This window comes from Streptomyces sp. NPDC048352 (genome assembly GCF_040651895.1).
Classification (GTDB): domain Bacteria; phylum Actinomycetota; class Actinomycetes; order Streptomycetales; family Streptomycetaceae; genus Streptomyces.
Genome location: NZ_JBEZKZ010000025.1, coordinates 1 through 56,650, shown reverse-complemented (window position 1 = coordinate 56,650; position 56,650 = coordinate 1). Strand labels below are relative to the sequence as shown.

The window sequence follows — 56,650 nt, the reverse complement described above, 5'->3', positions numbered from 1 at the left end:
GCTCGGTGGAGGTGCTGCTGGCTCGCGGACTCGGTGAGGTCGAGGATCTCGGCGATCTCGGCGTGGCCGTAGGAGAAGGCTTCGCGCAGGACGTAGACGGCCCGCTCGACGGGTGAGAGGCGCTCCATGAGCGTCAGCACGGCCAGCGAGACCGATTCGCGCTGCTCGAAGGTGTCGGCCGGGCCGAGCAACGCGTCGCCGTCGAGGAGCGGTTCGGGGAGCCAGGCACCGGCGGTGCGTTCGCGGCGGGCCTGTGCCGAGCGGAGCCGGTCCAGGCACAGGTTGGTGACGACCTTGGTCAGCCATGCCTCCGGTACGTTGATCCGCTGCCGGTCCGCGGCCTGCCAGTGCAGGAACGCGTCCTGCACCGCGTCTTCGGCGTCGGTGGCGGAGCCCAGGAGCCGGTACGCCAGGGAGGCCAGCCGGGTGCGGCTCGCCTCGAACCGGCTGGTGTCGAAGCGATCAGTGGCGGTGCTGTCCATGCGGCCACCCTAAGATGCCGATTTCCGCGGTGAGATGGAGGTCCCGTACCGGCAGGTACACGGGGTCAGGCCGGCCCGTGCAGGGCTCGCGGTGCGGCCGGAAGGGGGACGAGGTCGCGGGTGGCGACCGAGGTGCCGGGGCCCTGTGCCTGGCCGAGGGCGGTCGCGATGCCGTTCCGGGTCTGGGGGACAGCGGTGCTCCCGGCGGATGCGCTCACGTCGATCGCCGGAGCGGGTCCGGCGAGGGCGATCGGCACGTCGTGCACCGATGAGCGTACGGACGGCAAGGCGACCGCCCTGGCCGCGGTCGGCCAGGGTGAGGGCGACGCGGTGGCTGCGGGCGCGGCCTGAGGGGACATGCCTGCTCCTTCGGGGGAGGGAGTTCAGCGCCGGGCGAGCGGGGGTTCGGGCTCGACGCGGGGCGGCTCCTGCGGATGGCGGACGCAGCAGAAGGTGCTGGTGCGTGCCCTTTCGCGGGATGGGCTGCCGGAACGCCGTCGAGTTCGCGGTCAGGGACGGGGCTACGCGATCGCCTCCTCGGCGGGGGAAGCGTCAGGCGCGGCGGCGGCCAGGCGGTGCTTGCGCTGGGGCAGCCCGAACGTCGGGTGCGAGGTGGCCCACAGCGACATCCTGAGGATGCCGGCCTTGATCCGTGCGGCCTTCCGGCCGCCCATGTACGTCGGCTTCGCCTGCCCTTCGCCGTCGATCATCTGCAGGATCCCGTCCCGCCGCCCGAGGCTGATGTGGTTGCCCACGTACTCCAGCTTGGTGTTCGCGATGTCGCAGCCGGTCAGCCGTCCCACGATCGCGTCCGCGGCCTGCCGGCCGGTGTAGCCGGCCGTAGCGCAGGACATGGGCAGCGGCCGGCCGTTGTCGCCGATGACGTAGGCGCTGTCGCCGGCGGCGTAGATGTCCGGGTGCGAGAGCGACCGCATGGTGCGGTCGACGACGATCCGACCCTCCTCGGTGACCTCCAGCCCGCTCACGGCGGCGATGGGGCTGACCGCGAAGCCGGCCGTCCACACGGTCGCGTCGGACGCCAGGACGGTGCCGTCGGCACACAGCAGCCGCGTCGCTTCGACGGCTTCGACGCTGGTGTGCTCCAGGACGGTGATGCCCAGCCGGTCGCAGGCCTGGCGCAGGTGGTTGCGGGCTCCGGCGGCGAGCGAAGCACCCAGCTCACCGCGGGCGACCAGCGTGACCGACAGGCCGGGCCGGGACTCGGCGATCTCGGTCGCGGTCTCGATGCCGGTCAGCCCGTCGCCGACGACCAGTACGCTGCCGCGGCCGTCCCGCCGGCTCAGGGTGTCCAGGCGCTCGCGCAGGCGTAGCGCGGAGGGCCGGCCGGCGACGTCGAAGGCGTGCTCGGCCGCTCCGGGAACGCCGCGGTCGGCGCCGTGGCTGCCGAGCGCGTAGAGGAGCGTGTCGTAGCCGATCTCGCCGCCGCCGTCGGCGTCGGCCACGGCGACGACCCGGCGCTCGGGGTCGACGGCGGTGACACGGGCCAGGCGCAGCCGTATCGCCGTGCCCGCGAAGACGTCGGCGAGCCGGGGAGCCTCGATCTCCTGGCCGGCCGCGAGCTGGTGCAGCCGCAGCCGCTGGACGAAGTCCGGCTCGGTGTTGACGACGGTGATCTCGGTGTCCTGCGGAACCAGCCGGCGGGCCAGGGTCCCGGCCACGTGGGCTCCGGCATACCCGGCGCCGAGGACGACGATGCGGTGCTTCATGTCTCGCTCCTGTCGGTTCGCTTGCTTGCGGTGACTTGAGCGGAACAGCACCCCGATTCCTGACAAGAACCGGATGTGATGCGGGTCACAGAGCGACAGGGCTGTCAGCAGCCGCCGGAGGAGGTGGGGGCGGCGCCGATGGTGAGGGTGGTCGGCGCCCCGCAGCAACCGCCACCGCTCTGCTCGGCGGCCTCGGGCTGGTCGAAGAGGCCGGCTCCGCCGCACACGCCCGTCTCGGGCAGGGTGAGTTCGACGCGCTCGGCGGCTTCCCGGTCGCCGGCGAGGTGGGCGGCGACGGAGCGGACCTGCTCGTAGCCGGTCATCGCGAGGAAGGTCGGGGCGCGGCCCGCAGCGAAGCGGACACCATCGAACCCCGCCCAGGACTTCTGCTCGCCACTCCCATTCCCGCAGCCGGCCCGGGCACCCGCCGGCCTGCCGTCCCGGCTAGGACTGTCCGGGTGATCTTGCAGGGCGCGTGCGATGAGGTCGTGGATCAGGAACTCCCCGGGCACACGGTTCTCTTCGAGGTCGCCGGGGCCGAACCATCCGCAGGCGGAGTGCTTGGACCATTCCAGAGCGGGATGGTCCAGGTCGCCGTCGACCTCGACGAGACAGTCGGCCTCGTGACGGAGTCCGGCGCCGTCGTCTCCGGTCCAGGTGTCGGGGAAGAGCCGGCGACGGGCGCTTCGCCTCTGGGCGAAGGCCTGGCCGTTGTGGTTGAGGATGACGGCCCCGACGGTCCAGACCTCGCCAGGGGCGGAACGACCGGGGGTGTGCGGGCATGGTGGACAGAGGCGGGTGTTCTCCTGGTGTGGTGCGTTTGCGCAGGTCAAGGCGGCCCTCGGCATGGGGGAGGTCGGTTGCTGACGCCGGTCGTCTCCTCGTTCCGGGAGCTGTCCGACCGGTGGCGTCACCGACGCCGCTGTCACCCGAATGGCGCAACATAAGGTGCCACCCACATGGGTGAAGATCAAAGCTGATGAGTGCTGCAACCGAGGCAATGCGCGAAAGGGGAACCACATGCGCATGCGCAGAATGCTCGCCGCCGTCATCGCAACGGCAGCCCTCGCCGGACTCGGCCTCACGGGCGCCGCCACCGCCGCCACGACACAGGGTGCCCCATCCGCCGTCACCCCGTCCGAGTGCAAGCAGGGCGGTGGAACGGCCGACCTGACGGACAACCTCTGCAAGGGCGGTATGTACGACGGGGAGCAGATCGACTAACCCCGCAAGGCGCCCCGCGGCCACGTGCCGCGGGGCGCTCCCGCGCGAGCGCGGCGGGGTCCGCGTCGGGGTCAGGTCGGGGTCAGGGGGTGCGGAGGCTGGTGGTGTACACGTCCGTACGGTTGTGGGGTGCGCCGGAGTGGGTCTCCGTGAGCACCGCCCGTACTCCCTTGCCGTCCGCCACCAGGCCTTGGTAGTCGCCGAGGAAGTAGCCCCCGGCGAACGGCGCCTGCAGCCAGTCGAAGATCCGCGAAATCCGTCGTTCGGTCCGTACCTTCGGGTTTCCGTGTCGCAGCGTGGTCAGTTGGTGGGCGGTGGGCAGGGTGGTGGTGTTGCCGGGCTCGAGGTGGCGCAGGTCGTAGTAGGTGAGCGCGACCGTGCCCCGCTCGGTGACCGCGATCGACGGTGAGAAGGCCGGAACGCCCTCGGGGCTGATCAGCTCCGGGGTCCCCCAGGTGCGTCCGCCGTCGGTGGAGCGCACCAGCTGGACGGAGTCGTACCTGCCGTGGGAGAAGTCCGCGCCCTCGTAGGCCATGTACAGCGTGCCCGTCTCGGGGTCGATGGCCGGGCTCGGCAGGGTGGCCGCCGCGCGCAGGGGCTTGGTGGGGTCGTTCGGGTCGACCTCCGGTACGGAGGTGTCCCGGGCCACGGTGACCGGGGCGCTCCAGGTCTCTCCGGCGTCGGTCGAGGTGACCACCTCGTAGCGGGCTTCGGCGACGGTGCTCAGGTCATCGGAGTAGGTGATCCGGTCGAAGAAGTCGTACAGGGTGCCGGTGTGCCGGTCGGCGACGATCAGGTGGCCGATGGTCTGGGTGTTGGGCACGGCGCTGGTGTCGACGAACGGCCGGGCCTCGCTCCAGGTGCGGCCGCCGTCGCGGGTGAGGGAGATGTAGCCGGGACCGTCGAGGGAGCCGGGGCCGGGCGGGTCGTTGTCGAGGCGGTTCCAGACCTGGTAGGCGGTGCCCTCGCGGATCGGGTCGGCGGTGAGTGAGGGCTTGTCGTTGAAGAACGGCTGCTCGTCGACGTGCGTGGTGGTGAGGTTCTGCCACGTGCGGCCGCCGTCGCGGGACGTGACTGCCAGGAGGGCGCTGCGCGTGCTCTTCGTGAAGTCGACGCCCTCCCCGCCGGCGTAGACGGTGCCGTCCGGTCCGGTGCTCACCCAGGGGTCGGAGGCCCGTTCGTAGTCCGCGCCACCGGGGGCGCACAGGCTGAACGGCAGCGTGCTCCGGTGGAAGGTGTGGCCGTCCGTGGTCCAGCCGGCCGCCAGGCCGCGGGCGCCGCCGTCGTTCCAGCGGTCCTGCTGGAACACGGTGACGACGCGCTCGGGGTCGCGCGGATCGACGGACAGGTACGGCTCGACCTCGGTGCCCGGGTAGACGACGCTGTCGGGGGACCTCGCTCCGATGGTGCAGTTCGCGTACGGGTCGCCGTGGGACACCCTGACCGGTGGTGTGCCGTCGGGGTTCCGGCCTGCTGCGGCGGGAGTCGCGCCGGTGACGGCGACGAGCAGGAGCGTGGTGGCGACGACGACGGCGGTCTGGGGCAGGCAGACGCGCATGCGGGATCTCCTCCGGGGCTGTCGGCCGGGGTACGGGACCCGCCGTCATCGGAGCGGCCTGGGCCGCGGAGGCGTACCGGAACGCGAGGGTGGGGTGACTCCGCTTGGTCCTCTTCGGCGTTGCAGCCGGCGCCCTTGATGGGCCGAACGACGGAGTCACCCCGGGCTCGTCGAGGGCATGGCGGAGCCGACCGGCGGGTGCACGTGCCGGTCGGCTCCTTGGTCGTGCTGTTACGGCGCCGTCGCGTAGGTCCCCGGAGAGGGGCGTGGGCCGCGCGCCGGTCGGCGATGCCGGCGGGATCGGCCGCGACTCAGAGGGGTGGCAGCGGGATGGCCTGCCGGGCCTCTTCCGGCGCGGTGTTCAGGACGGCGCGGACCCGTCTCGGTCGACGTCCGCCGTCGTCGGAGTGCCGTGGTGTCGAGAGGCGCGCGAACGGTCCACGCGAACGGTCCACCCGGTGGTGGACCGGGTGCGTCGTCGCGCCGGGCGCACCGAAAGGTCAGGTGATCGCCGGTGTGGTCCCGTCGGGCAGCGCGCAGGCGTCGCCGGCGTAGGGGCGTGAAACGATCTGTCCGCCGGCGGCCGTGCACTCGTCCCTGGAGATGTTCGGAGACGAGGCGGCCCCGGCGCTGACGGCGCCGAGGGCGCTCATGCCGGCAAGGGTTGCCGCGGCCAGGGCGAGGCCCAGGATTCTCCGCATGCGCTGCATGTCTTCCTCCTCCGCTCAGGCGCCTTCGTTCGGCCTTCGGGAAGGACAGCTCGCAAGACGACGACGCCCTCCTACTCAGCATGGGCGCTCCGCATGCGGCACGCGAGGCCGGGCCGGCCACCGCACCGGCGGTGACGGCCCGGCCCTGGAGAGGCACAGCTCGGTGTGCGGGTGCTCCGGAGAGGACGGGCAGACGTAGAGCCGCATGGTGTCGGTGCTGCCGGCTTCCACCGCGGCCCACCTCGGCCGGCACGGACATGCCGCTGCCCGGATGCGAGCCTTCCGCTGACCCCGGCCGCAGGCGCCGGCGGGGCCATGGTGCACTGCACCGCGCTTGGCTGCTCAGGACGGAGGGCCGGCTCCCCTGCCCCCACCGCAAACCAGCCGGATCGCGGAGACAGACCCCGCCATGGGCGCCGATTCCGTCTCCGAGCACACCGGCAACGGCTACCGTGGCCGTACGACCCGCATGGAGGAGCCCGTGAGCGCGCAGCCCGAGGAAGCCCCCGCCCCGCCGGCCCCGGCTGCCGCCGCGCAGCTGCTCGCCCAGCTGCGCGGCGACCGCCGCGCCGGCACCTGGGTGGCCGCCTTCGAGCGGGACTGGGCCAAGGCCCTGGAGGACTCCCGCCACAGCTACAGCCTCACCCCGCTGCACGACGTCGTACGCGGCTGGCAGCTGCGCATCGCCGCGGCCCCGGCCGTCGACGCGTACATGGACTCCGGCCGTGACGAGACCGGCTTCGTGGACCTGGACGACGTCCTCGGAGTGCGCCGGTGACGGAGCTGCCGTGGGCGGTGCGCCTGTCACCGGAGGCCGCGAAAGCGCTCTCCGGTCTCCCCGAGCACGCGAAGGAGATGGTCCGCGACATCCTGGACATCGCGGTGCGCTCGCCGTGGGGCTGGCCCCAGTGGAACACCGGAGATCCGGAAGGCGAGGACGTCCGCGCCGGGTCGGTCGGGCAGCTTTCCGTCGTCTACGTGATCAACCGGCTCACCCGGCACCTGTCGATCCTGGACGTCGTCTGGCTCGGGTAGCCAACCGCCCCGCAACACCGCGTCCCGGCGGGGGAGGTGGGCTTCGAGGCGATGCCGGCGCGCGGCCCGGTACCTCGTGGCGCTCTTGCAAGACCGCTCAGCCCCGGACGATGCAGAAGGGATGTCCGGCCGGATCGGTGAGGACCCGCCACCTGTCCTCCTGCGGCTGATGGTCCGGCTTGGCGGCGCCCAACTCCAGCAAGCGGGCCTCCGCCTCGTCCAGGTCCACGACGTCGAAGCACAGGTGGAGTCAACGGACTGTACCGACGGACACCTCAAGGATCGCGGTCAGCACGAGGGATGAGCACCCCGTCCGGGAACGTCCTCACGGAGCACCGTCGGCCCGGGCCCCTTCGAGACGGCCTAGGGTCGGCCCATGAGCACGGCAAACGACGACCGCATCGCCCTCGACCTCCTCGACGCCCACCTGGAGGACCTGTGGCGGGCAGCCATCGAGCTCGAGCGGGGAAACCGGGCCGTCGTCCCCGAGGCGCCGCGCGAGCCGGCCGGGACCTGCGCGGGCGGTGCGGACACGGAACTCCTGCGGTGGGGGTACGGGCAGCTGGTCGGCATCCCGCGCTCGCCGGCCGACGTGTTCGCCCGAAGCGTCGGCAGCACCCTCACGGAGCTGCGGCGGCGCCGCAGCCCCTGGAACGCGGCGGCCCTGCGCCTGCTGGACGACCCGTACGTCTTCCTCGCCACCGGTCCGCGCCTGCACGAGGACTGGGCCGAGGACGTGCTCGCCCTGATGCACCGGGAGGTCCCGGACCCGCGCGGCTGGCTGCGGCTCGACGGCGACCGCACCAACGACGCCCGCCACACCGTGCCGGCGTACCCCTTCCAGCCGCCGCCCGCCGCCGGGTTCCGGGACCTCCTGCACGAGCTGGAGCCGGCGGGGGCCGTCACCGCGCTCGCCGTCATGGCGGAGGAGTGGGGCGACGGCCGGCCCGTACGGAACCGGCCGGAGCGCGACGCCTTGCTGGCCGACGCACGGCTCTTGCTGGACCGCTACGGCCCGGACGCCCGGTTCTGGACGAACGCCCTGGACGCGGCCTCGGACCCCGCCCGGGACTTCGTCCGGGCCGGCCTCCAAGGGACGAGGGTCCACAGGTTCCTCACCGGCGAGTACCTCAACGGCCTCGACCTGTTCGACGAGCTGGGCCTCATCGCCGTGTCCGGCGCCGAGGTCGGGGTCTTCTGGTCCATCGGCGCGTACTGACACCGGCTCCCCGGGTACGCGGGCCCGCCCGGGGCGTCCGGCGGCGCGCGCGCCGAGCCCGCGCCGGGGCCGGGGCGGGGGGCGTCCAGTGCCCTCATCGGTGTTGACCGCCCCCGGCAGGCAGTGCTGGAGTCGGCACATGGACAGCATCCCCGCCAACCGGCGGCTCTGGAACCGGATCAGCAGCGCCTACCAGCACCGGCACGACCCGCACATCGGCGCCGCACCCCGGCTGTGGGGCATGTACTCCATCCCCGACGCGCACCTGAACGCCCTGGGCGACGTCACCGGCAAGCGCGTCCTGGAACTCGGCTGCGGCGCCGGCCAGTGGTCCAGAGCGCTCGCCGCCGAGGGCGCCACCGTGGTCGGGCTCGACCTGTCCGAAGCCCAACTCGCCGCTGCGGCACGTACGATGGGAGCGGCCCGCTACCCGCTGGTGCAAGGCGCCGCCGAACGGCTCCCCTTCGCCGCCGACAGCTTCGACCTGGTGTTCTGCGACTTCGGCGGGCTCAGCTGGGCGCCCCCGCACCTGGCCGTCCCGGAGGCCGCACGCGTTGTGAGCCGAGGCGGACGCCTGGTGTTCAACGTCGCCAGCCCATGGTTCGAAGCGTGCTACGACGAAGCCGCCGGCCGCGTGACCACGACGTTGCAGCAGGACTACTTCGGGCTGAACACCATCGCCGAAGACGGCGGCGCGACCAGCTACCAGCTCACCTACGGCGACTGGGTCAGGGTCCTGCGCGGCGCGGGTCTCGTCATCGACGACCTCATCGAGCCGCGGCCCGAACCCGGCACGCCCAACGGCTACAACGAGACCGACCCGTCCGACTGGGCACACCGCTGGCCGGCGGAACTGCTCTGGGTGACCCACAAACCGTGAGTTCCGCCGCGTCAGACGTGCAGGCATCCCCTACGGATTCGTTCCCAGGACGGTCATCCGCCGGATCGGCGACAGTCGAACGGCCAGAGGCGAAGCGCTGTACCGCTGAGGCCGGGCGGGCGGCTGTCGTATCACCGCTCGGATTCCCCGGCGCCGCAGGCTTCACCGACCGGCATACTGGGCGCCATCCACGATTCGGCCGGAAGCAGATGGCGTGAAATCCGACATAGTTCGCATGAGTGCAAGCCTCGCTGTTGCCACTGCGACGGCGCTCGTCCCGTCGTCTTGCGGGGCGGGCAAGCCCGTCGTCGTTCCGGAGGCGGTCACTCATGCCGAATTGGTCGGCCGCTGGGACGGGGAGCAGAAATGCGGAGCGCCGGTCCTTCGACTGCGTGACGATTACACCTTCTCCGGCAAAGACTTTCCGGTCGAGTGGGACGGCCCAGGGCCGGACTCGCAGGTGACACGCCGTTCGTCCGACGGGGAATGGCACGGGGTCAACAAGGACCCTGGCCTGCCGCCCTATCTTGTACTTGCTTTCGACCATCACAACGACATCCGAATTCTGCATTTCTACACGGAGAACGGCGAATTGCGGATGGACGGGACCGTCTACGCGGGCGGTGGGGACCCCTATGCCTACCGATGTCACTACCGACGGAGTTCCGTCGACCCTGAGGCGCAGAACTCCTGACCGCTCCGGACTGGGCACTCAGCGCTGGGTTGCCGAGCGCGCTTTCGCCCATCCGGCCCGTCTACGGCCAGAAGCTTCGTGACCGAGGTGCTGTCACGACCTCGTTCGGCCAGGTCCGCCGGACCAGCTCGTACCGGTCGCGCAGGTCTTCGATCCAGCCGTGGCCCACATCCAGCCAGACGCGGACCGACGAGACGGACTCGTCGTCCTGCACGGTGACGATGGGAACGGGTACCGAGAACTGCCGGTCGAATTCGATCTGGATCCCACCGTTCCGGAGCCAGCGGATGCCCCGGCCGACGGCGAGCTCGTCGAGGACGGTGGACCAGTCGTTCAGATCTTCCGGCGACAGGCACAGGTCAAGGCGCCCGTTGACGAAGCCGCTTGAAACGACGATCTCGGCGTCGAGGTAGTCGTTGTACGGAGTCTCCCCGGGTCGGTGACGGCCCAGTACGCGCACCTGGACACTGTTGTCCCCGGCGACCATGTGGATCAAGTCCGCCCCGCCGCCCGCGACCATCCGCCCTCCCGCAAACCCAAGACGATCACCGTCATCATGCAGGATCCGCCGACAGCCCGGCCGCCGCGCCGCCCGGACGGCGAAGGCGCTCGCGCATCGCGCGTGACGATGACGCCCGGTCGGCCAGGACGGCCTCTGGCCCGGTCCGGGGCCGCCCGAGCGGGCGGGGAGCGCGGAGGCGGCCCGTCCGTCCGGCGGTGCTCGTGGCCGGCCGGCCCAGAGGAGGGGGAACCGTCCGTGGGAGCGCGGACCGCCCGGCTAGACGCCGGAGAGCCATCCCGCATCGGCATCCGAGACGTCCCGTGCACGCTGCGCCCGTTCCTCGATCAGCCGGCGGAAGCCCGCCACGGCGTACCGCTCACCGGTGGCCGTGTGGCGCCCGCGGATGCCCGCGACGTCGGCCATGCACTGCTGGGGCTGGGGCTGCCATCCCACTACCAGGACGCGCAGGCTCAGGCTCTCCGCCCGCCGGTGCAGGGCCAGGAGGTGGAGCAGGCCGTCCACGTCCATGGACTCCGCGTGGTGCAGGTCGACCATGAGGTCCCGTTCGCCGACGGTGACGCCGTCCAGCGCCTGTCGGAGCGCCGGGCCCGCGCTGTCGTCGAGTGTCCCGGTGACGCTGACCAGGACCGTGCCGTGACGCTGGATGCTCGTGGTGATCAATGCGCTCTCCTTCCGCCCGGGGCGTCGGAGCCCGCGGGGCTCCCCATCCTGACGCGGCGTTCCCCCGGACGGCTGCGCGGCTCGCGGGGCCTTCGGCGTCAACCTGGCCGAGCCCGCCGAGTGGCGGCGCATCGCCGGGTTCTCGTGCTCGGTGCCCGCCCGGCCGCGACAACACCCGCCGCCGCGTCCGGCAAGCGCGCACGGTGTCCGGCTCTCTCCGGGTCGTCGTGTCGTGATCACGACGCCCCGGTCCGTCACCGGGCGGGTGCGGGAGTGGGCGAGCGGCGGACGGGGTTGCCGTCGGGGCCGCCGGTGAGCCAGGAGCCGTCGCCCAGGGGCACCAGTTCGTACGGGTTGGTCACCCCGGGGGCGATCTCACCGCCGGGCCGGCCCGTGCGCACGTCGACCAGGTGGTAGCGGAACCACTCCTCCTCGTCCTCGCCCTCGCCCTCGCCCTCGCCGCCCAGGGTGACGACGGCCAGGTCCGCGGTCAGGTAGCCGCCGCTCCACTCCACGAACGCCTCCTCCGCGTCGTACCCGAAGGCTTCGACGGGCAGGGTGAAGAGCACCTCCCCGCTCGGGTGGCGGTGGAAGGCGACGTCCGCCTGTTCGTGGTCGACGGTCATGAACTGCTGTCCGTCCGGGGCCAGGCCGATCAGGCAGCGGTCCGGCCACGGATAGGTGACGAACTCCGGCTCGCCGCCGGCCCCGGCTGCGGCTCTCAGAATGATCGCCCCGTCCTGGCCCTCACCGATGTCGAGGTAGATGCTGCCGTCGACGGGGTGCACGTGGTGGCGGGCACCGTGCCCGGCCGTGTCCAGCTCCGGCGGACCACGACCGCTCCGCTGTCGGCGTCGTGCACGACCCACTGGTCCGCGTCACCGCGTCCCGCCATCGCGTCCGGCCGGTAGACCCATACGGTCCGGCCGTCCGGGGACAGCGCCCAGCCGGGCCGGTGACCGTGGCGCCGGTCCGAGTGCGGCTCGAAGTCCGACGCCCACACCGGGTCGCCGGCGCGCGTGAGACAGACGACGCCGTTCAGCGTCGTGTACACGACTCGTTCCAGATCCGGCCGAACCGCCGACTCCACGGGCTCGTCCCCGGGCCGCGGGTGGAACACGGCGGCGGGCTCCCGCTCGCCGAGGGGCGGGAGTCCGTCACGTACGCATGGATCGCCCCGTCGCGGTGGCGCGTGATCACGTTCGAAGGCCGTACGGGAAGCATGCGCCGCGGCTAACGCCCAGGGCCTCGCGGGCCGGGGCGGGGGCGGCGTAGGGTGATCGAACTGCCGCTCGGTCGACCACCGCACGAGGGCGCCGGGCCCCCGGGGCCCGCGTCCCCGCGCGCACGGATCCTGGTCACCGCGGCTCGGATCGTATGACGGAGGCGCAGGTGCTGATTACTGTCGAGGACGTGGAAGCGGCGGCCGAGCGGATCGCCGGGCATGTCCTACGGACCCCGACGGTGCCGAGCCCCGGGCTGTCCGCGCTCCTGGGCACGCCGGTCACCGCGAAGCTGGAGCTGCTCCAGCGCACCGGCTCCTTCAAGGCACGCGGCGCGACGGCGAAGCTGCTCACGCTCAGCGAAGCCGAACGGGCCGCCGGGGTGGTGGCGGTGAGCGGCGGCAACCACGGTATCGCCGTCGCGGTCATGGCCGGCGTGCTGGGCGCCCCGGCGACCGTCGTCATGCCACGCTCCGCGCCCGGCCGCGCCGTGGACGTTGCCGAGGCCGCCGGGGCGAACGTCATCCTCGCCGACTCCATGGACGGCGCGTTCGGCATGGTCGAGGAACTCCGGGTGAAGGGGCTCACCTTGGTCCACCCCTTCGACGACCCCGTCGTCATCGCCGCCCAGGGCACCGTCGGCCTGGAGTTCGCGGAGGACGCCGGCGAGCTGACCGACGTACTCGTCAGCATCGGCGGCGGGGGGCTGATCGCCGGAGTCGCGACGGCGCTGCACGCGCGCCGTCCGGGTGTACGGATCTGGGGCGTGGAGACCGAAGGGGCGCGAGCGATGTCGGCGGCCCTGGCCTCTGGTGGGCCGTTGCCGGTCGAACTGTCCTCGATCGTGTCGACACTGAGCGCCCCCAGCGTCTCGCAGCTCACCTACGAGCACGTCTCGGCGCTGGTCGCCGATGTGCTCACGGTGACCGATGCGGAGGCCGTGCAGGGCACCCTCGACCTGGCCGAGCACGCGAAGCTCTGGGCCGAGCCCGCCGCCGGCTGTCTGCTGCCGGCGGCGCGCCAGGTGCTGGAACGCGTCGGTGAGGGCGCCCGGCTCGGCCTGGTGGTCTGCGGAGGCAACGCCACGACGGCCGACGTGACCGCCTGGGCCGCCCGCTTCGGCCTGCGCTGATCCGGCAGGGCGTTGCTGCCGGACCGGGCGCCGAAGCAGGGTGGGTGATGGCGGGATTACCGGAGGCCGCGCGCCACGCCGAAGTCCGCCGCGGGGGATCCGGTCCGGTGAGGTTGTGATAATCGCTGGAGGCGACGTCGGTCCGACCTCTACCTTCGCACGGTGAGCCACTATGCGATGTCAGCCGAGGATGCACTCGCGCTTCTGGAGCGGCTCCACGCCCACGGCGTAGATGCGTGTGTGGGTGGTGGGTGGAGCGTGGATGCACTGCTCGGGGAGCAGACGAGAGACCATTCCGACCTCGATCTCTGGGTGCCGGCCGCACATCTCGACCCGCTGTTCGTCGCGTTCGGGGAGGCCGGCGTCGACCGGGTCTTCCCGTGGCCTGGTGACAGGCCGTGGAACTTCGTCCTGCATGACGGCGTACGGTTGCGGGTCGACTTGCACCTCTACGAGCGGCTTGCGGATGGATCGCTGCACTACGGATCCGTGGTGGACGGCGATGCCTTTCCGGCTGAAGCACTCGCCGGACACGGTTTCATCGCCGGGACCGCGGTGCGTTGCGAGTCGGCCGAGTGGGCGGTGCGCTGCCATACGGGATACCCGGCTCGTGACGTCGATCGCCACGATGTCCCCTTGCTGTGCCGAAAGTTCGGGATCCCACTGCCTGAAGGCTTCGAGCCCTTCGTCCCCTGAGCCGTTCCGGGGGACCGCCCCAGGGCATGGTCGTGCGGCTCGCCGGCCGGGCCCCTTTTGACGGGCCCCGGCCGCGTGCCGCCTAGCCGGGGAAGGAGAAGTAGAGGGCGTCGCTGTAGAAGGACGCGAAGTGCGTCTGCCAGTCGGCTCGGACCGATGCCAGCCAGTCGTCGTTCTCGCCGGCGATCGCCGCCTGGGCCCGGGCGACGGCGTCGGGGATGTCGTCGGACACCAGGCGCCGCACGCTCGCCACCGGATCGTCGTCCGAGAGCGAGACGATCTCCCCGGTCTCCAGGAGGAAGTACTTCGCCCGCTGCTTCTCCAGGTGGGCCGTGGTCCTGGCGACGCAGTCGGCGAACTCGGTGTCGTCCTCCAGTCCCTTGCCGACCGCGCGCAGCAGATCGCACAGCAGGGCCGCGCCGGCGGCGTAGTCCGCGCCGATGCCGATCGGAGGGTTCCAGATCATCGACGGGACGATGGTCGTCCCGTGCCCCACCATGAGCTTGTGCGCGAGCGGGATGTCCCATCCGTGCTCGGATATGCACCGGATGGGCTTGGGGATGTCTTCCTCGTTCGGAAGCGAGTCCGCGGCATAGAGATAGGAACGATTCGCCATGGCGGCGACCCTAACACCGGGGACCGACAACGCCCGTTGCCGCCGGACCGCGCCCGCCGTCAGCCGCGCAGGCCGTCGAGTTCGGCGGCCATTTCGCCCTGCCCCGGTGGCTGACGCCGCTCCTGTCGGCCGCGCGGACGGCACCGCGGGTGTTCGGCCTGCGGGGCGAGCTCCGGCGCGGGCCGGTGTGGCGCCACCCCGCCGGCCGGCCCGCCGGCGCGGCTGAAAAGCGCTGTTGAGACGCAGTTCACAGCGGGGGGCGGAGCGGCGGTGGGATTTCGTGCGTCTTGCAGCCGCGCGACAGAATTGCTTCCTCCCTTTACGCAGCCTGCCCTGAACGTCCAGGAGTTCCGATGCCGACCACCTCCCTCCAGGACCGTGCACCTACCGGCTCCGACGCGCTGTGGGAGCGCGCCGAGCCGCTGGCGAGAGCTCAGGCGCTGATCAGACGGACCGGTTCGGGGACGGGCGGCACGGTGGTCATACGGGGGGCCAGCGGGACGGGACGCACGGCCCTCCTCCACGCGATCGCCCGGAGCACGGAGCGCCAGGGGACCGCCGTGCTCCGCGCACGGTGCTCCGTCGAGGAGACGGACGTCGACTTCGGCGCCGTGCTGCAGCTGTTCGACGGCGTCCCGCACACGCCGGCGGCCGGACCACTGGCCGTGGACGGGGAGTGCTGGGGCGGTTCACTGCACGGCGACGACCTGCCGTCCCGGCTGTGGAGCACCCTCCAGGCGCAGGCCGCAGCGGGACCGGTCCTGCTCGCCGTGGACGACGTCCACCTGGCGGACGCGGTGTCGCGCCGGTGGCTCGCCCAGGTGACCCGGCGTCTGGACAGGCTCCCGGTCGTCCTGGCGGTGACGGAACGGTGGCAGTACGACCTGGTCCGGCCGGGGGCCGCGTTCACCGACGTCTCCTGCCGGCCGTCGGACGAGATCTGCCTGCTGGCCCCGCTCGGCCCGGCGGCCGCCGCCCTCCTCGTACGCTCCGTCCTCGGCGACGGGGTGCCGCGCACCCTCGTGGAGGACTGCGTCCGGGCCGGTGGCGGCAACCCGATGCTGCTGCACGCGCTCCTGGCGGACCTGCGGGAGATCACCGCCGGGGGCGTGCTGCCGGGGCGGTTGCCCGGCAGCTGCGCCGACCTGCATCCCGGCGCGTACACCGGCGCGGTGCTCCGCTGGCTGGACGGCGCCGGTCCCGAGACGGCGGACGCCGTCCGCACCTTCGCTGAGCTCCAGGACGAGGAGGACGCCCTGGGGCTGCTCGTCGCCGCCTCCGACGTCGATCCGTCCCGGGTGCGCGGCTGGACCGGTGAGCTCACCCGCCAGGGTCTGCTGCGGCAGGACCGGCAGGACGGTCCGCCCGTCTTCGCCCACCCCCTGCTGCGCGAGGCCGTGGGCGACTCGTGGGACCGGCATCGGCGCGCGGACGTGCACCGGCGCGCGGCCGAGCTGCTGCACCACCGGGGCGATCCCGAGGAGGCGGTGGTGCGCCACCTGCTGTCCATCCCCGCGGTGGGCACTCCCTGGGCCGCCGATGCGCTGGTCGGCGCCGCCGCGAAGGCCGTCCGCGGCGGGCGGACCCAGGAGGCGGTCGCGTACCTGCGCCGGGCGCTCCAGGAGCCGCTGACCGTCGTCCGGCGCAGTGAGGCGCTCATCGAGCTGGGCTGCCTGGAGGTCCGGGACGAGCGCGCGTCCGGTGTGCGCCATCTGGCGGAGGCGCTGCGTCTGCAGCGCAACGCCCACGGCAGGGTGCGGGCCGCCACCGCGCTCGGTACGGCCCTGGTGGCCCGGGGCGAGGTCCACACCGCCCTCGACGTACTGGCCGAGCTGGCGGAGGGTTTCGCCGACTCGACCGACCTGGCGCACGCGGTCCAGGCCGCGACCGCCCTGATCTCCTCGCACGACGGGCACAGCTGGCTGCGGGTGGTGGCGGAGCTGCGCCGCGCCGACGAGCAGGCTCCCGACGGGATCGCCCCGACCGCCAAGGCCCTGCTCACCGAGCACGGCGCGACTGCGGGCCGGCTCTCCGCCGCCGAGGTGATGGAACGGGTCCGCTCGCTGACGCGGACTCCCCTGGACCCCTTGCTCGAACCGTACCTCTACGCGTCGGCCGCCACGCTGGCCCAGTGGGCGGACGAACTGGCGGAGGCGGACCGGCTGGTGGCGCGGGGCCTGGCCACCCACCGGACGCCCCAGGTGCTGCACCCCGGCCACCAGAGCCTGCTCAGCGTCGCGGCGGAGAGCAAGGTGATGCGCGGCCGGTACGGTGCGCTGCTGGCCGACACCTCGCTGTGGGAGGTCCTGCCGGGCAACCCGGCCGCGCCCGGCACGGACAGCGCCCATCTGCGCGCCCAGGCGATCATCGCCCTGACCGAGACCGGGCGGCTCGCCGAAGCCCGCCGCCTCGCCTACGCCGTCATGGCCGGCGGCGCGCACGGCTCGTGGGAGTGGAACGAGTTCCTGTACGCGCGGGGCCTGCTGCACATGGCGTCGGAGGAGTACGACGCCGCCCTCGCCGATCTCCTGGAGTGCGGACGGCGCCAGTCCGCCCGCGAGGTGGAGAGCCCGATCGTCACCCCGTGGCGGTCCGGCGCCGCCGACTGCCACGTGGCTCTCGGCTCACCGGAACTCGCTGTTCCGCTCGCCCGGGAAGAGCTGCGGCTGGCCCGCGTCTGGGGCACGCCCCGTGCCGTGGGCAGGGCGCTGCGCGCCTTGGGCGCGGCGCTGGGCGGCCGCTACGGTCTGGAGCTGGCGGAGGAGGCGGTGGAGTTGCTGCGCGGCCATCCGGAGCCGCTGCCCGAGCTGGTGCCGGCCCTGTTGTCGCTGGGGCAGGCCCTGCAGCACTCCGGGCAGAGCCGGCGGGCCCGGGCCGTGCTGCGCGAGGCCACCGAGCGGGCCGAGCGGACGGGCGCGGTCCGGCTGCACGTGGTCGCACGGGAGGCCCTGCGCGACTGCGGGGCCCGCCCGCAGCGGGCGCGGCACACGGGGGCCACGGCGCTCACCTCCAGTGAGCTCCGGATCGCGCAGCTGGCCGCCGCGGGCCACAGCAACATCGAGATCGCCGAGATGCTGCACCTCGCGGTGCGTACGGTGGAGACGCATCTGACGCACTGCTACCGCAAGCTCGGCATCCGTCGCGGGGATCTGGCCACGGCCCTCGGGGACACGGGCCGACCCGGTTAGCGCCGTCAGTCGGCGCACCGGCGGCGCAGCTCGTCGAGGTGCTCCAGACCGTTCAGGACGACGTCCGTGTCGCCGACGAAGTCGATCAGGCAGGCGATCTCGTCGACTCCTGCCGCCCGGAGGCCGCGTACGAAGGTCTCGGCGTCCTCCACCGTGCCGAACAGTCCGCTGGTCTCGAAGTAGCGGTTGAAGGACTGTTCGACGAGGAAGTCGACGTCCTCGGGGCGGAGGTCGCCGTCCTGCGTGCCGGCACCGGTGGCGGTGCGCTCGGACAGGCGTATGGAGCTGCGCAGGTAGTCGCTGAACGGCTTGTGCACGACGTCGCGCACGGTGTCGCGGTCGGTTCCCACGAACGTGTGGAGCATCAGCACGACGTGGCCGCCCCGCGGGGCGGGAGCGTCCCCGGGGCCGTCGTGCGCCGGGGTGAAGCAGCGCCGGTACTCGGCGATGCCGACGGCGAGTTCGTCGAGGGACTGGCCCAGGAGGTGCGTCAGGACGCCCACGCCCATCCGGCCCGCGGCGCGGAAGGTCTCCACGCTGCCGGACGTGGTGAGCCAGACCGGCAGGTCCGGCTGTACCGGGGCGGGATGGGTGCGCACCCGTACCGGCTCGCCCGCACCGTCGACGAGGTCGATCTCCTCGCGCCTCCAGAGCCGGCGCACGGTGTCGACGGTGTCGGCGCAGACCTGCTTGCGGTCGGCGTAGTTCTCGGGGCGGAGGGCGAAGTCACCGCTGTGCCAGCCGGAGGCGAAGGAGACGCCCACCCGGCCGTGGGACAGGTTGTCGACGACCGCCCACTCCTCGGCGATGCGGACCGGTGAGTGCAGGGGGGCGACCACGCTGCCGGCCCGGACGGCGATGTGCTCGGTCACGGCCGCCACGGCGGCGCCCGTCAGGGCCGGGTTGGGGTATCCGCCGCCGAAGGGATGGAAGTGCCGCTCGGGCGTCCACACCGCGGTGAAGCCGTGGGTGTCGGCGAAGCGGGCTCCTTCCATGAGCAGCCGGTAGCGGTCCTTCTCGTCCTGGGACTCGTCGGCGAAGTAGAAGAGGCTGAAATCCACGGGGTTCTCCACGGTCGGGGCGGCTCGGGGTTCAGGGGCGGGGCGGGCGGACGAGGAGCGTGTGCAGCTCGTCGACCGCACAGCCCCGGGTGATCTTCGTGGCGATGGATTCCGGGCCGAGCCGGACGCGCGGGATCCGGCGTGCGACGGCGCGTTCGACCGTCTCGTAGAAGACCATGTTGAAGTAGACGGACTCGCGGTCCGTGCGGGAGTAGTCGCAGCCCCAGCACCGCACCACCCACTCGTCCTCGTACTCCCACACGACGCAGGCGCCGATGACGGCGCCGTCGCGGCGGGCGACCAGGGCGAAGCCGCTGTCGTCCATGGCGAGGCCGAGTCCGGTGAGGTAGAACTCGATCTGCTCCGCCGTCGTGGCGCGCGCGTAGCGCTGCTCGACCTGTAGCACGAGCGGCGCGATCTCCTCGCACACGTCGAGGAGGTGCTCCTCGCTCACCACGACGTCGCTCTCCAGGAAGCGCCGGCGTTCCTTGCGGATGCCCGTACGGCGGCTCTTGCCCAGCGAGGAGACGTACTCCTCGAAGCCGTTCCACGTGATGTCCAGCCGGGCCACGGGTACGGTGCGCACGACGGCCGTCTCCGCCAGGGACGGCGGTACCAGCGCCAGCCCGTCGGTGTCGAGGTAGGGGATCAGGACCGGGCCGGGGCCGTGGGCGGTGGCGGTGCGCAGGCCGTGTTCGAGCAGGAGGCGCGCGGAGGTGGCGCGCCGCGCCGGGTCCGTGTCGGGCGCGACGACGAGGTGGCTGGCGACGGCGCCGGGCGAACCGAGCAGGTGGACCGGCTCGCCCTCCCCCGCCGGGCCGAGGCCCGCCAGGGCCGGCGGCAGGGCCGCCCGCGTGCGGTAGACGGGCAGCACTCCGGTGCAGCGGCCGTCGTCCGTGCGGGCGAGGACGTAGCGCACCTCGGTGCCGCGGAGGGTTTCGGCGAGTTCGAGGCGGGCGAGCTCGGCGAGGTAGTGGGCGGTGCCGCCGGGGACGCGCAGCGTGGCACGCAGCTCCGCCTCGAACTCCTCTACGCTGCCCAGCTCGTCGGTGGTGGTGTCCATGGGGTCTCCTAGCGGGCCGTGTCGAGTCCGCCTGTGCGCCGGTCCCGCTTGACGAGGACGGCGAGCAGCAGTGCCGCCGCGGCCAGCCAGCCGACGGACACCGCCGCTTCCAGGGCGAGTTGGCCGAGGACGCGTACGGCGGGGGCCCCGTCGAGCAGGTGCCGCAGGGCGCTGAGCCCGTGGGTGACCGGCAGCAGCGCCGTGAGGGCGGCGACGGGGGCCGGCCAGTAGGAGACGGGCACGTTGACCCCGGTGAAGGCCATCAGCAGCAGGTAGGCGACGTTCAGCGCGCCCCAGCCCGCGTTGGGGAACCGCATGACGACGGCACCGATGAACGTCCCGTAGCAGTAGGCCGAGAAGCAGGCCAGCAGGATGACGGCGGGGATCACCAGGCTCGCGGCGCCCGGGAGGGGGATGCCGAAGACGGGCACGATGCACACCAGGACGGCCATGGAACTGGTGAACCCGGCGACGGGGCTGTTCAGACTGCGGCTGAGCAGCGCGACGATGTGGTCGCCGGGGGCCGCGACGAGCAGGGACATCGTCCCGTTGCGGCGGTCCCGCACGATGGACAGGACCGAGGAGGCCGATTCGATGGTGCCGACCGCGACGATGTTGCCGACCGCGAGGTAGCGGACGGTGTCCTGGTCGCCGATCACCATGCCGATCGTCGCGAAGAAGATCACCTGGAAGACCAGGCGCAGTCCCCAGCCGAAGAGCCAGGACTGGAGGGTGTACTGCGCGCGGTACTCGGCGAAGCCGAGGCGCGCCGCGTTGCGGGTGATGGCCAGCCGTGAGGCGAGGGCACCGGTCATGCGGCCATCACCCTTCCCGTGCTGCGGACCCGGTTCAGTACGACGCCGGCGCACCACACGCCCACGCCCAGGGTGGCGGCGCCGAGCAGCAGAATCGCCGTCAGCTGGAGCCAGGGCCGCGCCATGGGTGCGTCGCCGGCGGCGGCGCGCAGCAGGTCGGCGCTCCAGGACAGGAAGATCATCCGGGACAGGGGGTGTGACCATCCCGGCAGGACCGCGATGGGCACGAAGACCCCGCCGAGGACGTACACGGGGTAGTTGAGCGCGTTCTTGAAGGCCAGCGCGGTGCGGCCGAGCACGAACACGGTGGCCATGACGGTGGAGGTGGCCGCCGTGGCCAGGCAGGTGGCGAGCAGCCCCGCCACGAACCAGCCGGGGTGGCCGAAGGAGAGGTCGGCGTCGAAGAACAGCATGGCGAACGCCCATGACTCGGCGAAGCACACCAGGCCGAGGGTGCCGACGGCGGCGCAGCGGCCCAGGAGGTTGGCGAAGAAGGACGCGGGGGCGGAGAGCACCACGTCGAGCACGCCGTTCCAGCGGTCCGAGTCGATGATGTCGCCGGCGAGCATCAGGGACATGGTCCACACGCCGGCCAGCGCCGGCGCCAGGGCGGCCTGCTGGTCCAGGTCCATACGGCCGCCGTGGCGGGTGATGGACATGAAGATGAGGACGTGGAAGGGCAGGGCGATCACGATGGACACCCGGCCGATCGCATGGAAGAAGATCGTGAGTTGCAGCCGGAAGGCCGCGGCGAAGACCCTCATGCCGACACCTTCAGGCCGCGTTCGCCGAGCATCTCGACGTACACGTCGTCCAGGCTCGGGCGCCCGGTCCTGATCCGGGTCACCCCCGCCGTCACGAGGAGGGAGAGCACGTCCCGCGCGGCGTCCGCGTCCCGCAGGCGGATCCGGGCCGCGCCCTCGTGGGCGGCCTCGACGGAGGCGACGCCGTCGAGGCCGGCGATCTCCTCCAGCAGCGCTCCGGGGGCCTCCTCGACGTCGATGTGCTCGTGCCGCGACATCAGGGTGCTGAGCGCCTCCGGTGACTCGGTGGTCAGCACGCGGCCCTCGTTGACCAGGGTCACGCGGTCGCAGAGTTCCTCGGCCTCGGCCATGTCGTGGGTGGCCAGCAACAGCGTCCTGCCCTCGTCGCGCATCGCCCGGACGAGGTCCCGGAAGGCACGGGCGGCGACCGGGTCCATGCCCATGGTGGGCTCGTCGAGGATGATCAGGCGGGCGCGGCCCACCAGGCCGCGGGCCAGGTGGAGGCGCTGCTTCATGCCCCGGGAGAAGGTCTCGACCTTGACGTCGGCGCGGTCGGCCAGGCCGAAGCGCTCCAGCACGTCGGCGATCTGGCGCTCGCCCTCCGTGCGGTCGAGCTTCTGCAGGGCCGCCCAGTAGCCGAGGTTCTGGCGGGCCGTGAGCCCTTGGTAGAGGCCGCGGTCGCCGCCGAGTACCAGGCCGATGTCCCGGCGCACGTCGGCGGGCCGGGCCACCACGTCGTGGCCGTAGACGCGGACCGTGCCCGAGGTGGGCAGCAGCGTGGTGGCCAGGATCTTGACCAGGGTGGTCTTGCCCGCGCCGTTCGGTCCGAGCAGGCCGTGGACCTCTCCGTGGTCGACCCGCAGGTTCACCCCGTCCAGCGCGACGCGGGTGGTGCGCGGCCCGCGCCATCCGCGGGTCACGTACTCGCGGCGCAGGCCGCGGACGTCCACCGCGGGGGCGGGCTGTTCCGGAGCCTGCTGCTCCGGGGTGTTGCTGTGTGGCATGTCAGGCCTTCTCGGGAAGGGGGGACTGCGCCGGGGCGCGCAGCAGTTCGGACAGGGCCCGGCCCACGCCGGGGTGGCGCAGCAGGTCCTGGCGGGGTACGTCGAAGGTCCGCACCCGCTCGGCGTACCGCGCGGCACCGCCCGGGGTGGCGGAGGTGACGGCGACGTGGGGCGGGCTCGACGGGGAGGCCGCGGTGCCGGCGCCGGCGAGGAGGTACGCCAGGTAGCGGTCGAATCGGTCGGCGGCCTCGGCGGCCAGTTCGGACCCCAGTTCGGCCCGGGTGAACGCCAGCAGTGCCAGGTCCCGGTAGCGGTCCGCCAGTGCCGCGGCGAGCGCGGCGGGGCCGCGGGTGTCGAGGGCCTCCCGCCCGTGCCGCAGGGCGTCCTCCTGCTCCTGCCCGGTGAGTTCGTCCGCCAGACTCTCGACCGAGGTGGCGAACTGCGCGAGGAGGGTCTCCGGCCCGGGGAGTTCGGGGTCGAAGAGGACCACCGTCGGGGCGCTCGCCTGGTGGGCGGCGAGCCCCGCCGCCACGGCACGCGCCAGGGGGGCGCCCATGCAGTATCCGAGGACGGCGTGGACCGGCTCCGCCCGACGGGCCAGGGCCTCGGCCCAGCCCCGGGTGTACGTCTCGGGTGAGAGCGCCCGGCGGTCGTGGACGCCGAGGGCCGGGGGCACCGTTTCCAGCACCGTGTACGCGGGGTCGAGGTGGACGGTCAGCTCGGGGAACCCCGCCTCCGACCGGCTCCTCCCGAAGTCCACGGCGAGTACGCAGCCCGGGGGCCGGCCCCCGGCGGGGCTGCCCTCGCGGAGTACGCGCCAGGGGTGGGGACTCGTGGTCATCCCGGTTCTCCTTCAGCAGTCGTGGTCACGGCCGGCGGCGCCGTCCCGTCCACCGCCACCAGGCGGAACTCCGCCGTGCACTGCCCGCCGTCGACGTCGGCGAGCCACAGGTCGTCCGGGCCGGGCAGCATCTCCCCGAGGTCGAGGCACAGGCCCCCCGAGGGGAGGGCGGCGGCGAGGCGGACCGCCCGTTGCAGATTGCGGACCAGCAGCGGGGCGTCGAGGTCCACGTAGAACGGCTTCGGTTCGGCGGGGGTCCGGGCGAAGACGTGGCGGGGCACGCCCCTGGCCAGCAGCTCGGCGGCCAGGGTGGCGGGCTTGCGGGAGGCCGCCGCGAGGTCGGCCAGCGGGATGCGCCAGCTCTCGCGGCAGATCACCAGGTCGTCGAGGAGCACCCGGGGAGCGTGGGCGCCCCGGGGGCGTATCTGGAACCGGTTCACCACCAGGGCGGTCAGGAACTCGCCGAGCGCCTCCGTCACGGAGGCCGACCAGGAGCCGTCCGGCGGTTCCACCACGAGGCTCCCGCCGTCCTCGCGGACGCGCAGGGCGGTCGCGGGCCAGGAGACCGCCCCCTCGGGGGCTCCTGCGTCGCGGCCGAACGACCAGTAGGCGTAGGCACCCGGGACGTGGACCGCCAGCGGCGGGTAGGTGCGCGGGGTGACCTCGGGCGAGTCGTTCGGCTGGAGCGCGAGCACGCGCCCGCCGGCCATGTCCGCCGCGACCGCGTCGCGCAGTTCGCCCCGGTCGTCGGACTGGGTGTGGAAGACGCGGCTCTCCAGCGTGTTGAGCGCGACGTGCAGTTCGCCCAGGACCCAGCGGGTGGGTCCGTCGGGTCCACCGGTCCGGGCCAGCATGAGGTCGGGGCTGTGGTAGCGGGCGCCGGACCACGCGGGGCGGTGGTGCGGGAAGAGCACGGCCGCGAGCGGTGCGACGCGGGCCGTGTCCAGCCGCACCTCGCCGGCGTGCGGTCCGCCGGCCTGGTGGGGGGCGGCGTCCAGGAGCTCGGCCCAGCGGAGCCGGAAGTCCCGCGACACCTCGTCGATGACGGTGCCCGGTGCGCCGGCGAGTACGTCCGCCACGCCCAGGTACAGCTCGCTGAGCCGTACGTCGTCCGAGCGCTCGCGCAGCTCCCGGAAGCGGGCCCGTACGTGCGTCTCGACCGCCTGGGCCGCCTCGGCCGCCAGCCACCGCGCGCTGTCCAGCAGGATCGCGAGCGGGGCGCGCAGCGCGTCCAGCAGGTCCCCGCCGATGGTGACGTCGAGGTCGCGGCGGCTGTCCTGGTAGAGGAACGAACGGCCGTACAGGGTCTGCTGCTTCTCGCGCGCGGCAGGCCTGCCCGCCGCCTCGCCCAGGGAGCGGCCCAGTTCCTCCAGCGCCTCGTGGGTGGCGAGCGCGTCGCCTTCGGCGGCGGCGACCGCCTTGCGCAGGCCCTCCAGCAGGTCCAGTTGTTCCAGGGGGGCGCGCCGCGCGTGCGGGTCGGGGATCCGGCCGAGCTGTTCGCGCAGCCGCGCTTCGGGGTGTTCGTCCAGCGGCACGGTGAAGCCCACGTCCAGGATCCCGGCGCCGCGCAGCCGGTCGAACTCGGCGGCCGCCTCGGCCGGGGAGGTTCCGCACGCCTCGGCGGCCGTCCGCAGGACGCGGCCGGTGACGCCCTCGGCCCTGACCGCCGCGAGCAGCGCTGCGGTGAGGGCGCCGGTGCTCTGCGGCGGGCGCCAGGGGCGGCGGATCTCCGCGCCGTCGGCGTGGACCGCCGGGTGCAGGCGTACGGGCAGGTACGCGGCCAGGGCCTCGTCTTCGCGCCACGCATCGGCCAGGGCTTCCAGGGCCCAGGTCTCGAAGTGCGTGCTCCGGCTGCGGATTCCTCCGCTGCCGGACTGCCGCAGCCCGGTCTCCCGCTCGTCGAGGCGGGCCCAGGCGACGGGGCCGAAGAAACCGATGGTGTCGTTCTTCGCGCAGTAGCGCTGTGCGTACCGGGCGAGCAGCGCGTCGCGCTTGCCGCCTCGGGACAGCTCCCGGCCGTCGCGGACCGCCGCGGCGTGCCGGGCGACCCAGTTGCGCATGGCGGCGGGGTTCTGCCAGGCCAGGGCCTCCAGGAAGCGCTCCTCGGCCAGGAACCCGCCGGCCCCGCCCTCCTCGGAGGGCGAGCCGTCGGTGGCGCTGAGGGCCTGGAGCCAGCCGAAGGGCATGCCGGCGCCGCGCAGGGCGGACAGCCTCCAGAGCCCCCATCCCGGGGAGAGCGGGAGCAGGTGGTCCGGCCGGGTGCCGGGACCGGTGTCGGATCCGCTCACGTCAGCGCGCTCCCCGGGTCCGCAGCTCGGCTGCCAGGGTGCGCAGCGTCGGGTAGTCGAACAGCGCCGCGATGCTCAGGTCGAGCCGGTAGTGCTTGCGGATCTGGGACATCAGCTCGACCGCGGTGAGCGAGTTGCCGCCGAGGTCGAAGAAGTCGTCATCGGGGCTGATCGTCTCCATGCCGAGCGAGGCGGCCCACAGCTGCCGCAGCCGCTCCTCCACGGGGTCGGCGCCGGACGGCACCGCCTCCGGGGTCCGGGCCGGCGCCGGGGCGGGGGCCGCGAGCGGCGCGGCGGGAGCCGGTGGCGGGGACGCGGCCGGGGACGTGCTGCTCGGTGCGGGGGCCGCGGCGGGCCCGGAGCCGGGTACCGCCGGGGACCGGGGTTCGGCGACCGGCAGGGGCAGTCCGTCGCGGTACGGCGCGACCGCCACCTGGCGCGGGGTCACCGCGTCGAGCAGGTCCAGCAGCAGGCGGGTGCCGGTCTCGGGGTCGATGCCCGACTGCACCGCCAGTGCGCCGTCCCGCGGAACCTCCCGGGTGCGGGGTGCGGGGCTGTCGTCGGAGGTCGCGGCGGAGGCCGCCGCGGCCTCGATGAAGGTCCCGTCCTCCACGCGGCGCATCGTGAAGCCCGCTATCTCGGCGAGCAGCTCCCCGTCCTCGGACACCAGCGTCACGTCCGCGACGATCAGGCCGTCCGCGCTGTCCTGGCGGCGGATGTGGCTCAGCAGCCGGGCCGGCAGGGAGGCGGCGTACAGGGTCAGGGAGCGGTACATGAACGGCAGGTGGAAGGAGTCGCGCTCGGGGTCGCGGGCGTGCGAGGTGGCCGAGTCCAGCAGCGCGGGGTGCAGGGCGTGTCCGGCGGCCTCGTCCGCGAACACCTCCGGCAGTGCGAGGGCGACCAGGTGCTCGGCACGGTCGCCGGGCACGCTGTCGACGGATACGACGTTGTTCCAGCGCGGGCCGAGGGAGAACAGCCGCTGCGGCTTCTTGCGGCCGGCGGCCCGTGCGCGCCCCAGGGTGTGCCGGGCCCGCAGCTCTCGGGTGTCCACCCGGCCCGCCGGCGCCGTGCTCTCGGCGGCGCTGCCCGTCACGTGGACCTGGCGCACGCCACCGTCGGCGGGAACCGACGCCACCGTGAAGCGCCACCGTCCGCCGGAGCCTTCCTCGGGCTCCCAGGAGACCTCCACCACCGCGCGGGTCTCCACCACCAGCGGGCGCAGGAAGACCACGTCCGCCAGGTGCACGGGGGCGGGACGCGCGCCGAGGACCTCGGCGCGGAAGGCGCGCACGACCAGGTCGAGGTGGCCGGTGCCGGGAAGGACCGCCTTGCCGGAGATCCGGTGCTCGTCGAGCGCGGGGCACTCGGCCGGGGTGAGTTCGGTGCTCCAGGTCCGGTGCCGGACGGCGGCGGCGGGCGGGCCGTCCTGGGGCCGGCCGTCGCGTGCCGCCAGTGCGGGGACCGCCATGCCGACGGTGTTCCACGCCGGCCAGTTGATGCTGAGCATGCGGCAGCCGGCGGGCGCCGGGGTGCCGGCGAACGCGTCCAGGAAGGCGTTGGCCGCCGCGTAGTCGCCTCCGCCCCGCAGGCCCATGAGGGCGGCGCGGCTGGAGAACGAGACGAAGAAGTCGAGCTTGGGGCGGTCGGCGAAGAGCTCCGCCAGGGCCAGCGTACCCAGCACCTTGGGTGCGAGGACGGAGCTGGTCCGCTCGCGGTCCCGGAAGGCCAGCATGCCGTCACCCGCGACGCCTGCCAGGTGCAGCACACCGGTCACGGGGCCGAACCGGGCCACGGCGACGTCCGCCGCCCGGCGCAGGGAACGGGGATCGGTCACGTCGCAGGCGAAGACGCGGTACTCGGCGCCCGAAGCGGCCAGTTCGGCCAGGTCGGCGGCGAGCCGGACGGTCCGGGCGTCCCCGGCCGCCAGCAGCCGCTCCCGTTCCTCGCCCTCCGGCATCCCGGTCCGGCCGAGCAGGACGAGGCGCGGGCGCAGCCCCGTCCGGGCGAGGCCCTTCGCGACCTCCATGCCGAGCCCGCCGAGGCCGCCGGTGATCAGGTAGACGCCGCCCTCGCGGAGCGCCGGCCGGGGGGCCGGCCGGGGGTGGTACTCCCTCTCCGTACGGGTCCAGCGGCGGTCGCCGCGCAGGGCCACGACCCCGGGGACCTGCCAGTCGGCCAGCTCCGCGACGAGAGTCTCCTCGCCGACGCCGGCGCCGACGTCCACCAGCTTGCAGACGACGCGCTCGTCCTCCAGCGCGACGGTGCGCACGAGCCCGTGGGCCATGGCGTTGACGGGGTCGACGGCTTCGGCGCCCGAGACGTCGGCCGAGTTCTCGGTCAGGACGAGGAGCGCGGGCATCCCCCCACCGGCGGCGTGGCGGGCGCCCTGCTGGGTGAGGGCCACGAGGCTGTGGAAGGAGGCGTCCAGGCGCTCGCGCACGGTGGCCGAGGACAGCGGCTGCCCCGCGCCGAGCGTCCAGGCGTGGACGAGCGTCCGCGGCAGCACCCCGCGACCGGTGAGCGTGCGCAGCATCCGCTCCATGTCCTCGGCCTCGCCGGGCCGGACCCGGAATCCCGTGCCGTCCTCCTCGTAGGTTCCGCCGGGCTGGACGCGCGTGACGCGCATGCCGGCCCGCTGGAGTGCGACGGTCAGCTCCAGGGCCCGGTCGGGGTCGGCGGGGAGCAGCGCCACCACGGGGACGTCCTTCGGCGGCCGGAGGCTCGCCGTACGCGGCGTCTCCTCCCACGACAGGGTGGTGAAGGGCGAACCGGCGGCGGCCGGCTGCCCGGCCGCCGGCCGATCGGTGACCGCGCCCGCGGCGGCCGGGGCGGCGGTCTCCCCGGTCGCCGGCAGCGCGCTGTCCCCGGTGCCGTGCCGGAGGGCGGGCGCGTCGACCCAGTGGCGTACGGACTGGTACGGATATCCGGGCAGGGGGATGCGCCGGAGGGGCACCTGCTGGCCGACGACGTCCCAGGCCACGTCGTGGCCTTCGGTCCAGATCACCGCGAGCGCGTCCATGGCGGAGCGCCAGTCGGCGCCGTCGTGGTCCGAGCCGCCGCCTGGGCGCGGCAGGGTGGCCACGACCGTGTGGCGCGAGGCGTCCAGTGCCGGGTGCCGGGTGGCCAGAGCGGCCAGGGTCCGTCCGGGGCCGACCTCGAGGAGAAGGAGGTCGTCGTCCCGCAACAGCGCGTCCAGCGCCGGGCCGAAGCGGACGGGGTCGGTCAGCTGGCGCGCCCAGAAGGCGGGCGTCGTCGCCTCTTCGTCGGTGACCGGGCGCCCGGTGGCGGCGGAGTGGATCGGGATGGCCGGGGGACGCAGTTCGACGCCTTCGAAGGCGCGCTCGAACTTCGCGGCGGCCTCGGCCATCATCGGGCTGTGGAAGGCGTGCGAGGTCCGCACCGGCCGGCTGGAGATGCCGTCGGCCTTCAGCACCTCGGCGAAGGCGGCGAGTTCGGGCAGCGGCCCGGCGATCACCGTCTGGCGCGGCCCGTTGACGACGGCCAGGCTCAGGGAGGCGGGAAGCAGCGGTGCGAGGGTTTCCGCGGACGCCGCGACGGCGTACATGCCACCGGGTTCCGTCTCCTCCATCGCCCGGGCGCGGGCGGCCACCAGGGCGGTTCCCTCCGCGAGGCCGAACACCCCGGCGACGGCGGCGGCCGCCAGCTCGCCGATGCTGTGGCCCAGCAGCCCGGCGGGCCGGATGCCCCAGGACAGCCACATCCGGCTGAGCGCGTACTCGACCGCGAACAGCAGCGGTTGGGCCAGGGAGGTGTCCTGGAGGCGGTCGTCGCTCTCGGCGGTGCGCCACGCCGTGCGCACGGCGAGCCCGTGCTCGTCGAAGAGGTCGAGGCACTCGTCGAAGGCGCGGGTGAAGGTGTACTCGGTTCCGTACAGTCCCCGGGCCATCCCCGCGTGCTGGGTGCCCTGCCCCGGCAGCAGGAAGACGACGCCCCGCGGTACGGCCGCTCCGCGGCCCACCACCAGCTTCGAGGCGCCGGGGTCGGTCAGTGCGGCCACCGCCGTCGCCGGGTCGGCGGCGACGACCGCGGCCCGGTGCAGGTGGGCGGTCCTGCCCTGCTGGAGCGTGGCCGCCGTGTCGGCGAAGGCGGCCGCGCCGGTGCGGCCGAGGTGCTCGGCGAGCCGGTCCCGGTACTCCCGCTCGGCCCCGGGGGTCTTGCCGGACCACACCAGGAGCCGGTCCTTGCCGTCCGGCGCGGTCAGCGCGGGCGACGGTCCCTCCTCGACGATCGCGTGCACGTTGGTGCCGCCGATGCCCAGGGAGCTGACGCCCGCGAGCCGGGGGGTGCCGGTGGTGCGCGGCCAGGGGGTCAGTTCGGTGTTGACCCGGAACGGGGAGCTCTCCAGGCCGAGCTTGGGGTTGGGGGCGGCGCAGTTGATGCTGGGCGGGATCTGCTCGTTCTCCAGCGACAGCACCACCTTGATCAGCGCGGTGACGCCGGAGGCGTGCCCGAGGTGGCCGACGTTGCCCTTGACCGAGCCGATCGCACAGCCACCCGGCTCCAGGTCCCCGTCGGCGAGGCTCTGGTAGGCCCGGGTGAGCGCGGTGACCTCGATGGGGTCCCCGAGCGGAGTACCGGTGCAGTGCGCCTCGACGTACGACATCTGGGCCGGGTGGACGCCGGCCACCTCCAGTGCCTCGGCGACGACGGCGGACTGCCCGGTCACGCTGGGGGCGCTGAAGCCGACCTTGCCGGAGCCGTCGTTGTTGACGGCGGTGCCGCGCACCACGGCCCGGATGGTGTCCCCGTCCGCGAGCGCGTCGCTGAGGCGCTTGAGCACGACGACGCCGGCGCCGCTGCCGAAGATGGTGCCGTTCGCGTCCTTGTCGAAGGGACGGCAGTGCCCGTCGGGGGTCATCGGGCTGCCGGGCGCCCACCAGTGGCCGTGCCCGAGCGGGAACTCGACGTCGGAACCGCCGGCCAGGGCGATCTCGCACTCGCCGTTGCGCAGCGCCTGCGCGGCCAGGTGGACGGTCAGCAGGGAGCTGGAACAGGCCGTCTGGACGGTCATGCTGGGGCCGTGGAAGCCGAGCTTGTAGGAGACGAGCGTGGCGACGTAGTCCGAGTTGTTCAGCACGCCGACGGACATCCCCGAGGCGCTGCGGACGTTGCTGTGGTCGGAACCGGTCAGCAAGTCGACGTAGCGGTTGACGCCGACGGAACCGAACACGCCGACGTCGGCGATGCGCTCGGGGTCGTACCCGGCGTTCTCCATCGCGGCGTGTGCGGCCTCCAGGAAGATCCGTATCTGCGGATCGGTCGAGGTGGCGTCGCGGGGGGAGAGGTCGAAGAAGCGGGCGTCGAACTCGTCGATGCCGGGGGCCATGGCCACCGCCTTGACGTAGTCGGGGTCGCGCAGCGCCTCCGGGGGGACCCCGGCCCCGGTCAGTTCCTCGTCGGAGGGGAAAAGGACCGACTCGCGTCCTTCTTGCAGGTTGCGCCAGAAGGCGTCGGCGTCGCGGGCGCCGGGGAACCGGCCTGCGAGACCGATGACTGCGATCGGCTCCAGCTGCTCATTCATGGGTGCTTCGCCCCTCGTGGTGGATGCGTCGGCGGATCGCCCTGCGGCGTTCTCCGGCGTTGTGCAAGTCGGTTCTGCTCACGCCGGTGGGGCGGTGCCGTGTCCGGCCGCCGTCCTCGGTGGCGCGGTCGGACAGGAACCGCAGCAGAGCCCGGGGGCTCGCGTGCGTGAACAGGTCGGTGATGCTGAGCGGGCCGGGGAGCTCGGTGCGCAGCGACTCGTACAGCCGCAGCAGGGTCATCGAGTTCAGCCCGGTGTCGAAGAAGTTCTCGTCGGGGTCGACGTCCCGGCCGGTGAGGTCCCGGAGCCGGGCGGTGAGGACCGCGGCGGCGGGGCCGGCGTCCGTGCCCCAGCCGGTGTCCCGGTCGTGCTCCGGGCCGGCGGCAGGGGGCGGCGGCGCCCCGGCCGGGGCCGGGCGGTCCGGTGACGGGAGGTCCGGGGACGGCCCTTCGCCCCGGCCCGGGGAGGCGGTCCTGGCCGCATCGGCCACCACCTTGTGGTTGGCGTCCACCCGGAGTCCGTCGGTCAGCACGATCAGGGAGGGCACGGCCAGGGGCGGCAGCAGAGCCGCCAGCTGACGGCGCAGCGCGGCCTCGGTCAGCGGATGGCCGGGGCGGGCCACGGCCCGCAGGACGAGCCTGCCGTCGTCGGCCAGCGCGGCTGCCGCCCGGACGATGCCGGGGTGCCGGTGGGCGGCGCTCTCGACCTCCTCCAGGCCGATCCGGTAGCCGTTGACCGCGACCTGCCGGTCCGCCCGGCCGTCCACGTGCACCTGCCCCCGGGGGTCGAGCCTGCCCAGGTCCCCGGTGCGGTAGGCCCTCGCGTACGGCGCCCCGCCGGGGTCCGGCACGAACCGTTCGTGCGGTCCCGAGTCGTCCAGGTAGCCCAGCGCCAGCCGGGAGCCGCGCAGCAGGATCTCTCCGCGCTGCCCGATCCCGGCCGGCGTGCCGTCGGGGGCCAGCACGACCGGGCGGAAGCCGGCGGCGCCCGCTCCGACCGGGAGGGCCGTCCCGTCCGGAACGTCCGCCGGCACCGGTGCGAAGAGCCGGGCGACGAGGTGGGCGGAGGCGATCTGCGGGGTCTCGGTGGCCCCGTAGGCGTTGACGACGGCCGCCCGGGTGACCGTACGCAGGCGCCGGGCCAGGCCGGCGGTGAGCGGGGCCCCGCCGGACATGACCAGCCGTAGCGCGTCCAGCCGCAGGGCCGGGCGCTCCGCGTGGGCGGCGGCCAGCATCTCCAGCAGCGCGGGGGTCGCGTGCAGCAGGGTCACGGCGCGGCCGTGCAGCAGGTCGAGCAGCCCGCCGGGCCGGCCCGGCAAGCCGTCCGGCGGCAGCACGACCGTGCCGCCCCGGCTCAGCGGCACGAACAGGTCGCGCAGGACCGGATCGTGGCCCAGGCCCGCGAGCAGGGCCGTCCGGTCCGTGCTCCGTACGTCGTACGCCGCCGCGTACCAGTCGAGCGCGGCCTCCAGGGCGCCGTGCGGCACCGTCACCGCGGAGGGCGTACCGGACGTGCCGGAGGTGAACAGCACGTGGCTCGCGCCCGGGAGGGTGCGGGGCCGGGGGTCGCCCGGCAGCAGGTGCGGGGGCTCGTCGGGGGCGGTGTGCAGGCGCAGCGTCCGCAGGGGGCGCACCAGCTCGTGGCAGGCGGCCCGGCGCATCGCCGGAAGGGTGCCGTCCAGCAGGGCCGCGACCGCTCCGGCCCGCCACACGGCGAGCAGTGCCACGGGCAGCCATGCTCCCCGTGCCGCTTCGATCGCGACCACGGTGTCCCGTCGTACGCCGTCCGCGGTGAGCCTGGCCGCCAGGGTCTCGACCTGCTGGGCCAGCCTGCCGTACGGCACGGTCGTCCCGTCGGCCGCCAGCAGGGCGGGCGCCGTGGGACGCCGCGCCGCCGTGGCGAGCACCTGTTCGACGATGCCGTGGGCGGGTGGGGCGGCCTGCGGCAGCGGCAGGGCGAGGTCGGCTCCGGCGGCCCGGGCCCGGTCGGTGACCAGGCTGAGGTCGCGCAGCGCGGTGTCGGGGCGTGCCAGCACCTGGTCGAGCACGGCGACGCACTGGTCGGCCAGTTCGTCGGCCACCTCGGCCGGGATCCGGTCCAGGGACCGCACCAGGTCGAGGCGGTAGCCGGAGTCCTGGCGCCGGAGGTAGAAGTTGAGGTCGAACAGGGCCGGGGCGGTGGGCACTTCGGCCACCTCGGTCCGGAGCCCGGGCATCTGCGGTGCGGGGGCCGCGCCGCTGAGGTCGTTCACCCAGACCTGGAAGAGCGGGTTGCCGGTGGGCCGGGTGGGGATGCCCAGCGCTTCGACGATCGCGTCGAACGTCGGCGTTCCGTGTTCGAGCGCCTCGACCTGCCGTTCCCCGACGTGCCGCAGCAGGGCGGTGAAGTCGGCGTGTCCGTCCAGGTCGATCCGGACGGGCAGGCTCTCCACGAGGAATCCGACGAGGGCGTCGTCGTCCGAGCTGCGCCGCCGGGAGGCGGGCATGCCCAGGACCACGCTGGGGCGCCCCGACCAGGCCGCCAGGACGAAGGCCACGCACGTCAGGACGAGCACCACGGGCGTGACCGCGTGGTCGCGGACGAACCCCGTCATCAGCTCGCTGCGTTCCCGGCCCAGCGGACGCGGGTGCGCCTGCCCGGCGAAGGTGGGCCGGTCGGGCGCCGGCAGCCGGAACGGCAGCGCGCAGTCGCGCGGCGCGTCGGCGAGCCGGTCCCGCCAATAGGCGAGTTCGGCCGTCCAGCGGGCGTCGCCCACCGCGTCGGCCTCGGCCTCGGCGTGGTCGGCGAACCGGGGGGCCGCGGTCGGCCGCGTCTGCCCGCCGTCCGGGCCGCGCCGGGCGGCGTAGGCCGTGGCGAGGTCGGCCAGCAGCAGGTCGAGCGTGTGCTGGTCGGAGATGATGTGGTGCAGGGAGAGCACCAGGCAGTTGTCCGCGTCGGTGCGCGAGCGCAGCAGTGCGGCGTGCCACAGCGGTGCGCCGGTCAGCGGCACGGGGCGTTCGGCCGTCTCGCGCACGAATCCGTCGAGGACGCCGTCGAGCCGGCCTTCGACGGTGCTCACCCGCAGTTCCGGGTGTACGACGTCGGCGTAGACCAGCTCGGGCTCGGCCGCACCCGAGGCCGCTGCGGCGCGGGCCGGCGGGCCCGGGCGGCTCCGGGATCCGTCGAGCGAGGCACGCAGCGCGTCGTGGCGGGCGGTGACGTCGGCGAGCGCGGCCCGGAGCGCGGGGAGGTCCAGCTCCCCGCGCATCCGGAGCGCGGCGACCACGTTGTACGCCGCGGAGTCGGGGTGGATCCGGCTGAACATCCACATCCGGCGCTGCGCGGGTGCGAGCCGCGAACGGGTGCGCGCGGCGGGCGGCGGCGAGCCGGGGGCGGGGGCCGGGCCGGCCGGCGCCGGGCCGGCGGCCGGCGCGACGGCCAGGTGCTCGCGCAGCCCGGCCAGGGAGGCGTTCTCCCTCAGGAGCAGCGCCAGCGGGATCTCCGCGCCCAGGGTCTCGCGTACGAACGCCCGCAGGCGGACGGCCGCCCACGAGGTGCCGCCCAGGCTGAGGAAGCCCTCCCGCTCGCCGTGGGCGGCGGCCGGCAGTTCCAGCAGTTCCCACCAGCGCTCGCCGAGGAGGTCGGGGGCGGCGCCGTGGTCCGGGTGCTCGTTCACGCCGGCTCCCCCGGGGCCGTTCCGACGGGCCGGCGGGCCGCGAGGTGGGCCGCGATCCCGGCGGGGGTGGGTGCGTTGAAGATGTCGGAGAGCCGGACGGCGGTACCGCTGATCTTCTCGATCCGGCGTACGAGCCGGGCGGCGAGCAGCGAATGTCCTCCGCTGGAGAAGAAGTTGGTGTCCGGGGCGATGTCGGCGGGCGCCTTCTTGAGGACCTCGGCCCACAGCCCGCGCAGTTCCCCGACGATCCCCTCGTCGTCCCGCGTCCGCGCTGCGTCCGCAGCGGCGGCGTCGGGCAGCTCGGACACGGCCGTCCGTCGGGCGCGGCGCGCCAGGGCCTGCTCGGTCAGGGCGCGGTAGTCGGTCTTGCCGTTGGGCGTGGTCGGCAGGCCGGTCACCGGTATGACGTCGTTCGGGACGAAGGAGGCGGGCAGCGCCGCCCGGGCGTGCTCCCACAGTGCGGGGACGATCTCGTCGCCGAGTGACGTGTGCACGAAGAGCGTGAGGCGCCCGTCCGCCGTCGGATCGCCGACGATCACCGCGGCGGCCGCCGTGACGCCGGGGAACCCCGCTGCGGCCGACTCGACCTCGCCGAGTTCGATCCGGTTGCCCCGCAGCTTCACCTGGCGGTCGGCGCGGCCCAGGATCTCCAGGGTGCCGTCGTGGCGCCACCTGGCGAGGTCCCCCGTACGGTAGTGGCGGCCGAAGCGCGGGTGCTCGCGGAACCGGTCCTCCGTCAGGCGGCGGTCGCGGTAGCCGATGCCGACGCCCGCCCCCGCCACGCACAGTTCGCCGCGCAGGCCGAGCGGCAGCTCCCGGCCGTCCGGGTCCGCGACGAAGACCGTGGTGTTGGCGATGGGCACGCCGATGCTCACGGGTCCGGCCGGCGCCTCGCGGACCTCGGCGGCAGTGGACCAGATGGTGGTCTCCGTCGGCCCGTACACGTTGTGCAGCGAGCAGCCCGTCTCCAGGAGTCGTCCGGCGAGCGCCGGGGGCATGCCCTCGCCGCCGCACAGCACCTGCCGTCCGGCGAGCCGGCCGTCCGCCTCGTCGGCCACGAGACGCCAGGTGGTGGGCGTGGCCTGGACGATGCGCACGTCGTGACGCTCGACGAGGCCGAACAGGACGGCGGCGTCGGTGCGTGCCTCGTCCGGGGCGACCACGACCCGGCCGCCTCGGGCCAGGGGCAGGAAGAGTTCGAGTGCCGAGATGTCGAAGGCGAAGGTGGTGAGCCACAGGACGGCGTCGCCCGGGGCCACCGCCAGGCTGTGGGCGAAGTGCCCGACGACGTTGGCGAGGTTGCCGTGGCTGAGCTCGACGCCCTTGGGGCGGCCGGTGGAACCCGAGGTGTAGATCAGGTACGCGCGTTCGCCGGACCGCGCCGCCCCGCCGGGCGGATCCGCGGGGCCGTCCTGCGCCGGACCGGGCAGCGGGGCGGCCGGGGTCAGGGGCAGGATCGCGCACCGGCCGTCGAGCCACTCCCAGTCGCCGTCCGCGATGAGCACCCCGGCCCCGGAGTCCTCGACCTGGTGGGCCAGCCGTTCGCGGGGGTGCGCCGGGTCCAGCGGAAGGTAGGCGGCGCCGGCCAGCCACACGCCGAGCACGGCGGACGCCAGTGGTCCGCCGCGGGTGGCCTCGACCGCGACGACGTCGCCCGGAGCGACGCCCGCGGCGGCCAGCGCCTCGCGGTGGCCGGTCGCGGCGTTCCACAGCTGCCGGTAGGTCAGCTCGTCCTCGCCGTCCTGTACGGCCACGGCGTCGGGCCGCTCCGCGGTCCGCTGCGCGATGGCCTCCAGCACGGAGGACGGGCTGACCGTTCGCGCCGTGCGGTTCGCCCGGTCCAGCACCTCGCGGTCCCGGCCGCTGAGCAGGGACAGGGTGCCCACCGCCCGGTCGGGGTCGCGGCCGGCCTCGATCAGCAGGCTCTCGTAGCGCTCCAGGAGCAGCTGGACGTCCGCCCCGCTGTGGATCTCCGTGCTGTAGGCGGCCTTGATGCGGATGCCCCCCGGCGAGGACGAGACGAAGAACTCCAGGTCGAACCGGCTGTGCCCGCGGTCCACGTCCAGGGTGCGGGCTTCCTGACCGCCGAGGTCGACGGTCGCGCCGCCCCCGTCGGGCAGGTAGTTGAACATGTGGCGGAACAGGGAGCCGCGCCAGGAGCCGTCGCCGCGCGGAAGCTCGGGGAGGACCTCGGGGAGGACGAGGTCCACCGGCACGTCGGCGTGCTCGACGGCGCCGAGGAAGGCCCGCTGCGCCGCGCCGACCAGCGAGCGGAATCCGCTCCCCTGATCGACCGAGACCCGGCAGGCCAGCGTGTTGACGTGGTACCCGACGCGGTCGCGGGCCTGCGCGCCCCGGACGTCCACCGGGGTGCCCACCACCAGGTCGGGACCCGCCCCGTGGCGGGCGAGCAGCAGGTAGTACGCCGCGAGCAGGACGCTGCTCTCGGTGGCCCGCAGCTCCTTGCGCAGGCGCCGCACGACCGCGACCGCCTCGCCGGAGAGCTCGTGGGAGAGCCGGGCCCCGGCCAGGGTGGGCGCGGCCGGCTCGGGGTTGCCGCACCACAGGCCGAGACGGGTGGGGTCCACGCCCGCGAGGTGCTCGCGCCAGTAGGCGGTGCTCGCCTCCGAGGGGGCGGTCTCGACCAGTGCGGGCACCTCCCGCACCAGGGCCGCGGCGGGCTCGGCGTCCGTGGCCAGCGCGCCGTAGAGCTCGGCGAACTCGGCCAGGACCAGGTTGGCGGACCGGCCGTCGAAAACGATGTGGTGGACGACGAGGCAGAAGACGTCGCCGGTCTCGCACAGCAGGTGCGCGGCGCGGACGAGCGGCTGCCGCTCCAGCGCGAAGGGCGCCGCCGAGAAGGCCCTGACGTCGTCCTTCAGGCTCCGGGCGGTCGAGTGCAGCACTTCCACGGCGATGTCGACGGCGTCCGGTGGGAGGATCTCCTTGTGCAGGGCGTCCTGGTCGTCACCGGACCGCTGCCCGTGGAACTGCGCCCGCAGGGCCGGGTGACGGCTCATCAGGGTGTCGAGCGCCCGCTGCAACGCCCACCAGCGCAGTCGCCCCGGCACCTGTACGGCCAGCGTGACGTTGTTGATTCCGCTGTCCTGCACGATCTCGTCCAGGAGCCACAGCGCGTTCTCCTTCGCGGAGGCCGCCACGGAGGCGTCGATCCCGCCGCCCGCACGTGCCTTTTCCGGGTCCAGCACATTCACCGTCGTCACCCAACCATCCGTGGAAACACCCGACATCGACCGAGCCTAGGAACCGGCCGGCGCACCGGGCAGAAGGGGAAGGGCAGGCCGGAGGGAAGCTCCGGTGCCCTTTCGGTGCCCGGAAGGGATCAGGGCCTGCCCTCGACGTCGCGCAGCCAGGCCTCGACCGCGTCCAGCGTGGGCTCGTGGGCCACGAGGGGCATGCCGGGATCGGCCACGTCGATCTGCCGGAAGTCCGCGAATCCCAGTTCGTCCCAGTCGGACGCTCCGACGGCCTCCGCGAGGTCACGGTCGAACCGGCCGGGCAGGGAGAAGAGCGCGACGGGGATCGTGGTGGACCGCGGCCGGTAGTCGGCGATGACGCGCCAGAGCGCGGCGTGCACGTCGAGCCGGCGCCGGAAGGCCGCCGAATCCTGTTCCAGGAGGTCCTGGCCGGATGTGCGCAGTTGCAGGAAGAGTTCGTCAGCGGTGGCCGGTCCGGCGCCGGCTCCGAAGGCGGTACCGGCCGATCCGGCGAGCTGCCTCAGCCGCTGCAGGACGATCTCCTCGTGCGGGACGTCGGGAACGGCGAGGGTGGAGTTCAGCAGCGTGACGCTGAGCACCTCCCATCCGCTCCGGGCGAGGACGGAGGCGAGGTCGTACGCGAAGACGCCACCGGAGCAGTACCCCGCCAGGTGGATCCTCCGCGGAAGGCCGTCGGCGTCGAGCATCGACGCGAACTCCCCGCTCAGCTCCGCCATGCCCGTGGCGGGCACCTCGCCGGCGGCCAGCCCGCGCGCGTGCAGCCCGTGCACGGGCCGGTCGAAGCGCGCGTCGGCGAACGCGCCCAGCCCCACCAGGCTTCCGCCGCCGCCCGGCAGCAGCACCAGCGGAGCACCGCCGCCGTTCGGTTTGAGCGTCATCACCGCGTCCGCGCCCCCGGCCCGCCGGGTGCGCAGCCAGTCGCTCTGGGCGCGCACGGTGGGGAGGTCGAAGATCACGTGCAGGGGCACCTCCCGCCCGACGGCCTTGCGCAGCCCGCCGGCAAGCCGGGCCGCCTTGAGGGAGTTCCCGCCGTTCTCGAAGAAGTTGTCGTCGATCGAGGCCGGAAAGCGGCCCAGAACCCGGTTCCACTGTGCCGCGACCACGACCTCGGTCGAATCCCGGCCCACCGTCACAGTCATGCCTGTCCCACTCTCGGGTCATAGGTTCGGGTACGGATCGACTCGATCGGGGGCGGAGCGGTGTCCGCCGCCGAGAGCCTGGGATCCGAGCGCTTCCTTGCCGGGGCGATGGCCGCCGGCGAGCGCGAGACCGTGTGTGCCGTCCGCACTTCCCGAGGGCTGCGAAGCCGCCCCGGACACGATGGGCGGCGACGCTAGCAGCGGATCGTCACGCGCGTCAAAGTCCGCTCGGGGGCCGTTCGTTCGCTCTGGGGCCGCCTTCTCGTGGTCCCGGTCTCGTGGTCCCGATCTCGTGGTCGACCACGATGGTCCCGTGGCCGCTCGATGGAGAAGGGTGGGGGCAGGTCGGAAAAAGGAGTTCTTCACCGTGCTGCAGTTCGTCGACGACGTCCGTACGTCCCGCCGGGTACCGGTCGCCATTCACGCCCCGGACCCGATCTCCCGGGCCGGAGCGATGAGCCACCTGCGCCAGTACCCGGAGATCGTGCTCGTGGACGATCTGAGGCGGGACGGCGTCGACGTCGCCCTGCTGATCGCCGACACCTTCGACGAGGCCGTCCTGTCGAACCTGTCCCGGCTCGTCCGGGCGGAGAAGGCCCGGGTGGTGCTGGTCCTGGACCGCATACGGGAGTCCGAGCTGCTCGACGTCGTGGCCTGCGGCGTCACCACGATCCTGTGGCGGCGGGAGGCGACGGGGGCGCGGCTGCTCCAGGCCATCCTGGCGGCGGAACGCGGCGACGGCGACCTGCCGCCCGATCTCCTGGGCAAGCTGATCGGCCACATGGGACGGCTTCAGAGCGGCGAACCCGGGGACCGGGCGACCGCCTCGGTCTCGATGGGCATGGTGCCGCGCGAGGTCGACGTCCTGCGGCTGGTGGCCGACGGCATGGACACCGGCGAGATAGCGGTGAAGCTCGCGTACTCGGAGCGGACGGTCAAGAACATCCTGCACACCGTGACGACCCGGTACCAGCTGCGCAACCGCGCCCACGCGGTGGCCTACGCGCTGCGCGAGGGCTACATCTAGGCCGCGTCCTCCCCGGTGTCGGCGGGGCAGCCGGGCCGGGGCCGAAAGGGCAGACGGAGGGGGCCCTCGCTTCCCTCCGGGTTGCCTTCCGCCTTCTGCCCGGGGCAGCAGCCGGTTCCTAGGCTGAGTTCCGATCGGGTTTTCGCGGCTGGCCGGTGACGGCGACGGCAGGCCGGTCGTCCCGCCTCAAGAAGGAAGAGCATGCGATTCGATGAGACAGCCCGCCCGCTGGTGAGTCTGACGACTCTGCGGTCGGGTCCCGCCGACCACGCCGTCGTCGTCGACTTCATCAAGTTCAGCGGCCAGCCGTCCGCCGGTGACCTGGTGACCACCGCGCTCGCGGACCGGTCGGTCCTGCGGGCCGATCCGGTCGCCGACCTCAGCGACAGCCGCGGCTGGCTGCCGCTGGGCGAACTGGCCGGGGAGTACGCCCGGTTGATCGCCGCCCTGGACCCCACGCCCTCCGTGCTGGTCGGGTACTGCAGCGGTGCCCCGCTCGCCCTGCTCATCGCCGGGGAGCTCGCCCACGAGGGGACGCGGGTGCCGGTCCTGCTGCTGGCCCCGCGCTTCCCCGACCGGCGGCAGGTCCTGGACGACCTGGCGGGCATCCGCCGGTCCATCGGGGCGGCCGGGCGGCCGCCCGGTCGTCCCCCGGCGGACCTCGTGCTCCCGCAGGACCCCGTCGCCGCGGTGCGGTACATCGGGTCGGTCCTGTCGGACGACCTGGCGGCCGCCGCCGAGGACGACACTGCGGGCACGGCCCTGACGGACGACCTCGTCGCCCGGTACACCGCCTGGCTGGGCTACCTGCTGGCCGCCGCGGACGCCCCGCTCGGCGACGTGCCGGCCGACGTGTGCATCGTCGCGAGCCCGGACCCGTGGAGCACACCGAACCGGCAGTGGCCGACGACGGCCCGGATCCACCCGACCACCTTGACCGGGGCGGAGTTCCTCACCAGCCCGGAGACCGCCGCCGTCATCGCCTCCCACTTCGGCACCCTGCGGTGAGCGCGCCCGTGACCCCCACCGCGATCACACCGCCGCTCACCGCTCTGGAGACCACCGCATGACACGACGACTGATCCTCGCGGACCGTTTGGTGGACGCCGTCGGCGACGGTGTCGTCCGCGCCGCGGCCGTCGTCGTGGAGGACGGGCTCATCACGTGGGCGGGACGGCGCGCCGACCTCGCCGAGTCCGTCCACGAGAGCGCCGAGGTACTGGACCTCGGGGCCCGCAGCCTGTTGCCCGGCCTGATCGACGCCCACGTCCACCTGGGGTTCGACGGCGGACCGGCGCCGGTGGAGACGATGACCGGAGCCGACGACGAGGAGCTGACCGCCCTCATGCTCTCCGCGGCCGGCCGCTGTCTGGAAGCCGGCATCACGACGGTCCGCGACCTCGGCTCGCGCGGGGCGACGGGGATGCGCGTACGCGAGCTGCTCGCGGCGGGCACGGCCCCGGGACCGCGGGTCCTCGCGGCGGGCCGCCCGATCACCACTCCCGGCGGACACTGCTGGTACATGGGCGGCGCCTGCGAGGACCGCGACGGCCTCCTCGCCGAAGTGGACCGCAACCACGCCGAGGGCGCCGACCTCATCAAGATCATGGCAACGGGCGGGTTCCTGACCGCCGGGACGACCCCCGGGGCGCCGCAGTTCGACGAGGACGCGCTGAGGGCCGTCGTGCACCGGGCGAAGGAACTGGGCCTGCGCGTGGCCGCCCACGCCCACGGCACCGCGGGCATCGCCATGGCCGTGGCCGCGGGCGTGGACACGGTCGAGCACTGCAGCTGGGTGGGGGCCGGCGGCGGCCTGGAGTTCGATCCGCGGGTCGCCGAACGGATGGCGGCCCAGGGCGTGTCCGTCTGCCCGACGGTGAACAGGAACGCCCGCAACCCGCACGGCAGGCTGCCGTGGGGCCCACGGGCCGAGCACATCGCCGCCCTGCACCGGGCGGGCGTCGCCGTGGTGGCCGGCACGGACGCGGGCATCGAGCACATCCCCCATGACGACCTCGCGACCGGACTGGAGATCCTGCGCGACGCCGGGCTCACCCCGCGGGAGGTCATCCGCTCGGCCACCTCCGTGGCCGCGGCCGCCCTGGGCATCGCGGACCGGACCGGCAGCATCCGCGAGGGGCTCTCGGCGGACCTGATCGCCGTCGACCGGGACCCGACGGCCGATGTCGGCGCCCTGGCCGCCCCCTCGTTCGTCATGCTGCGCGGGCGGCCCGTACGGCTGCCGGGCCCCGGCCGCTGACCGCCGCGCCGCAGCGCGCCGCACCGCGCCGCACTGCGCCGCACCGCGCCCCGCCCGAAGCCGCATCCGCAGAAGATCCGGGCACCCCCCGAGGACCGACCCGCGCGTCGGCGACAAGAACCCGAGCGAAGAGGAAGCTTGATGGAGAACGAGACAGCCGTCGTCCCGCGGTACCCCTTCGGGAAGGAGCACCGCCTCGAGCTGGAACCGGAGATCGCCGCGATCCGGGCCGAGGGCAAGCTGGTCCGGGTGGAGATGCCCGTGGGCGGCGAGGTGTGGCTGGCCACCCGCTACGACGACATCCGCACCGTCCTCGCGGACCCGCGCTTCTCCCGCGCACTGGCCAACGAACCGGGCCGGCCGAGCCTGTCGTCCGAGTCCCTCCCGGCAGGCTCGATCTCGGCCCTGGACGCGCCCGACCACACGCGGGTCAAGCGCGTGGCGGCCGGGGCGTTCACCGCACGCCGCATCCGTGACCTCGCCGACCGCACCGGCGAAGTGACGGCCGGGCTGCTGGACGACCTCCGGGCTGCGGGCGGTCCGGCCGACTTCATCGCCACGGTCTCCCGGCCGCTGCCACGCATCATGATCTGCGAGATGCTCGGCGTACCGGCCGGGGAGCGCGCGTATTTCGAGCGGCTGCTGAGCGACCTGCGGTCCTGGCAGGCACCGCTCGACGCCCTGGCCGACCGGCGCTCCGCCATCGAACGGTTCATCGGCGAGCTGATCGAGGAGAAGCGCAGAGAGCCCGGCGACGACCTGCTGAGCGTCTACGCCGAGGCGGCGGCGCAGGGCCGCCTCTCCGACGACGAGCTCCTCAACCTGGGCGTCGCCCTCCTCGCCGGAGGAACCGGCACCCCCACCGACTTCCTCACCGGGGCGGTCTACGTCCTGCTCACCCGGCCCGACAAGTACCGGGCGCTGTGCGCGGACCGCACGCTCATCCCGGCGGCCGTGGAGGAACTGCTGCGCTACATCCCCATCGGGACCGCGGGGGGCAAGGTCCGGGTGGCCACGGAGGACGTCGAGCTCGGCGGCGTCACCGTCAGGGCGGGCGAGGCCGTGCTGCCCGCCATGGGGTCCGGAAACCACGACGAGCGCGTCTTCGAGAATCCCGGCGAGCTCGACTTCGGGCGCGGGAAGAACCCGCACCTCGGGTTCGGGCACGGGGCCCACCACTGTGTGGGCGCCCAGCTCGCCCGCCTGGAGATGCGGGTCACGATCGAGGCCCTCGTCGAGCGGTTCCCGGACCTGCGGCTCGCCGTGCGGCCCGAAGAGCTCGACTGGCTGACCGGCGAGGTCGTGCGCGGCCTCAGGGCACTGCCCGTGACCTGGGGAGCGACGGAATGACCCGCGTGCCGGCCGCCCCCTCCGACTCGCTGGCGGGGCTGCCTCCGGACATCGCACCGAAGTCGGCCGTGGTGGCCACCCTGGGGCCCGCCGGAACCGACGCCCAGGCCGAGGCGAGCCGGTTCTTCGAGAAGGTCGTCCTCGCCGAGTCCTTCGGCGGCGCCATGCGGTTCGGCCAGACCGAGAACTCCTACGTCCTGGTGGCCGCCGGATTCCTGGAGCGCAAGGGCGGGGACGTCACCGACAGCTGGGTCGACATGCACTTCCGGACGTTCGGCCGGATGCGTCTCGTGGCTGCCTGGGAGAACAACACCAAAGTCATGTGCGTCGCCACCAATCCGGCCACCGCCAGCACGCCGGAGGAGGCCCGGACGCTCGCCATCCACCCCGCCACGGCCGCTTTCGCCAACCGGTTCGCCCCCCTGGCCAGCCACCTGTACGTCAACGCCAAGCCCACCGCCGTCCAGTGGGCCTCGGACGGCCGGGCGGACGGCTGCGTCGGCTCCCTCGACGTGGTCCGGCAGGCCCCGGGACTGGTCGTCCACCACATCTTCCGCCCCACCATGCTCTGGTGCCTCTACGAGCCCACCCGCCGCACGCGAACGGGAGAACGCGGTGCCGCATAACCCGTCCGGACCGGAGACCGGTCCCGCGCTCCCCCTCGCTCCGGGGGACGTCGTCACCGTTCTGGGGGCCGGCCTGATGGCGTCCCGGATCATCCCGCACATCCGGCGCGCAGGCTTCCGCATCCGGCTCCACAACCGGACGCGCGCCCGTCTGGAAGGACTGGCCGGGCCCGGCACCACCCTCTGCGCGACCCCCCGCGAAGCAGCACGGGGTGCGCGCGCGGTGGTCAGCATGGTGACCGACGACGAGGCGAGCCGCTCGGTGTGGCTCGGCGCGGACGGCGCTCTGGCCGGTGCGCCGCCCGGGGCCCTGGCCGTCGAGTGCTCGACGCTGTCGGAGCCGTGGACCACGGCCTGGGCCGCTGCCTGCGCCGAGCGCTCGCTGGCGCCGCTGGACGCCCCGGTGACCGGGAGCACCGCCCGGGCCTCGGACGGCACTCTGGTCATGTTCGCCGGTGGTTCGCCCGACACGATCGAATCCGCCCGGCCGCTGCTCTCGGCGTTCACGGAGCAGGTCTTCCGGCTGGGTCCCACAGGGGCCGGCGGCCGGTTCAAGCTGGTCAACAACATGCTCGCGGGATCCATCCTCGTCGCCCTCGGTGAGGCGTTCGCGACGGCGGAGCGCCTCGGGCTTGACCCCGCCCAGGCGCTGGAGATCCTGTCGGAGTTCGGCTGGGCCGGTGGCGTCGCGTCCGGCAAGGGCCGGGCCATGCTGGACGACGACCACACGGACGTCGGCTGCCGGCTGGCCCTGATGGCCAAGGACCTCGGTTACGCCACCTCCCTGGCCCGCCGGTCCGGTCTGTCGCTCCCGCTGGCTTCCGCGGCGGGCGGCCGGCTGGCGGAAGCCGTCTCGGCCGGCCTCGGTGATCTGGACATGTCGGCCGTGAGCCGGGTCTGCCGGGAAGCCGGCCGATGACCACGACACGGTTCTCGGCCCGGTGGGCCGAGTCCGCCGCCCGGGGTACCGGACTGATCGCCATGTCGGCCGCCGACATGGACCTCTCCCTCGACCCCCTGATCGCGGAGGCGATCGCCGAACGGCTGACGGAGCCCGTCGGATACCCGCCGCCCTACACGACGAGCGGGGTCGCCGCGACGCTCGCGGACTACTACCGGCGCGCCCACGGGCTGGAGGTGCCGGCGGAGGCGTTCTGGCTCTCGACGGGCACCGTTTCGCACTCCGCGGCCCTGTTCGCCCACCTGTTGGAACCCGGGGACGAGGTCCTGTACTTCGCGCCGTCCTACCACGGGATCACCCGGGCGATCGAGGACGCCGGCTGCGTGCCCGTCGGGGTTCCCCACGATCACGAGGCCGGGCGCTGGACCCCCGAGTCGCTGGCCGACGCCGTGACGGGGCGGACGGAGGCGATCTACCTCTGCAACCCGCACAACCCGACGGGACACGCCTTCACCCGGTCCGAGCTGGAGTGGATCGCCGATCTCGCCGAACGCGAGAACCTCCGCATATTCAGCAACGAACTGCATTCGCGCACCATGCTGGACCGGCCCCACCTGCCGATTTCGAGCCTCTCGGAATCGACCGCGGAGCGGACGGTGACGTTCTCCGGCGCAACAAAGTCGCACAACATGGCCGGAATAGGGGGGAGCTTCGCCTTCTCCCACGACACGGATCTCATAAACCGGGCCAGAAGAGATCTCGCCATGCGGATGCCGACCGCCCGCGCCCTCCAGCAGGCGGCTCTACGGGCGGCATACCAGGAAGACAGTCCCTGGCTGGTCCGGACCCGCCGCACCATACGGCAGGCGCGTGACCGGATTTGCGAGGTCCTGTCCTCGGAAGCACCACAGCTGAAATTCCATCAGCCAGCGGCCACCTATTTCCTCTGGTTGCGGTGGGATAATCTTCGCCATGGCTCCGACGCTTGCGAAGAACTCTTCCGCCGATGCGGTATCGTGGGCCTGCCCGGCACATTTTTCGGGGCGGAAAAATCATTCGTGCGCTTGGCATTCGCCACTGATGCGAAGACCATCGAAAACGTTGTCGGCCGACTGCACCTCGGCCTGAGTCTCAGGAAGGAACTTCTGTGAAGGTTCTCATTTCGGGTGGGGCTGGATTCATCGGCAGTACGATCGCGTCCGCCTGTATCGACGCGGGCATCACACCGGTCATTCTGGACAGCCTGGTCACCGGCCGGCGCGAATTCACCGAAGGCCGGACCTTCTTCGAGGGCGATATCGCGGACGGCGCCCTCGTCGACACCATCTTCGCCGAACACCCGGAGATCGAGGCGGTCATCCACTGCGCCGCCCTGATCGTCGTCCCCGATTCGGTCAGCAACCCCGTGGGCTACTACGAGGCGAACGTCTCGAAGAGCCTGGCCTTCGTCTCGCACCTCCTGCGCAACGGGTGCGGCCGCCTCATCTTCAGCTCCTCCGCCTCGTTCTACGAGCCGGGCCCCGACTTCTCCGTGGACGAGAACTCCGGCATCGACCCGCAGAGCCCGTACGCCCGCACCAAGGCGATCTGCGAAACCATGTTCGCGGACATCGCGGCCACCCAGGACATCCGCATCCTCTCCCTCCGCTACTTCAACCCGGTCGGCGCGGACCCGAAGATGCGTACGGGCCTCCAGCTGCGCCGCCCCTCGCACGCGCTCGGCAAGATGATCGAGGCCCTGGAGGAGAGCACCCCCTTCAAGGTCACGGGCACGGACTACCCGACGCGCGACGGTTCCGGGATCCGGGACTACATCCACGTCTGGGACCTGGCGACCGCCCACCTCGCCGCGCTCCGCGCGTTCGACACGGTGCTCGGCGAGGGGCGGCGGACCACCGCGATCAACCTCGGCACCGGCACGGGCACCACGGTCAACGAGCTGCTGGAGGCCTTCAACTCCACGATCGAAACACCGCTGACCGTGGTGCACACCGAGCGGCGGCCCGGCGACGTCGCCGGCGCCTTCACCCGGAGCGCCCGCGCGCAGGAGCTGCTCGGCTGGGAGCCGGCGTACTCCCTGGTCGAGGGCATCCGGCACTCGCTGGAGTGGACCGCCCACCGTGACCGGATCCTGGCCGACTGACCGGTGATCACCACCGTCGACTGGTTCGCGAACAGCACGTTCGTCCCCCGGGCGGCCCGAGAGGAGGTCAGCCGCGCTCTCGACCGCTACTTCGACGCCCTCGCGGCGTGCGTCAAGAGCCTCGGCATCACGGACGCGAACGTCTACGTCGGTGGCTCGCTGGCCCGCGGGGAGCCGTCGGTGACACGGTCGTCGGGCGCGTGGCGGCTCTTCTCCGACCTCGACCTCCTGGCGGTCGTGGAAGGGCCGGCGGCGGGCCATCCGGTCCAGGGCCTGGCCGCCGAGATGCGCGCCCGCCAGCCCTCCTTCGACACCACGGTGTTCGTCGTCGACGCGGCGGACTTCACCGGTGTCCGGTCGTTCATCGGCCACGACGCGTGGCCGATGTTCGAACACCCGGTGGTCGAGGGGATCCGTCTCCGGCGGCCCCCGCGGCCCCGGGTCGGGCGGCGGGAGCGCTTCGAACTCTTCACCCATCAACTGAATTCCCTGGTCCTCTTCCCGCACGAGGAGGGCGGATCCCCGGTGAAGCCCGCCCGGCACCACCGGAAATTCGCGGAGATCCACCTCCTCAAGACGCTGATGGAGGCGATGAGGATCTCACTGCCGGACCGGGGGGCAGCGAATTTCGGAGCCCTGTGCACGGAGCCCTTCCGTGCCGCGCTGGCTCCCGTGCTGGACAGCGAACAGGTTTCCGATATCGTTCGGGCACGTGAGGTGTACACCGGGGATTTCATTCCGCCGGTCAGCGCCGCCGAGATCATCGAGCACGGCCTCGGGGCCTTTTTCGGACTTGACCGCGCGGACGAATTCAGCGCGGCGGTGACACAGGCGGTCACGCGAAGGATCGAAGGGCACTCGGACCTCCTCACGCTCTTCCAGCACATGGTCCCGCTGCTGTTCGTCATGAGTCTTCCCGAGTATGCGGACGACGTCGCGGCGTCCACGGCGGTACTCGCGGCCCTTTCCGCGGTGGACCCCGCGGACATCGTCGACTCCGGTGCCGCGAAGGCCCGTCTGGAAGCCATGTCCGCGGAGGAGATGGCCGCCGGTTTCGCACGGCGGGACCCGCGGCTGCTCTCCGATCTGCTGGAACTGCGCGGCGACTACTACCACCATCTCGGAAATCACAATTTCGGCCGCTCTTTCGACGGCCGGTACGGCACGAGCTAAGGACGGGCGTCGTCGATGTTCCCCGATTGGATACAGCAGCTCCCGGAAGTGGACGTCTCCTTCCCCGGCGCCTGCGGCCGGCTGATGGAGGGGCCGCACGGCCAGGTCGTCCTCTGGTCCTTCGCCGAGGGCGGCTCGGTGCCGCCCCACCAGCACGGACCGCAGCTGGGCATCGTGCTCGCGGGCCGCGTACGGCTGGTCGTGGACGGCGTCCTGAACGACTGGACGGCCGGGCAGATGTTCGCGCTCGAGGATGCCCAGGTGCACTCCGCGGTGATCGATCCGGGGACCTTCGTGATCGAGATCTTCCAGGAGCCGGATCGCCACCGCGCCCGCCAGACCGCGTCCGGAGCGTTTACGCAGTGACCACGCTTGTCATCGGTTAAGGAGTTCTCAGAACATGGAAGTTTCCGGAAGCGATCCGGGCATACGGTGGAGCGGAGTGGTCTCGCTCGAACATGCCAACGGATTCGTCGCGCCGTGGCGGGTGCCGTACCAGGACACCGACCTCTACTTCCCGTTGGGCGGCACCGGACGGGCGGCGATGACCTCGGGCGTGCGCTTCGGTTTCGTGACGGACAGCGAGAGCGTGGAGGTCGAGTACGCCCTGACCCCGCCGACCTACGACCCCGCTCCCCCCGAACTGCCGTGGCTGGACGTCTTCTGCGACGGTGAGCGGTTCGAGACGGTGCTCCTGGAGCGGCAGACGGACCGCGCCCTGTTCACCGTCACCGGCCTGCCCCGCGGACGGAAACTGGTGGAGTTCTGGCTGCCGGTCTACGCGCAGATGCGGATAGGCCGCATCCGGCTCGCTCCGGGCAGCGTGCTGCTGGCGGACGAGTCGCGGCTCCCCGCCTGGACCCATTACGGATGCTCCATATCGCAGGGCCGTGGAGCGGTCTCGCCCAGCCGGACCTTCCCCGCCCAGCTGGCCCTCGCGGAGGGGCTCGACCTGACCTCGGTCAGCATGGGCGGCACCTGCCACCTCCAGCCCATGTTCGGCCGCCTGGTGGCGGGGATGCCGAGCGAACTGATCTCGTTGCACGTGGGTTCCAACATCTACTACTACGGCTCGCTCAACCGGGAGACCCTGCACGGCGCGGTCGTCGGCTTCGTGTCGCTGATCCGGGACCGGCAGCCCGACGTCCCCGTCGTCGTGATCTCGCCGACGTACGCTCCGGCCTGGGAGGCCAAACCTGGTCCGTCCAGGCTCACGCACAAGCGGCTGCGCAGCGAGATACGCAACGCGATGGACTGGCTGCTCGACCGCGGGGACCCGCGGCTCCACTACATCGACGGCACCGAGCTCTTCGGCGAGGCGGACGCGGAGCACTTCCTCGAACCGCCGGAGCGGGAGCAGGTCCACTTCGACCCGAGGGGCCACGATCTCGTGGCACGCCGGCTGGGCGCCCGGTTCGCCGAACTCGGCGTGCTGCCCTCCGGCCCCGCCCGGACCCCGGAGCGCACGGCATGACGGCGCCGGAACTGCGGGACGTGGAACGGATGCTGGCCATCCGGGTCTTCGAGGAGAAGCTGCTGGAGCTGTTCGCCGCCGGCAAGGTACCGGGTACGACCCACACGTGCCTGGGACAGGAGCACATTCCCGTGGCCCTGCTCGATCTGGTGCCCGACGCGGACGTGTTCAGCAACCACCGGGGGCACGGCCACTACCTCGCCCGCTACGACGACCCGCACGGCCTCCTCGCCGAGATCCTGGGCAAGGACGGGGGCGTCTGCCGCGGAGTCGGCGGATCGCAGCACCTCTACCGGCCGGGCTTCATGTCGACCGGTGTGCAGGGTTCGGGCGTCCCGGTCGCCGCCGGGGCCGCGCTCAGCCGCAAACAGCGCGGTACCGGCGGGCTGAGCGTCTGCTTCATCGGCGACGGCACCTGGGGCGAGGGGGTGGTCTACGAGACCCTCAACATCGCGGCGCTCTGGAACCTGCCGTTGCTGCTGGCCGTCGAGAACAACGGCATCGCGCAGTCGACTCCCGCATCCTCCGCCCTGTCCGGGTCCATCGGGCAGCGTGCCGCCGCCTTCGGCATCGAACACGTCCTGATCGAGGGCTGCGACGTCGACGCGATCCGTGCGCGACTCGCCGGTTCCGTGGCGCGGGTACGGTCCGGGCGGCCCCTGGTGGTGGAGTTCCGCACGGAGCGGCTCGGTCCGCACAGCAAGGGCGACGACACCCGCGACGCCGAGTGGCGGGCCCGGGCCGCCGCGACCGACTGGTACGCGGTGTACGGCGTACCGCACGACGAGTCCTTCGCGGCAGCCGAGCGCCGCCAGCGCGAACGGATGGACCGGGTCGTCGAGGACGTACTGGCGATGGAGCCCTCGTGTTGGGAGTACAGCGAATGACCCCCCGTGCGCGGCTGGGCCGCATACTCAACGGCGGACTGCACCGGCTGATGGCCGAGGACGATGCGGTCTTCGTGCTCGGTGAGGACGTCGTCGACCCCTACGGCGGCGCGTTCAAGATCACCGCAGGTCTTTCGACGGCGTACCCGTCGCGGGTGTTCGGCACCCCGATCAGTGAGGCGGCGATCGTCGGCCTCGCCAACGGACTGGCCCTCACCGGCGAGAAGGCGATCGTCGAGATCATGTTCGGCGATTTCATGACCCTCGCGTTCGACCAGATCGTCAACATGTCGAGCAAGCTCGTGTCGATGTACGGCAGGACGCTCCCGGTCCACCTGGTCGTACGCTGTCCGGTGGGAGCCGGGCGCGGCTACGGCGCGACGCACAGCCAGTCGCCGCAGCGGCACTTCCTCGGGGTCCCCGATCTCCACCTCTTCGAGTTGAGCCCGGTGCACGATCCGGCCGAGCAGCTCGCCACGGCGATCGGGCTCGGCCGCCCCAGCGTGCTCTTCGAGCCCAAGGACCTGTACGGCCGGCATCCGCTCGTCCCCGGTGCGGGATCCGGCATCGGGGTGAGCGGTCCGTTCGGCCGGTCACAGTGGATGCGCCTGCTGGTGGGCGCCGGGGAAGGGGCCGCCGCGGACGTGACCGTGTTCTGCACGGGCGGGACCCTCACCCGCTCCCTCGAGGCCGCCCGGGCGCTGGCCGCCACGGGCGTGGCCGTGCAGCTCTTCGTTCCCTCGCGGCTGTTCCCGTTCGATCTGGAACCGATCGTGGGCTTCGTCGCCCCGGGCAGCCTCGTGTCCGTGGTGGACGACGGCCCGGGCCCGGCCGGCTGGGCCAGCGCCGTCGCGGCCCAGTTGGCGACGTACCTGTGGGGAACCATCCGCAGGGCTCCTGTCCTGCTCTCCTCCGCCGCGTCGGTCATCCCCGCCGCGAGGGCTCTGGAGAGCCAGGTCGTGATCTCGGCCGCCGACATCGAAACCCGCCTCGCCCGAGAACTGGAGACATCGTGAACCACCCCGAGAACACGGCCGCACCGGCCCGGCTGGCCCCGGTCGTCCTCGAACAGATCACCGCCAACGACGACGTCTACTACCTCCTCGAATGGCTGGTGCCGGAGGGCGGCATGGTCGCGGCGGGTGAGGTGATCTTCTCCGTGGAATCCTCGAAGTCCATCGAGGACGTGGAAGCGCGGCACACCGGACGCGTGGTCGACCGGGTCGAAGCGGCAGCGGAGTACGCGGTCGGCCAGACACTGGCCCGGATCGAACTGACGGACTGAGCCGGCGCCCCCGCGCCGCGCGGCAACGGCCTGCGACCCGGTCTCCGCGGCCGGGCCGGGCCGCGCCCGGCGGTGTGCGCGGCCCCACTCCCCAAGGGCCCGTGGTCAGATGCGGTGGAGCGGCGCGGTGCTCTGCGTCCAGTGCCAGTTCACCGGTTCCCACTGCTTCTTCAGGGCCGTGCGCCGGCGGGCGTAGGCGCGCAGGGCGTCCTCGACGGCGTCCGCGAGGGCGGTGAGGTCGTCGGGAGCGGGGACGCGCAGGATCAGGTGCTGCTTGGTGTGGACCAGCAGCAGGTCGCCGTTGGGGGCGCAGGCTCCGAGGGTGAAGTGGGTCAGCGGCTTGAACGTCCTGGTCTCGGTGTCCAGCTTGGCGCGGAGCACTCCTGCCGCGTTCCAGGCGTAGAGGCCGTAGCGGTTGAGGTGGAAGACGTGGCCGCGGTACGGGTCGGCGGCGAGGTCGAAGCACATGCCGGTGAAGGGCGAGTCGCGCCACGCGTGGAGGCCGTGGAGCCGTCCGGTGATCTCGCCCCGGTCGTCGACGAGGGCGAAGACGAAGGGCTGGCCCCGGCTGCCGCTCCGGTACGTCCGGGCGTGGAAGGGGACGACGAAGAGGCTGTCGGAGAGCGGTACGGGACGGCCGAGGCGGGAGCGGCACCAGTCGGAGGGGCGGTCCTCTGCGGCGACGAGCTCGGTCAGTGCCGGGCGGGGCCGGTTCGTCATGCCGACGGGGGCGCCGCGGTGGGTGGCGTGCGGTTGGAGGTCGACGGCGCTCTGGTGTGCCGGTTCGGGGTCGAGCGAGGCGAGGACTTTGATGGCCGGCTTGGAGTCGGCGGTCAGGGCGCCGTCGGCCACGCCGACGAGGTTGGTGATGACGTTGCCGTACCTCCACACGCCGTACTCGGCAACGGTGCACAGCAGCCGGCCCGAGGGCGTGACGCTGAGGGAGCCGGCGAAGGGGTCGCCCTCGCCCGGCGTGAACTCCTTGAAGGGGCGCCCGTCCTTGGAGTCGTAGACGGCCAGGACGCGGCTCAGGTCGGGTGCGACGAGGGTGGTCCTGTTGGGGGTCGCGGTGAGGGCGAGCACCCCGTCGGGCAGGACGCACAGGCCGATGTCCCCGCCGTCGGCCACGGTCGAGCCCCCCTCGGCCGCACCGCCCGTGCGGAACGCGGCACTGGCCATGACCTCGCCTTCCGCCGAGTACCGGTTGATGATCCGGTACCCGAAGTTCGCCTTCCGCGGGTCCTCGTCGTCGGCGACCCCGTGGTGGTGGCGGTAGACGCCGTACAGGGCGTAGACCTCGCCGCCCGGCGAACAGGCGGCGTCGAAGAAGTGCAGGCCCCAGCCCTTGGAGTAGAGCGCGGTCAGGTCGATGCGGTGGTGGTCCACCAGGGTGCCGGGCAGGGCCAGCGGAAGCGTCTGGATCATGCCGTTCATCCTGGGCCACGGCTCTGACAACCGGCACAAGGGGGGGACGGCCCGGGCCGTCCCCCCGTCCCGGCGAGCCCGGAAAAAAAATATCGGGCGGCGATGTCGAGAACCCGCGTCCGGCTCCGTCCCCGGGGTGAACGCGCCACAATGGGCGCACTGCACCGAGGAGAACCACCATGGCCAAGTACCTGCTGCTGAAGCACTACCGCGGCGCTCCGGCGGCGGTCAACGACGTGCCGATGGACCAGTGGAGCCCGCAGGAGATCTCGGACCACATCCAGTACATGAACGACTTCGCGGCCCGGCTGGAGAAGACCGGCGAGTTCGTCGACGGCCAGGCGCTCGCCCCCGAGGGGGCGTGGGTCCGCTACGACGGCGAGGGCCGCCCGCCGGTCACCGACGGACCGTTCGCCGAGACCAAGGACCTCATCGCCGGCTGGATGATCATCGACGTCGACGGCTACGAACGGGCCGTCGAGCTGGCCGGGGAACTGTCGGCCGCGCCCGGGGCCGGCGGCAAGCCGATCCACGAGTGGCTGGAGGTGCGCCCGTTCCTGACCGCGCCGCCCACCATCACGGAGTGACGTCACCGATGGACGAGGGCCTGCTCAGGAGCCTCACCCCCGGCGTGCTCACCGTCCTCGTCCGCCGCGGAGCCGACTTCGCCGCGGCCGAGGACGCCGTACAGGACGCGCTGATCGAGGCGCTGCGGGTCTGGCCGGACGCCCCGCCGCGCGATGCCAGGGGCTGGCTCGTCACCGTGGCCTGGCGCAGGTTCCTCGACGCCACGCGCGCCGACGCCGCCCGCCACCGGCGTGAGGGCCGCGTCGAGGAGGAGCCCGCGCCCGGGCCGGCGTCCGCGGTGGACGACACCCTCCAGCTCTACTTCCTGTGCGCCCACCCGTCGCTGACCCCGGCGTCGGCGGTCGCGCTCACCCTGCGCGCCGTCGGCGGGCTCACCACGCGTCAGATCGCCCAGGCCTACCTGGTCCCCGAGGCGACCATGGCGCAGCGCATCAGCCGTGCCAAGCGCACCGTCTCCGGCGTGCGCCTCGACCGGCCCGGCGACGTCGCCACCGTGCTGCGCGTCCTGTACCTGGTCTTCAACGAGGGCTACTCGGGTGACGTCGACCTCGCCGCCGAGGCCATCCGGCTCACCCGGCAGCTCGCGGCCGCCGTCGACCACCCCGAGGCGGCCGGGCTGCTCGCCCTCATGCTGCTCCACCACGCCCGGCGCACCGCCCGGACCGCGCCCGACGGCAGCCTGGTGCCGCTCGCCGAGCAGGACCGCGGCCGGTGGGACACGGCGCTGATCACCGAGGGCGTCGGGATCCTCCAGGGGGCCCTCGCCCGCGACCGGCTGGGCGAGTTCCAGGCCCAGGCCGCCATCGCGGCCCTGCACGCCGACGCGCCCACCGCCGGCGAGACGGACTGGGCGCAGATCGCGGAGTGGTACGACGAGCTCGCGCGCCTGACCGACAGCCCCGTCGTACGGCTCAACCGCGCGGTCGCCGTCGGTGAGGCCGAGGGGCCGCGCGCCGGACTGGCGGCGCTCGCGGGCCTGGACGCCTCGCTGCCCCGCCACGCCGCGGTGGCCGCGTACCTCCACGAACGCGACGGCGACCTGGAGACGGCGGCACGGCTGTACGCCGAGGCGGCCCACAAGGCCCCCAACCTCGCCGAGCGCGACCACCTGACGCGCCAGGCCGCCCGGCTCAACGCCCGGCGCTGACGGGGGCGCGGCTCACGCCCGGTCCGCCGGGGCCCGCTTGTCCTCGACGTGGACGACGCGCAGTGCGGTGCCGTCGCGATGGCGCTTGGACCGCCCCCACAGCCCGACGGCGATCTGCGACGGCTCGTGGGGCTCGTCGGGGCCGACGTGGGTGAGGACGTCGGCGTGATGCCCGGTGACGACCCATCCCTCGGCGTCCCCGAGGTCGACCACGGCGAAGTCGGCTGCCGGTGACCCGGCACGCACGGGCCCGAACTCCCGCAGGACGGCGGTGGCCTGTTCGGCGAGCCCGCCGGGCGCGGTCGCGCGGACGCCGGTCCGCAGAAAGGGTTCAGCATCCGGGGGCGGTCGGCGGGGACGACGTCAGGGCGAGAGCGGCGGCCCGCAGCCGGACCTCCCACGCCGTCTGGTCGAGCCCCAACGTGTACGCGATGCAGCACGCGCAGGGCGGGAGCAGCGCCACGAACGACTGCTCCGCCGCGGTCTCGGCCGCCGTTTCCGCCCAGTCGCCCGTCGCCAGGTCGGCGGCCGTCACGTCACCGTCGAGGAGCCTCGCCGCCGCCCGGCGCAGGGCGTGGCGCCGGGCCCGGCCCCGGCCCGGCAACCGGATCCCCGACTCGGAAAGGGCTTGCTCGAACGCGTCGCGCAGGTCGCGGGCGTCGTCGTGGCGAGGCCGGCCGGCGAGTTCGCACAGCGTCGGGGTGTCCAGCCCGGCCGCGAGGGCCTCGGCCGCGATCATCGGCAGGTCCTCCGGCCACACCTCCCCCGCCTGGTAGCGGCATGCCGCCTCCCCCAGGAGCGTGAGGCCGCCCGGTGTCGTTCCTTCTGCTCGCATGGCTCCCACGATGTCAGAGGCCGCACGCTTCCCCGGGTACGGGTCCGGGCGCGATCACACCCGCCGGCCGCCGGTAGGGTCGGCCGGTATGACCGTCGCTCGCTCCGTCGCCCTGTTCACCGTCGCCGCACTCTTCGAGATCGGCGGGGCCTGGCTGGTGTGGCAGGGCGTCCGCGAGCACAAGGGATGGATCTGGATCGGCGCCGGCGTCATCGCGCTGGGCCTGTACGGCGTCGTGGCGACCTTCCAGTCCGATGACCACTTCGGCCGCATCCTCGCCGCGTACGGGGGGATCTTCGTGGCCGGGTCGATCGCCTGGGGCATGGTCGCCGACGGCTACCGCCCCGACCGCTACGACGTGATCGGCGCCCTGGTGTGCCTCGCCGGGATGGCCGTGATCATGTACGCACCCCGCAGCCACTGACCCGTCGGCGCGGCCGGCCGACAACGAGGTGCGGGCCGAAGGGGCCGGTGGCGACTGGTCGCCCGTGCGCTTGCGGCGTTCGCGATGATCGACCTGTCGACGACGGTGGGGGAGATGCCGAAGTTCG

General features: G+C 73.2%; 49 protein-coding genes and 3 pseudogenes (1 of these 52 cut by a window edge). 26 read left to right on the top strand and 26 right to left on the bottom strand.

The annotated features are described in order from the left end of the window. From AB0D45_RS15860 to AB0D45_RS15845, 4 genes and pseudogenes are all read right to left on the bottom strand, one after another. Positions 1-482 carry the 5' portion of a sigma-70 family RNA polymerase sigma factor gene (locus AB0D45_RS15860; RefSeq protein WP_362459015.1) on the bottom strand. Its footprint begins 475 nt before the window's first position, so the window shows 482 of its 957 coding nt (coding positions 1-482); its start codon is at positions 480-482; the stop codon falls past the left edge of the window. A 65-nt stretch (positions 483-547) separates the two neighbouring features. Then, positions 548-748 carry a hypothetical protein gene (locus tag AB0D45_RS15855; protein WP_362459012.1) on the bottom strand — a complete coding sequence of 67 codons (201 nt, stop codon included), beginning with the start codon at positions 746-748 and terminating at the stop codon, positions 548-550. A 255-nt stretch (positions 749-1,003) separates the two neighbouring features. Then, complete coding sequence (locus AB0D45_RS15850) at positions 1,004-2,209, bottom strand: FAD-dependent oxidoreductase (protein ID WP_362459009.1); 1,206 nt, start codon at positions 2,207-2,209, stop codon at positions 1,004-1,006. A 104-nt stretch (positions 2,210-2,313) separates the two neighbouring features. Next, positions 2,314-2,574, bottom strand: a pseudogene (locus AB0D45_RS15845) (flavoprotein); the annotation flags it as partial. 655 nt (positions 2,575-3,229) lie between these two features. Between AB0D45_RS15845 and AB0D45_RS15840 the strand changes: the two are divergent. After that, complete coding sequence (locus AB0D45_RS15840) at positions 3,230-3,433, top strand: hypothetical protein (RefSeq protein ID WP_362459006.1); 204 nt, start codon at positions 3,230-3,232, stop codon at positions 3,431-3,433. Positions 3,434-3,515: 82 nt separating this feature from the next. Here the strand turns inward: AB0D45_RS15840 and AB0D45_RS15835 are convergent, their stop codons facing one another. Both AB0D45_RS15835 and AB0D45_RS15830 read right to left on the bottom strand, forming a co-directional pair. Further along, entirely contained in the window at positions 3,516-4,991 is a 1,476-nt protein-coding gene (locus AB0D45_RS15835) for a sialidase family protein (protein WP_362459003.1), read from the bottom strand. Positions 4,992-5,491: 500 nt separating this feature from the next. After that, entirely contained in the window at positions 5,492-5,701 is a 210-nt protein-coding gene (locus AB0D45_RS15830; protein WP_361596052.1) for a hypothetical protein, read from the bottom strand. Between the two features lie 409 nt (positions 5,702-6,110). Here AB0D45_RS15830 and AB0D45_RS15825 point away from each other — a divergent pair, with 409 nt between their 5' ends. Further along, the gene (locus AB0D45_RS15825) at positions 6,111-6,479 is read left to right on the top strand and encodes a DUF6247 family protein (protein ID WP_362459000.1); all 369 of its coding nucleotides are present in this window, start codon (positions 6,111-6,113) and stop codon (positions 6,477-6,479) included. Continuing rightward, the gene (locus AB0D45_RS15820; RefSeq protein ID WP_362458997.1) at positions 6,476-6,736 is read left to right on the top strand and encodes a hypothetical protein; all 261 of its coding nucleotides are present in this window, start codon (positions 6,476-6,478) and stop codon (positions 6,734-6,736) included. Before AB0D45_RS15825 ends, AB0D45_RS15820 begins: the two co-directional genes overlap by 4 nt. A 97-nt stretch (positions 6,737-6,833) precedes the next feature. Here the strand turns inward: AB0D45_RS15820 and AB0D45_RS15815 are convergent. Next, positions 6,834-6,992: pseudogene (locus AB0D45_RS15815) on the bottom strand (VOC family protein); the annotation flags it as partial. Positions 6,993-7,112: 120 nt separating this feature from the next. Here AB0D45_RS15815 and AB0D45_RS15810 point away from each other — a divergent pair. The 3 genes from AB0D45_RS15810 (at position 7,113) to AB0D45_RS15800 (ending at position 9,529) form a co-directional block, all read left to right on the top strand. Further along, positions 7,113-7,955 carry a hypothetical protein gene (locus AB0D45_RS15810; protein WP_362458994.1) on the top strand — a complete coding sequence of 281 codons (843 nt, stop codon included), beginning with the start codon at positions 7,113-7,115 and terminating at the stop codon, positions 7,953-7,955. 139 nt (positions 7,956-8,094) lie between these two features. Next, a complete protein-coding gene (locus tag AB0D45_RS15805) occupies positions 8,095-8,835 on the top strand; it encodes a methyltransferase domain-containing protein (protein ID WP_362458991.1) in 741 nt (246 codons plus the stop codon). Positions 8,836-9,070: 235 nt separating this feature from the next. Further along, on the top strand, positions 9,071-9,529 hold the full coding sequence (locus AB0D45_RS15800) for a hypothetical protein (RefSeq protein ID WP_362458988.1): 459 nt from the start codon (positions 9,071-9,073) through the stop codon (positions 9,527-9,529). A 61-nt stretch (positions 9,530-9,590) separates the two neighbouring features. On the opposite strand, the gene AB0D45_RS15795 is transcribed toward AB0D45_RS15800, so the two are convergent. From AB0D45_RS15795 to AB0D45_RS15780, 4 genes and pseudogenes are all read right to left on the bottom strand, one after another. Then, positions 9,591-10,049, bottom strand: a complete 459-nt coding sequence (locus AB0D45_RS15795; protein ID WP_362458985.1) for a DUF5959 family protein — start codon at positions 10,047-10,049, stop codon at positions 9,591-9,593. A gap of 70 nt (positions 10,050-10,119) precedes the next feature. Continuing rightward, positions 10,120-10,230 (bottom strand): annotated as a pseudogene (locus AB0D45_RS15790) (IS5/IS1182 family transposase); the annotation flags it as partial. Positions 10,231-10,307: 77 nt separating this feature from the next. Then, complete coding sequence (locus tag AB0D45_RS15785) at positions 10,308-10,712, bottom strand: STAS domain-containing protein (RefSeq protein WP_361596073.1); 405 nt, start codon at positions 10,710-10,712, stop codon at positions 10,308-10,310. Between the two features lie 254 nt (positions 10,713-10,966). Next, positions 10,967-11,500 carry a hypothetical protein gene (locus AB0D45_RS15780; protein WP_362458982.1) on the bottom strand — a complete coding sequence of 178 codons (534 nt, stop codon included), beginning with the start codon at positions 11,498-11,500 and terminating at the stop codon, positions 10,967-10,969. 607 nt (positions 11,501-12,107) lie between these two features. Between AB0D45_RS15780 and AB0D45_RS15775 the strand changes: the two genes are divergently transcribed. Together AB0D45_RS15775 and AB0D45_RS15770 are read left to right on the top strand one after the other, a co-directional pair. Then, on the top strand, positions 12,108-13,067 hold the full coding sequence (locus AB0D45_RS15775) for a threonine/serine dehydratase (RefSeq protein WP_362459092.1): 960 nt from the start codon (positions 12,108-12,110) through the stop codon (positions 13,065-13,067). Positions 13,068-13,229: 162 nt separating this feature from the next. Continuing rightward, positions 13,230-13,763 carry an aminoglycoside nucleotidyltransferase gene (locus AB0D45_RS15770; protein WP_362458979.1) on the top strand — a complete coding sequence of 178 codons (534 nt, stop codon included), beginning with the start codon at positions 13,230-13,232 and terminating at the stop codon, positions 13,761-13,763. Positions 13,764-13,845: 82 nt separating this feature from the next. Here AB0D45_RS15770 and AB0D45_RS15765 read toward each other — a convergent pair whose 3' ends face one another. Beyond that, positions 13,846-14,379 carry a hypothetical protein gene (locus tag AB0D45_RS15765; RefSeq protein WP_361596079.1) on the bottom strand — a complete coding sequence of 178 codons (534 nt, stop codon included), beginning with the start codon at positions 14,377-14,379 and terminating at the stop codon, positions 13,846-13,848. 353 nt (positions 14,380-14,732) lie between these two features. Between AB0D45_RS15765 and AB0D45_RS15760 the strand changes: the two genes are divergently transcribed. Next, positions 14,733-17,567: an AAA family ATPase gene (locus tag AB0D45_RS15760; RefSeq protein WP_362458976.1), complete on the top strand. Its 2,835-nt coding sequence runs from the start codon at positions 14,733-14,735 to the stop codon at positions 17,565-17,567. Positions 17,568-17,572: 5 nt separating this feature from the next. Here the strand turns inward: AB0D45_RS15760 and AB0D45_RS15755 are convergent, their stop codons facing one another. The 11 genes from AB0D45_RS15755 to AB0D45_RS15705 form a co-directional block, all read right to left on the bottom strand. Further along, a complete protein-coding gene (locus tag AB0D45_RS15755) occupies positions 17,573-18,628 on the bottom strand; it encodes a MupA/Atu3671 family FMN-dependent luciferase-like monooxygenase (RefSeq protein ID WP_362458973.1) in 1,056 nt (351 codons plus the stop codon). Between the two features lie 31 nt (positions 18,629-18,659). Continuing rightward, complete coding sequence (locus AB0D45_RS15750; RefSeq protein ID WP_362458970.1) at positions 18,660-19,691, bottom strand: GNAT family N-acetyltransferase; 1,032 nt, start codon at positions 19,689-19,691, stop codon at positions 18,660-18,662. 8 nt (positions 19,692-19,699) lie between these two features. After that, positions 19,700-20,506: an ABC transporter permease gene (locus tag AB0D45_RS15745; protein ID WP_362458967.1), complete on the bottom strand. Its 807-nt coding sequence runs from the start codon at positions 20,504-20,506 to the stop codon at positions 19,700-19,702. Then, complete coding sequence (locus AB0D45_RS15740) at positions 20,503-21,270, bottom strand: ABC transporter permease (RefSeq protein WP_362458964.1); 768 nt, start codon at positions 21,268-21,270, stop codon at positions 20,503-20,505. Before AB0D45_RS15740 ends, AB0D45_RS15745 begins: the two co-directional genes overlap by 4 nt. Then, positions 21,267-22,274, bottom strand: a complete 1,008-nt coding sequence (locus tag AB0D45_RS15735) for an ABC transporter ATP-binding protein (protein WP_362458961.1) — start codon at positions 22,272-22,274, stop codon at positions 21,267-21,269. Before AB0D45_RS15735 ends, AB0D45_RS15740 begins: the two co-directional genes overlap by 4 nt. Before the next feature lies 1 nt (position 22,275). Further along, positions 22,276-23,115, bottom strand: coding sequence for a hypothetical protein (locus tag AB0D45_RS15730; protein WP_362458958.1), 840 nt, complete (start codon positions 23,113-23,115; stop codon positions 22,276-22,278). Next, on the bottom strand, positions 23,112-25,403 hold the full coding sequence (locus tag AB0D45_RS15725; RefSeq protein WP_362458955.1) for a lantibiotic dehydratase: 2,292 nt from the start codon (positions 25,401-25,403) through the stop codon (positions 23,112-23,114). The genes AB0D45_RS15730 and AB0D45_RS15725 overlap by 4 nt, the downstream gene beginning before the upstream one ends. A 1-nt stretch (position 25,404) precedes the next feature. After that, positions 25,405-30,945, bottom strand: a complete 5,541-nt coding sequence (locus AB0D45_RS15720) for a type I polyketide synthase (RefSeq protein ID WP_362458952.1) — start codon at positions 30,943-30,945, stop codon at positions 25,405-25,407. Beyond that, positions 30,938-34,600, bottom strand: coding sequence for a condensation domain-containing protein (locus AB0D45_RS15715; RefSeq protein ID WP_362458949.1), 3,663 nt, complete (start codon positions 34,598-34,600; stop codon positions 30,938-30,940). The genes AB0D45_RS15720 and AB0D45_RS15715 overlap by 8 nt, the downstream gene beginning before the upstream one ends. Further along, on the bottom strand, positions 34,597-37,824 hold the full coding sequence (locus AB0D45_RS15710; RefSeq protein WP_362458946.1) for an amino acid adenylation domain-containing protein: 3,228 nt from the start codon (positions 37,822-37,824) through the stop codon (positions 34,597-34,599). Before AB0D45_RS15710 ends, AB0D45_RS15715 begins: the two co-directional genes overlap by 4 nt. Before the next feature lie 119 nt (positions 37,825-37,943). After that, positions 37,944-38,978 carry a phosphopantetheine-binding protein gene (locus AB0D45_RS15705; RefSeq protein WP_362458942.1) on the bottom strand — a complete coding sequence of 345 codons (1,035 nt, stop codon included), beginning with the start codon at positions 38,976-38,978 and terminating at the stop codon, positions 37,944-37,946. A 367-nt stretch (positions 38,979-39,345) separates the two neighbouring features. Here AB0D45_RS15705 and AB0D45_RS15700 point away from each other — a divergent pair, with 367 nt between their 5' ends. From AB0D45_RS15700 to AB0D45_RS15635, 14 genes are all read left to right on the top strand, one after another. Continuing rightward, positions 39,346-40,005, top strand: coding sequence for a LuxR C-terminal-related transcriptional regulator (locus AB0D45_RS15700; protein WP_362458939.1), 660 nt, complete (start codon positions 39,346-39,348; stop codon positions 40,003-40,005). Positions 40,006-40,206: 201 nt separating this feature from the next. Next, positions 40,207-41,013: a hypothetical protein gene (locus AB0D45_RS15695; protein WP_362458936.1), complete on the top strand. Its 807-nt coding sequence runs from the start codon at positions 40,207-40,209 to the stop codon at positions 41,011-41,013. A 58-nt stretch (positions 41,014-41,071) separates the two neighbouring features. Next, positions 41,072-42,265 (top strand): amidohydrolase family protein, encoded by a 1,194-nt coding sequence (locus AB0D45_RS15690; protein WP_362458933.1) that lies wholly within the window; start codon positions 41,072-41,074, stop codon positions 42,263-42,265. A 141-nt stretch (positions 42,266-42,406) separates the two neighbouring features. After that, positions 42,407-43,615, top strand: coding sequence for a cytochrome P450 (locus AB0D45_RS15685; RefSeq protein ID WP_362458930.1), 1,209 nt, complete (start codon positions 42,407-42,409; stop codon positions 43,613-43,615). Next, positions 43,612-44,241 (top strand): hypothetical protein, encoded by a 630-nt coding sequence (locus AB0D45_RS15680; protein ID WP_361596128.1) that lies wholly within the window; start codon positions 43,612-43,614, stop codon positions 44,239-44,241. Before AB0D45_RS15685 ends, AB0D45_RS15680 begins: the two co-directional genes overlap by 4 nt. Then, positions 44,231-45,160 (top strand): NAD(P)-dependent oxidoreductase, encoded by a 930-nt coding sequence (locus tag AB0D45_RS15675; RefSeq protein ID WP_362458927.1) that lies wholly within the window; start codon positions 44,231-44,233, stop codon positions 45,158-45,160. Before AB0D45_RS15680 ends, AB0D45_RS15675 begins: the two co-directional genes overlap by 11 nt. Then, positions 45,157-46,293 carry a pyridoxal phosphate-dependent aminotransferase gene (locus tag AB0D45_RS15670; protein ID WP_361596134.1) on the top strand — a complete coding sequence of 379 codons (1,137 nt, stop codon included), beginning with the start codon at positions 45,157-45,159 and terminating at the stop codon, positions 46,291-46,293. The genes AB0D45_RS15675 and AB0D45_RS15670 overlap by 4 nt, the downstream gene beginning before the upstream one ends. Continuing rightward, positions 46,290-47,285, top strand: coding sequence for a UDP-glucose 4-epimerase GalE (gene galE, locus AB0D45_RS15665; protein ID WP_362458924.1), 996 nt, complete (start codon positions 46,290-46,292; stop codon positions 47,283-47,285). Before AB0D45_RS15670 ends, galE begins: the two co-directional genes overlap by 4 nt. Before the next feature lie 3 nt (positions 47,286-47,288). Then, complete coding sequence (locus AB0D45_RS15660; RefSeq protein WP_362458921.1) at positions 47,289-48,458, top strand: hypothetical protein; 1,170 nt, start codon at positions 47,289-47,291, stop codon at positions 48,456-48,458. Positions 48,459-48,473: 15 nt separating this feature from the next. Further along, a complete protein-coding gene (locus AB0D45_RS15655; protein ID WP_361596143.1) occupies positions 48,474-48,824 on the top strand; it encodes a hypothetical protein in 351 nt (116 codons plus the stop codon). Positions 48,825-48,858: 34 nt separating this feature from the next. Beyond that, complete coding sequence (locus AB0D45_RS15650) at positions 48,859-49,932, top strand: SGNH/GDSL hydrolase family protein (RefSeq protein ID WP_362458918.1); 1,074 nt, start codon at positions 48,859-48,861, stop codon at positions 49,930-49,932. Further along, positions 49,929-50,819, top strand: a complete 891-nt coding sequence (locus AB0D45_RS15645; protein WP_362458915.1) for a thiamine pyrophosphate-dependent dehydrogenase E1 component subunit alpha — start codon at positions 49,929-49,931, stop codon at positions 50,817-50,819. The genes AB0D45_RS15650 and AB0D45_RS15645 overlap by 4 nt, the downstream gene beginning before the upstream one ends. Next, entirely contained in the window at positions 50,816-51,835 is a 1,020-nt protein-coding gene (locus tag AB0D45_RS15640; RefSeq protein WP_362458913.1) for a transketolase C-terminal domain-containing protein, read from the top strand. Before AB0D45_RS15645 ends, AB0D45_RS15640 begins: the two co-directional genes overlap by 4 nt. Further along, the gene (locus AB0D45_RS15635) at positions 51,832-52,104 is read left to right on the top strand and encodes a lipoyl domain-containing protein (RefSeq protein WP_361596155.1); all 273 of its coding nucleotides are present in this window, start codon (positions 51,832-51,834) and stop codon (positions 52,102-52,104) included. Before AB0D45_RS15640 ends, AB0D45_RS15635 begins: the two co-directional genes overlap by 4 nt. Before the next feature lie 105 nt (positions 52,105-52,209). Here AB0D45_RS15635 and AB0D45_RS15630 read toward each other — a convergent pair whose 3' ends face one another. Beyond that, positions 52,210-53,529, bottom strand: a complete 1,320-nt coding sequence (locus tag AB0D45_RS15630; protein ID WP_362458910.1) for a hypothetical protein — start codon at positions 53,527-53,529, stop codon at positions 52,210-52,212. Positions 53,530-53,708: 179 nt separating this feature from the next. Here AB0D45_RS15630 and AB0D45_RS15625 point away from each other — a divergent pair, with 179 nt between their 5' ends. Both AB0D45_RS15625 and AB0D45_RS15620 read left to right on the top strand, forming a co-directional pair. Beyond that, positions 53,709-54,116, top strand: a complete 408-nt coding sequence (locus AB0D45_RS15625; protein WP_361596161.1) for a YciI family protein — start codon at positions 53,709-53,711, stop codon at positions 54,114-54,116. Between the two features lie 8 nt (positions 54,117-54,124). Further along, positions 54,125-55,264, top strand: a complete 1,140-nt coding sequence (locus AB0D45_RS15620) for a DUF6596 domain-containing protein (RefSeq protein WP_362459089.1) — start codon at positions 54,125-54,127, stop codon at positions 55,262-55,264. Between the two features lie 12 nt (positions 55,265-55,276). On the opposite strand, the gene AB0D45_RS15615 is transcribed toward AB0D45_RS15620, so the two are convergent. Both AB0D45_RS15615 and AB0D45_RS15610 read right to left on the bottom strand, forming a co-directional pair. Beyond that, positions 55,277-55,510, bottom strand: coding sequence for a hypothetical protein (locus tag AB0D45_RS15615; RefSeq protein ID WP_362458906.1), 234 nt, complete (start codon positions 55,508-55,510; stop codon positions 55,277-55,279). An 85-nt stretch (positions 55,511-55,595) separates the two neighbouring features. Beyond that, the gene (locus AB0D45_RS15610; protein WP_362458903.1) at positions 55,596-56,099 is read right to left on the bottom strand and encodes a hypothetical protein; all 504 of its coding nucleotides are present in this window, start codon (positions 56,097-56,099) and stop codon (positions 55,596-55,598) included. 88 nt (positions 56,100-56,187) lie between these two features. Between AB0D45_RS15610 and AB0D45_RS15605 the strand changes: the two genes are divergently transcribed. Then, complete coding sequence (locus AB0D45_RS15605) at positions 56,188-56,523, top strand: YnfA family protein (protein WP_362458901.1); 336 nt, start codon at positions 56,188-56,190, stop codon at positions 56,521-56,523. Positions 56,524-56,650: the final 127 nt, after the last annotated feature.

Excerpts from the sequence above, each read along its gene's own strand:
- AB0D45_RS15850 (WP_362459009.1), bottom strand. The coding sequence starts at position 2,209 with ATGAAGCACCGCATCGTCGTCCTCGGCGCCGGGTATGCCGGAGCCCAC.
- AB0D45_RS15840 (WP_362459006.1), top strand. The coding sequence starts at position 3,230 with ATGCGCATGCGCAGAATGCTCGCCGCCGTCATCGCAACGGCAGCCCTC.
- AB0D45_RS15835 (WP_362459003.1), bottom strand. The coding sequence starts at position 4,991 with ATGCGCGTCTGCCTGCCCCAGACCGCCGTCGTCGTCGCCACCACGCTC.
- AB0D45_RS15830 (WP_361596052.1), bottom strand. The coding sequence starts at position 5,701 with ATGCAGCGCATGCGGAGAATCCTGGGCCTCGCCCTGGCCGCGGCAACC.
- AB0D45_RS15825 (WP_362459000.1), top strand. The coding sequence starts at position 6,111 with ATGGGCGCCGATTCCGTCTCCGAGCACACCGGCAACGGCTACCGTGGC.
- AB0D45_RS15810 (WP_362458994.1), top strand. The coding sequence starts at position 7,113 with ATGAGCACGGCAAACGACGACCGCATCGCCCTCGACCTCCTCGACGCC.
- AB0D45_RS15805 (WP_362458991.1), top strand. The coding sequence starts at position 8,095 with ATGGACAGCATCCCCGCCAACCGGCGGCTCTGGAACCGGATCAGCAGC.
- AB0D45_RS15800 (WP_362458988.1), top strand. The coding sequence starts at position 9,071 with ATGAGTGCAAGCCTCGCTGTTGCCACTGCGACGGCGCTCGTCCCGTCG.
- AB0D45_RS15795 (WP_362458985.1), bottom strand. The coding sequence starts at position 10,049 with ATGGTCGCGGGCGGCGGGGCGGACTTGATCCACATGGTCGCCGGGGAC.
- AB0D45_RS15765 (WP_361596079.1), bottom strand. The coding sequence starts at position 14,379 with ATGGCGAATCGTTCCTATCTCTATGCCGCGGACTCGCTTCCGAACGAG.
- AB0D45_RS15760 (WP_362458976.1), top strand. The coding sequence starts at position 14,733 with ATGCCGACCACCTCCCTCCAGGACCGTGCACCTACCGGCTCCGACGCG.
- AB0D45_RS15750 (WP_362458970.1), bottom strand. The coding sequence starts at position 19,691 with ATGGACACCACCACCGACGAGCTGGGCAGCGTAGAGGAGTTCGAGGCG.
- AB0D45_RS15745 (WP_362458967.1), bottom strand. The coding sequence starts at position 20,506 with ATGACCGGTGCCCTCGCCTCACGGCTGGCCATCACCCGCAACGCGGCG.
- AB0D45_RS15740 (WP_362458964.1), bottom strand. The coding sequence starts at position 21,270 with ATGAGGGTCTTCGCCGCGGCCTTCCGGCTGCAACTCACGATCTTCTTC.
- AB0D45_RS15735 (WP_362458961.1), bottom strand. The coding sequence starts at position 22,274 with ATGCCACACAGCAACACCCCGGAGCAGCAGGCTCCGGAACAGCCCGCC.
- AB0D45_RS15730 (WP_362458958.1), bottom strand. The coding sequence starts at position 23,115 with ATGACCACGAGTCCCCACCCCTGGCGCGTACTCCGCGAGGGCAGCCCC.
- AB0D45_RS15720 (WP_362458952.1), bottom strand. The coding sequence starts at position 30,945 with ATGAATGAGCAGCTGGAGCCGATCGCAGTCATCGGTCTCGCAGGCCGG.
- AB0D45_RS15705 (WP_362458942.1), bottom strand. The coding sequence starts at position 38,978 with ATGACTGTGACGGTGGGCCGGGATTCGACCGAGGTCGTGGTCGCGGCA.
- AB0D45_RS15695 (WP_362458936.1), top strand. The coding sequence starts at position 40,207 with ATGCGATTCGATGAGACAGCCCGCCCGCTGGTGAGTCTGACGACTCTG.
- AB0D45_RS15690 (WP_362458933.1), top strand. The coding sequence starts at position 41,072 with ATGACACGACGACTGATCCTCGCGGACCGTTTGGTGGACGCCGTCGGC.
- AB0D45_RS15685 (WP_362458930.1), top strand. The coding sequence starts at position 42,407 with ATGGAGAACGAGACAGCCGTCGTCCCGCGGTACCCCTTCGGGAAGGAG.
- AB0D45_RS15680 (WP_361596128.1), top strand. The coding sequence starts at position 43,612 with ATGACCCGCGTGCCGGCCGCCCCCTCCGACTCGCTGGCGGGGCTGCCT.
- AB0D45_RS15670 (WP_361596134.1), top strand. The coding sequence starts at position 45,157 with ATGACCACGACACGGTTCTCGGCCCGGTGGGCCGAGTCCGCCGCCCGG.
- AB0D45_RS15655 (WP_361596143.1), top strand. The coding sequence starts at position 48,474 with ATGTTCCCCGATTGGATACAGCAGCTCCCGGAAGTGGACGTCTCCTTC.
- AB0D45_RS15650 (WP_362458918.1), top strand. The coding sequence starts at position 48,859 with ATGGAAGTTTCCGGAAGCGATCCGGGCATACGGTGGAGCGGAGTGGTC.
- AB0D45_RS15645 (WP_362458915.1), top strand. The coding sequence starts at position 49,929 with ATGACGGCGCCGGAACTGCGGGACGTGGAACGGATGCTGGCCATCCGG.
- AB0D45_RS15640 (WP_362458913.1), top strand. The coding sequence starts at position 50,816 with ATGACCCCCCGTGCGCGGCTGGGCCGCATACTCAACGGCGGACTGCAC.
- AB0D45_RS15630 (WP_362458910.1), bottom strand. The coding sequence starts at position 53,529 with ATGATCCAGACGCTTCCGCTGGCCCTGCCCGGCACCCTGGTGGACCAC.
- AB0D45_RS15625 (WP_361596161.1), top strand. The coding sequence starts at position 53,709 with ATGGCCAAGTACCTGCTGCTGAAGCACTACCGCGGCGCTCCGGCGGCG.
- AB0D45_RS15620 (WP_362459089.1), top strand. The coding sequence starts at position 54,125 with ATGGACGAGGGCCTGCTCAGGAGCCTCACCCCCGGCGTGCTCACCGTC.
- AB0D45_RS15610 (WP_362458903.1), bottom strand. The coding sequence starts at position 56,099 with ATGCGAGCAGAAGGAACGACACCGGGCGGCCTCACGCTCCTGGGGGAG.
- AB0D45_RS15605 (WP_362458901.1), top strand. The coding sequence starts at position 56,188 with ATGACCGTCGCTCGCTCCGTCGCCCTGTTCACCGTCGCCGCACTCTTC.